At 71.9% G+C, this 54,874-nt stretch carries 53 protein-coding genes; 22 read left to right on the plus strand and 31 right to left on the minus strand.

Annotated features, from left to right (window positions below; translation table 11 throughout):
• The first annotated feature begins 260 nt into the window (after positions 1–260).
• The 5 genes from D3P35_RS16820 to D3P35_RS16840 all read left to right on the plus strand — a co-directional run bounded on the left by D3P35_RS16820 (position 261) and on the right by D3P35_RS16840 (position 3,913).
• The gene (locus D3P35_RS16820) at positions 261–908 is read left to right on the plus strand and encodes a glutathione S-transferase family protein (RefSeq protein ID WP_118135910.1); all 648 of its coding nucleotides are present in this window, start codon (positions 261–263) and stop codon (positions 906–908) included.
• A 135-nt stretch (positions 909–1,043) separates the two neighbouring features.
• Positions 1,044–1,517, plus strand: coding sequence for a carboxymuconolactone decarboxylase family protein (locus D3P35_RS16825; RefSeq protein WP_118135911.1), 474 nt, complete (start codon positions 1,044–1,046; stop codon positions 1,515–1,517).
• On the plus strand, positions 1,507–2,370 hold the full coding sequence (locus tag D3P35_RS16830) for a sigma-70 family RNA polymerase sigma factor (RefSeq protein ID WP_118135912.1): 864 nt from the start codon (positions 1,507–1,509) through the stop codon (positions 2,368–2,370). Before D3P35_RS16825 ends, D3P35_RS16830 begins: the two co-directional genes overlap by 11 nt.
• 83 nt (positions 2,371–2,453) lie before the next feature.
• Entirely contained in the window at positions 2,454–3,083 is a 630-nt protein-coding gene (locus D3P35_RS16835) for an FMN-dependent NADH-azoreductase (protein WP_118135913.1), read from the plus strand.
• Positions 3,084–3,256: 173 nt separating this feature from the next.
• Entirely contained in the window at positions 3,257–3,913 is a 657-nt protein-coding gene (locus D3P35_RS16840) for a methyltransferase domain-containing protein (protein WP_118135914.1), read from the plus strand.
• Between the two features lie 18 nt (positions 3,914–3,931).
• On the opposite strand, the gene D3P35_RS16845 is transcribed toward D3P35_RS16840, so the two are convergent.
• Entirely contained in the window at positions 3,932–5,083 is a 1,152-nt protein-coding gene (locus D3P35_RS16845) for an MFS transporter (protein ID WP_118135915.1), read from the minus strand.
• Positions 5,080–5,607 (minus strand): TetR/AcrR family transcriptional regulator, encoded by a 528-nt coding sequence (locus D3P35_RS16850; RefSeq protein ID WP_118135916.1) that lies wholly within the window; start codon positions 5,605–5,607, stop codon positions 5,080–5,082. The genes D3P35_RS16845 and D3P35_RS16850 overlap by 4 nt, the downstream gene beginning before the upstream one ends.
• Before the next feature lie 250 nt (positions 5,608–5,857).
• On the opposite strand from D3P35_RS16850, the gene D3P35_RS16855 reads away from it, so the two are divergent.
• The 6 genes from D3P35_RS16855 (at position 5,858) to D3P35_RS16880 (ending at position 16,768) form a co-directional block, all read left to right on the plus strand.
• Positions 5,858–7,015, plus strand: a complete 1,158-nt coding sequence (locus tag D3P35_RS16855; protein ID WP_118135917.1) for an NAD(P)-binding domain-containing protein — start codon at positions 5,858–5,860, stop codon at positions 7,013–7,015.
• Positions 7,016–7,267: 252 nt separating this feature from the next.
• Positions 7,268–7,726, plus strand: a complete 459-nt coding sequence (locus D3P35_RS16860) for a (2Fe-2S)-binding protein (RefSeq protein WP_118135918.1) — start codon at positions 7,268–7,270, stop codon at positions 7,724–7,726.
• 3 nt (positions 7,727–7,729) lie between these two features.
• On the plus strand, positions 7,730–9,982 hold the full coding sequence (locus D3P35_RS16865; protein ID WP_232830529.1) for a molybdopterin cofactor-binding domain-containing protein: 2,253 nt from the start codon (positions 7,730–7,732) through the stop codon (positions 9,980–9,982).
• Positions 9,983–10,117: 135 nt separating this feature from the next.
• Positions 10,118–11,464 carry a cytochrome c gene (locus D3P35_RS16870; protein ID WP_118135919.1) on the plus strand — a complete coding sequence of 449 codons (1,347 nt, stop codon included), beginning with the start codon at positions 10,118–10,120 and terminating at the stop codon, positions 11,462–11,464.
• A gap of 163 nt (positions 11,465–11,627) precedes the next feature.
• Positions 11,628–15,431: a methionine synthase gene (gene metH, locus D3P35_RS16875; RefSeq protein WP_118135920.1), complete on the plus strand. Its 3,804-nt coding sequence runs from the start codon at positions 11,628–11,630 to the stop codon at positions 15,429–15,431.
• A 371-nt stretch (positions 15,432–15,802) separates the two neighbouring features.
• On the plus strand, positions 15,803–16,768 hold the full coding sequence (locus D3P35_RS16880) for a hypothetical protein (protein ID WP_118135921.1): 966 nt from the start codon (positions 15,803–15,805) through the stop codon (positions 16,766–16,768).
• Positions 16,769–17,090: 322 nt separating this feature from the next.
• Here the strand turns inward: D3P35_RS16880 and D3P35_RS16885 are convergent, their stop codons facing one another.
• Positions 17,091–17,720, minus strand: coding sequence for a queuosine precursor transporter (locus D3P35_RS16885; protein ID WP_118135922.1), 630 nt, complete (start codon positions 17,718–17,720; stop codon positions 17,091–17,093).
• Between the two features lie 285 nt (positions 17,721–18,005).
• On the opposite strand from D3P35_RS16885, the gene D3P35_RS16890 reads away from it, so the two are divergent.
• The gene (locus D3P35_RS16890; protein ID WP_118135923.1) at positions 18,006–18,899 is read left to right on the plus strand and encodes a calcium-binding protein; all 894 of its coding nucleotides are present in this window, start codon (positions 18,006–18,008) and stop codon (positions 18,897–18,899) included.
• A gap of 238 nt (positions 18,900–19,137) precedes the next feature.
• Here the strand turns inward: D3P35_RS16890 and D3P35_RS16895 are convergent, their stop codons facing one another.
• The 12 genes from D3P35_RS16895 to paaG form a co-directional block, all read right to left on the minus strand.
• Positions 19,138–19,740 carry a transferase hexapeptide repeat family protein gene (locus tag D3P35_RS16895; RefSeq protein ID WP_118135924.1) on the minus strand — a complete coding sequence of 201 codons (603 nt, stop codon included), beginning with the start codon at positions 19,738–19,740 and terminating at the stop codon, positions 19,138–19,140.
• Positions 19,740–21,785, minus strand: coding sequence for a phenylacetic acid degradation bifunctional protein PaaZ (gene paaZ / locus D3P35_RS16900; protein WP_118135925.1), 2,046 nt, complete (start codon positions 21,783–21,785; stop codon positions 19,740–19,742). The genes D3P35_RS16895 and paaZ overlap by 1 nt, the downstream gene beginning before the upstream one ends.
• 1 nt (position 21,786) lies before the next feature.
• Positions 21,787–22,869 (minus strand): 2Fe-2S iron-sulfur cluster-binding protein, encoded by a 1,083-nt coding sequence (locus tag D3P35_RS16905; protein WP_118135926.1) that lies wholly within the window; start codon positions 22,867–22,869, stop codon positions 21,787–21,789.
• Positions 22,869–23,354 carry a 1,2-phenylacetyl-CoA epoxidase subunit PaaD gene (gene paaD / locus D3P35_RS16910; protein ID WP_118136083.1) on the minus strand — a complete coding sequence of 162 codons (486 nt, stop codon included), beginning with the start codon at positions 23,352–23,354 and terminating at the stop codon, positions 22,869–22,871. Before paaD ends, D3P35_RS16905 begins: the two co-directional genes overlap by 1 nt.
• Positions 23,354–24,103, minus strand: coding sequence for a 1,2-phenylacetyl-CoA epoxidase subunit PaaC (gene paaC, locus D3P35_RS16915; protein ID WP_118135927.1), 750 nt, complete (start codon positions 24,101–24,103; stop codon positions 23,354–23,356). Before paaC ends, paaD begins: the two co-directional genes overlap by 1 nt.
• A complete protein-coding gene (paaB, locus tag D3P35_RS16920; RefSeq protein ID WP_118135928.1) occupies positions 24,103–24,387 on the minus strand; it encodes a 1,2-phenylacetyl-CoA epoxidase subunit PaaB in 285 nt (94 codons plus the stop codon). The genes paaC and paaB overlap by 1 nt, the downstream gene beginning before the upstream one ends.
• Before the next feature lie 6 nt (positions 24,388–24,393).
• Positions 24,394–25,359, minus strand: a complete 966-nt coding sequence (gene paaA / locus D3P35_RS16925; RefSeq protein WP_118135929.1) for a 1,2-phenylacetyl-CoA epoxidase subunit PaaA — start codon at positions 25,357–25,359, stop codon at positions 24,394–24,396.
• 12 nt (positions 25,360–25,371) lie between these two features.
• Complete coding sequence (gene pcaF, locus D3P35_RS16930; RefSeq protein WP_118135930.1) at positions 25,372–26,580, minus strand: 3-oxoadipyl-CoA thiolase; 1,209 nt, start codon at positions 26,578–26,580, stop codon at positions 25,372–25,374.
• A 133-nt stretch (positions 26,581–26,713) separates the two neighbouring features.
• Positions 26,714–27,565, minus strand: a complete 852-nt coding sequence (locus tag D3P35_RS16935) for a PaaX family transcriptional regulator C-terminal domain-containing protein (RefSeq protein WP_198670667.1) — start codon at positions 27,563–27,565, stop codon at positions 26,714–26,716.
• 64 nt (positions 27,566–27,629) lie between these two features.
• The gene (gene paaK, locus D3P35_RS16940; protein ID WP_118135932.1) at positions 27,630–28,937 is read right to left on the minus strand and encodes a phenylacetate--CoA ligase PaaK; all 1,308 of its coding nucleotides are present in this window, start codon (positions 28,935–28,937) and stop codon (positions 27,630–27,632) included.
• Positions 28,938–28,996: 59 nt separating this feature from the next.
• The gene (paaI, locus tag D3P35_RS16945; protein ID WP_118135933.1) at positions 28,997–29,446 is read right to left on the minus strand and encodes a hydroxyphenylacetyl-CoA thioesterase PaaI; all 450 of its coding nucleotides are present in this window, start codon (positions 29,444–29,446) and stop codon (positions 28,997–28,999) included.
• Complete coding sequence (gene paaG / locus D3P35_RS16950) at positions 29,443–30,240, minus strand: 2-(1,2-epoxy-1,2-dihydrophenyl)acetyl-CoA isomerase PaaG (protein WP_118135934.1); 798 nt, start codon at positions 30,238–30,240, stop codon at positions 29,443–29,445. The genes paaI and paaG overlap by 4 nt, the downstream gene beginning before the upstream one ends.
• A gap of 160 nt (positions 30,241–30,400) precedes the next feature.
• Here paaG and D3P35_RS16955 point away from each other — a divergent pair, with 160 nt between their 5' ends.
• From D3P35_RS16955 to D3P35_RS16985, 7 genes are read left to right on the plus strand one after another with little or no spacing between them, the layout of a single operon-like run.
• Positions 30,401–31,540 carry an ABC transporter substrate-binding protein gene (locus tag D3P35_RS16955; RefSeq protein ID WP_118135935.1) on the plus strand — a complete coding sequence of 380 codons (1,140 nt, stop codon included), beginning with the start codon at positions 30,401–30,403 and terminating at the stop codon, positions 31,538–31,540.
• Positions 31,541–31,546: 6 nt separating this feature from the next.
• Positions 31,547–32,419, plus strand: a complete 873-nt coding sequence (locus D3P35_RS16960; protein WP_118135936.1) for a branched-chain amino acid ABC transporter permease — start codon at positions 31,547–31,549, stop codon at positions 32,417–32,419.
• Positions 32,419–33,408, plus strand: coding sequence for a branched-chain amino acid ABC transporter permease (locus D3P35_RS16965; protein WP_118135937.1), 990 nt, complete (start codon positions 32,419–32,421; stop codon positions 33,406–33,408). The genes D3P35_RS16960 and D3P35_RS16965 overlap by 1 nt, the downstream gene beginning before the upstream one ends.
• Positions 33,405–34,193 carry an ABC transporter ATP-binding protein gene (locus tag D3P35_RS16970; protein ID WP_118135941.1) on the plus strand — a complete coding sequence of 263 codons (789 nt, stop codon included), beginning with the start codon at positions 33,405–33,407 and terminating at the stop codon, positions 34,191–34,193. Before D3P35_RS16965 ends, D3P35_RS16970 begins: the two co-directional genes overlap by 4 nt.
• Positions 34,186–34,893 (plus strand): ABC transporter ATP-binding protein, encoded by a 708-nt coding sequence (locus D3P35_RS16975; RefSeq protein WP_198670668.1) that lies wholly within the window; start codon positions 34,186–34,188, stop codon positions 34,891–34,893. Before D3P35_RS16970 ends, D3P35_RS16975 begins: the two co-directional genes overlap by 8 nt.
• A 27-nt stretch (positions 34,894–34,920) precedes the next feature.
• Entirely contained in the window at positions 34,921–36,867 is a 1,947-nt protein-coding gene (locus D3P35_RS16980) for a 3-hydroxyacyl-CoA dehydrogenase NAD-binding domain-containing protein (protein WP_118135943.1), read from the plus strand.
• Between the two features lie 3 nt (positions 36,868–36,870).
• On the plus strand, positions 36,871–37,464 hold the full coding sequence (locus D3P35_RS16985) for a TetR/AcrR family transcriptional regulator (RefSeq protein ID WP_118135945.1): 594 nt from the start codon (positions 36,871–36,873) through the stop codon (positions 37,462–37,464).
• A gap of 165 nt (positions 37,465–37,629) precedes the next feature.
• Here the strand turns inward: D3P35_RS16985 and D3P35_RS16990 are convergent, their stop codons facing one another.
• Both D3P35_RS16990 and D3P35_RS16995 read right to left on the minus strand, forming a co-directional pair.
• On the minus strand, positions 37,630–37,974 hold the full coding sequence (locus D3P35_RS16990) for an antibiotic biosynthesis monooxygenase (protein WP_118135947.1): 345 nt from the start codon (positions 37,972–37,974) through the stop codon (positions 37,630–37,632).
• Positions 37,971–38,297 (minus strand): NIPSNAP family protein, encoded by a 327-nt coding sequence (locus D3P35_RS16995; protein WP_118135949.1) that lies wholly within the window; start codon positions 38,295–38,297, stop codon positions 37,971–37,973. Before D3P35_RS16995 ends, D3P35_RS16990 begins: the two co-directional genes overlap by 4 nt.
• Positions 38,298–38,394: 97 nt before the next feature.
• On the opposite strand from D3P35_RS16995, the gene D3P35_RS17000 reads away from it, so the two are divergent.
• Positions 38,395–39,081: a helix-turn-helix transcriptional regulator gene (locus D3P35_RS17000; protein ID WP_118135951.1), complete on the plus strand. Its 687-nt coding sequence runs from the start codon at positions 38,395–38,397 to the stop codon at positions 39,079–39,081.
• A gap of 48 nt (positions 39,082–39,129) precedes the next feature.
• Positions 39,130–40,017 (plus strand): LysR family transcriptional regulator, encoded by an 888-nt coding sequence (locus tag D3P35_RS17005; RefSeq protein ID WP_118135953.1) that lies wholly within the window; start codon positions 39,130–39,132, stop codon positions 40,015–40,017.
• 10 nt (positions 40,018–40,027) lie between these two features.
• Here D3P35_RS17005 and D3P35_RS17010 read toward each other — a convergent pair whose 3' ends face one another.
• From D3P35_RS17010 to D3P35_RS17050, 9 genes are all read right to left on the minus strand, one after another.
• The gene (locus tag D3P35_RS17010; protein ID WP_157982185.1) at positions 40,028–40,561 is read right to left on the minus strand and encodes a hypothetical protein; all 534 of its coding nucleotides are present in this window, start codon (positions 40,559–40,561) and stop codon (positions 40,028–40,030) included.
• Between the two features lie 80 nt (positions 40,562–40,641).
• Positions 40,642–41,481 carry an ABC transporter permease gene (locus D3P35_RS17015; RefSeq protein WP_198670669.1) on the minus strand — a complete coding sequence of 280 codons (840 nt, stop codon included), beginning with the start codon at positions 41,479–41,481 and terminating at the stop codon, positions 40,642–40,644.
• Positions 41,482–41,514: 33 nt separating this feature from the next.
• Positions 41,515–42,495: an ABC transporter substrate-binding protein gene (locus tag D3P35_RS17020; RefSeq protein WP_118135957.1), complete on the minus strand. Its 981-nt coding sequence runs from the start codon at positions 42,493–42,495 to the stop codon at positions 41,515–41,517.
• Positions 42,496–42,536: 41 nt separating this feature from the next.
• Positions 42,537–43,316 carry an ABC transporter ATP-binding protein gene (locus tag D3P35_RS17025; protein ID WP_118135959.1) on the minus strand — a complete coding sequence of 260 codons (780 nt, stop codon included), beginning with the start codon at positions 43,314–43,316 and terminating at the stop codon, positions 42,537–42,539.
• Entirely contained in the window at positions 43,313–43,726 is a 414-nt protein-coding gene (locus D3P35_RS17030) for a VOC family protein (protein WP_118135961.1), read from the minus strand. The genes D3P35_RS17025 and D3P35_RS17030 overlap by 4 nt, the downstream gene beginning before the upstream one ends.
• Positions 43,727–43,748: 22 nt before the next feature.
• Positions 43,749–44,879, minus strand: a complete 1,131-nt coding sequence (locus tag D3P35_RS17035) for an NAD(P)/FAD-dependent oxidoreductase (protein ID WP_118135963.1) — start codon at positions 44,877–44,879, stop codon at positions 43,749–43,751.
• Positions 44,876–45,772: an alpha/beta hydrolase gene (locus D3P35_RS17040; protein WP_118135965.1), complete on the minus strand. Its 897-nt coding sequence runs from the start codon at positions 45,770–45,772 to the stop codon at positions 44,876–44,878. Before D3P35_RS17040 ends, D3P35_RS17035 begins: the two co-directional genes overlap by 4 nt.
• 202 nt (positions 45,773–45,974) lie before the next feature.
• Positions 45,975–47,168 (minus strand): MFS transporter, encoded by a 1,194-nt coding sequence (locus tag D3P35_RS17045; protein ID WP_118135967.1) that lies wholly within the window; start codon positions 47,166–47,168, stop codon positions 45,975–45,977.
• A gap of 34 nt (positions 47,169–47,202) precedes the next feature.
• Positions 47,203–48,018 (minus strand): ABC transporter permease, encoded by an 816-nt coding sequence (locus D3P35_RS17050; protein ID WP_118135969.1) that lies wholly within the window; start codon positions 48,016–48,018, stop codon positions 47,203–47,205.
• A gap of 93 nt (positions 48,019–48,111) precedes the next feature.
• On the opposite strand from D3P35_RS17050, the gene D3P35_RS17055 reads away from it, so the two are divergent.
• A complete protein-coding gene (locus D3P35_RS17055) occupies positions 48,112–48,687 on the plus strand; it encodes a GcrA family cell cycle regulator (RefSeq protein WP_118135971.1) in 576 nt (191 codons plus the stop codon).
• Between the two features lie 612 nt (positions 48,688–49,299).
• Here D3P35_RS17055 and phoB read toward each other — a convergent pair.
• From phoB to pstC, 5 genes are read right to left on the minus strand one after another with little or no spacing between them, the layout of a single operon-like run.
• Positions 49,300–49,995: a phosphate regulon transcriptional regulator PhoB gene (gene phoB / locus D3P35_RS17060; protein ID WP_118135973.1), complete on the minus strand. Its 696-nt coding sequence runs from the start codon at positions 49,993–49,995 to the stop codon at positions 49,300–49,302.
• 19 nt (positions 49,996–50,014) lie between these two features.
• Positions 50,015–50,719 (minus strand): phosphate signaling complex protein PhoU, encoded by a 705-nt coding sequence (phoU, locus tag D3P35_RS17065; RefSeq protein ID WP_118135975.1) that lies wholly within the window; start codon positions 50,717–50,719, stop codon positions 50,015–50,017.
• Between the two features lie 32 nt (positions 50,720–50,751).
• On the minus strand, positions 50,752–51,549 hold the full coding sequence (gene pstB / locus D3P35_RS17070; RefSeq protein ID WP_118135977.1) for a phosphate ABC transporter ATP-binding protein PstB: 798 nt from the start codon (positions 51,547–51,549) through the stop codon (positions 50,752–50,754).
• Positions 51,550–51,571: 22 nt separating this feature from the next.
• Positions 51,572–53,335 carry a phosphate ABC transporter permease PstA gene (gene pstA, locus D3P35_RS17075; RefSeq protein ID WP_232830530.1) on the minus strand — a complete coding sequence of 588 codons (1,764 nt, stop codon included), beginning with the start codon at positions 53,333–53,335 and terminating at the stop codon, positions 51,572–51,574.
• A gap of 22 nt (positions 53,336–53,357) precedes the next feature.
• Positions 53,358–54,758: a phosphate ABC transporter permease subunit PstC gene (pstC, locus tag D3P35_RS17080; protein ID WP_118135981.1), complete on the minus strand. Its 1,401-nt coding sequence runs from the start codon at positions 54,756–54,758 to the stop codon at positions 53,358–53,360.
• Positions 54,759–54,874 lie beyond the last annotated feature (116 nt).

Consider the following 54,874-nt stretch of genomic DNA (forward strand, 5'->3'; position numbering starts at 1 on the left):
GGCGGCGCCGGGGCAGCGCGGGCGGCATCGGGCCAGCCTTCCCCGCGCGCCCGGCCCGCGGGCCGGGGCTCGCCGGCGCCGCGGCGCACCCGTGACGGAGGATCCGGCTTCTGCGCGCGGGGTCCGCTGCGGGAGGCCCCGACCGGTCGCGGAAGCGTCTGCACCGGATGGCGCGGCGCCCGCTCCCTGCCTTCGCGAGAGGCTCGCGCGGCCGGCGGCGGCTGTGCTAGCCTCGGGCGAACGGTCGGGGAGGCCGCGCGATGACCGGTGACCTGACAATCTGGACCTTCGACCGCGTGCCGCCGGGGCCGGTCGGTCATGTGCGCGACATCCGGCTGCGCTGGGCGGCGGAGGAGGCGGAACTGCCCTATGCCATCGCCACGGTGCCCTTCGACGAAAGGGGGCCGGAGCATCTTGCCCGCCAGCCCTTCGGCCAGGTGCCCTTCCTCGAGGACGGCGGCACCTGCCTGTTCGAGAGCGGCGCCTGCCTGCTGCACCTTGCCGAGAAGACCCCCCTGCTGATGCCGCGCGACAGTGCGGGTCGGGCCGAGACGCTGCAATGGCTCTTCGCGGCGCTGAACTCGCTCGAGATGGTGAGCGTGCCCTGGTGGTTCATCGGCCTGGCGCGGCCGGAGGAAAACCCGCTCGACGGCTGGCTGAAGCAGCGCCTCGCGCGGCTGGAGGCGGGCCTCGGCACGCGGGAGTGGCTGGCGGCCGGGCAGTTCACCATCGCCGACATCGTGATGGCCGATGCGCTGCGCCTGCCCGCGAAACTGGGCGCGCTGGCGCCCCATGCCGCGCTCACGGCCTATGTCGGGCGGGCCTGCGCGCGCCCCGCCTTCCGCAAGGCCCTGGCTGACCAGCAGGCTCATTTCGCCGCGGGGGATGCCCCTCCGGCCGGGGGCTGAGGCGCTGTCCGCGCCGGACCCGCGCGGCAGGCAGGGCGCGGGGTGCCCGCCCGGGAAGGAATTTTTTGCGTGCCGTGTCACATCCGGCGGGGCTGGCTCGTCATACGGGTATCAGACAAGCAAGGAGACCCTGCCATGACATCCCGCATGACCGACCACATGAAACGCGCCCGCGCCGGCTTCGAGCCGCTCTTCTCCGTCGAGGCGGCGATCGGCGCCAGCACGCTCGAGGCCTCGCTCATCCACCTGGTGAAGCTGCGGGCGAGCCAGATCAACGGGTGCGCCTTCTGCATCCAGATGCATGTCGCCGAGGCGCTGAAGGACGGCGAGACGCCGCTGCGCCTGCACATGCTGCCGGCCTGGCGCGAAAGCAGCCTCTACTCCGCGCGCGAGCGGGCCGCCCTGGCCTGGACCGAGGCGCTCACCCTCCTGTCCGAAACCGGCGCGCCGGACGCGGACTGGGCGCAGGTCGAGGCCGCCTTCGACGTGGACGAGCGCGCCTGGCTCACCCTGTCGATCGGCGCCATCAACCTGTGGAACCGGGTGCAGGCCGGCCTGCGCGTGCCGCACCCGACCACCCTGCCGGGGGCGCGGGCCGATGCGGCCTGACGCCACCGCCATCTTCGAGGAGCAGCGGCCCCGGCTGCTGCGCCTCGCCTACCGCATGCTCGGCAGCCATGCCGAGGCGGAGGACATGGTGCAGGAGGCCTTCCTGCGCTGGCACCGGGCCGGGGATCGGGCCGAGGAGATCGGTGTTCCCGCTGCCTGGCTCACCCGCACCGTGTCGCGGCTGTGCTTCGACCAGATGAAATCGGCCCGGTCCCGGCGCGAGACCTATCCCGGCACCTGGCTGCCCGAGCCGCTGATCGAGGCCGAGGACGACGCCATGCGCCCGGACAATCTCACCCTGTCGCTGATGATGGCGCTGGAGCGGCTCTCGCCGCTGGAGCGCGCCGCCTTCCTGCTGCACGACGTCTTCGGCCAGCCGCTCGACGAGGTGGCCGGCACCATCGGGCGCAGCCCGGCGGCCACCCGCCAGCTCGCCGCCCGGGCGCGCGGGCACGTGCAGGTCGACCGGCCGCGCTACGACATCCCGCGCGACACCGGCGAGGAGCTGGTGCGGGCCTTCTTCGACGCCTGCAGCTCCGGCGACGCGACGGCGCTGGGCGCCATGCTGGCCGAGGGCGCGACCCTGCAGTCCGACGGCGGCGGCAAGGTGCTCTCCTACCCCAACGTGATCCGCGGCGCCGACAACCTGGTGCGGCTGTTCCTCGGGCTGCAGCGCAAGTTCGGCAGCCAGATGGAGTTTCTCGGCGCCACGATGATCGACGGGCTGCCCGGCTTCGTGAGCCGTCTCGACGGCAACCTGCAGACCACCGCGCTGGAGGTCGTCGAGGGCCGGATCGTGGCGCTCTACATCACCCGCAATCCCGACAAGCTCGGCGGCGTCGCCCTGCACTGAGGCCGGCCCCGCCTTTCCCTCTTTCCCCCCGGGGCAGGGTGCGCAACCGCGCGCCGCGGTCCCGCCCATTCCGGAGACCCGAGATGAAATCCGTCCTGCTTCTGAACGCGAGCCCGCTGGGCGCCGATGCCCGGGGCCATGCCCTCGCCCTGCGCGCGGTGGACAACCTGCGCGCCGCCCACCCCGGCCTGCGCCTCCTCGCCCGGGACCTCTCCCGCGGCGGTTTCGGGGCGGTGGACGCCGCCTATGCCCACGCCATCATCGGCGGCGCCGGACCCGAGGCCCCGGCCTTCCGGCGCTCCGAGGCGCTCATCGCCGAGCTGGAGCAGACCGACGCGCTGGTGATCTCCACCCCGATGCACAATTACACCGTGCCCGCGGCGCTGAAGCTGTGGATCGACCTCGTGCTGCGGGCCGGGCGCAGCTTCGGCTTCCGCGACGGCCGCAAGGTCGGGCTGCTGGCCGACAGGCCGGTGCTGGTGGTGCTCGCCTCCGGCGGGCTGATCGGGTCGGGCGCGCGCCAGCCCGACCACCTCACCGGCTACCTGACCGACGTGCTGGCCACCATCGGCATCGGCGCACCGCAGTTCCTCTGTCTCGAGGGCCTCGCGCGGGCGGAGACGGCGCAGGGCGTGCTGGCGGGGGCCCGGGCCCGGCTCGACGCGCTGCCGGTGTTCGGCCGCGCCGCCGCGCAGCGGGCCATCGCCTCCTGAGAGCGGCGCGCCCCTGCCTGCCCGTTCGGGCAGGCGCGCGGGGCGTGGCGCATCCGTCCGGGCGCGCGCGGGGCCGGAGGGATGCCCGCCTCCGCCGGATGGCGGCGCGCGGCACCCCTGCGCGGCGCGGTAGGCTGGGGAATGCATTCTCCTCCGGCGGCGGGAGCGGGGCGATGGGGTTCAACCAGTCGGTCAACGGGTTCAGGGCGCGGCGCGGCCGGCTGCTGCGGCGCCAGATCGAGGAGCTGTCGCGCCAGCTCGGCCGCGAGATAACCGTGCTCGACCTCGGGGGGCGCGCCGCCTACTGGGAGAACGTGGGCCTCGACAACATCGCCCGCATCGACCTGCTCAACACCAGCGAGGCCGAGTTCGGCCCCGATACCGCCGCCACGCCCGAGCCCGGCCTGTTCCGCCGGGTGGTGGGCGATGCCTGCGACCTGGCGCACTACGCCGACAAGTCGGTCGACCTCGTGCATTCCAACTCGGTCATCGAGCACGTGGGCGGCTGGGCGCGCATGCGCGCGATGGCGCGCGAGGCGCTGCGGGTGGGGCGCTCGGGCTGGGTGCAGACCCCGGCCTGGGAATTCCCGGTGGAGCCGCATTTCCACCTGCCGTTCATGCACTGGTTCGAGACGCCCCTGCGCAGCCGGATGATCGGCTGGTCGCCGCTGGCGGTGTACCGCGACTGCGACCTCGACACCCGCCGCACCCTCGCCGAGGGCATCAACCTGGTCTCGAGGCGCGAGTTCCGGGCGCTGTTCCCCGGCACCACGCTGCACGTGGAGCGCTTCGTGCTGAGCAAGAGCTACACCGCGCGCAGGATGCCCTGAGCGCGCGGCGGGGGCGGCTCAGGCCATGGCCTCCGCGCGCCGGTCGCGGGCGCGGAACAGCCCGGCGAGCCCGGCAAGGGCCGCGAAGCCCGCCAGCGCCGGCCCCGCGCCCGCGGTGCCGAGCAGCAGCCCGAACACCGGCGCGCCCGCGGTCTGGCCCACGGCGATGGTGAGGAACCCCACCATCAGCCCGGTGGCCGGCCGGTCGGGCAGCGCCTGCACGCCCCAGACGAGGTAGACCCCGGTGAGCATCACGTAGGCGGCGCCGAACACCGCGCCCCCCGCCAGCGCCAGCGCCGGTGCGGCGAAGGCGGGCCCGGCGAGCAGGATGGCCGCCGCCATCAGCCCGAGGAAGGCGCGGTGCACCCGGTCGGGGCCGAACCGGGCGACGAGGCTGCCCGCCCAGGCCCCGGCAATGCCGCCCGCGCCGATGCAGGTCCAGAGCAGCCCGGTGCCTGCCGGGCCCCAGCCGAGCTGCTGCGCCACGAGCTGCCCGCCGAACGACCACAGCGCCGTGCTGGCCGCGCCCATCAGGAAGGCGGCGGCGACGAGGCGCAGCAGCGGCCGGGTGAGCGGTGGCAGCCCGGCCGGCGCTGCCTCTCCCCCCGCTGCCTTTCCCCGCGCGGCGGGCAGCGCGCGCGCCGAGGCGAGGGCGAGCCCCAGGGCGACCAGGGTGAACACCGCGAAGGCGAGGCGCCAGTGCCCGGCCATCGCCAGCGCCGCGAGACCGGAGAGGGCGAGGCCCGCGCTGGTGCCGGCGTTGATCGCGGTGTTGGTGGCGTCCTGCCGGGCGGGCGGGACCGCCGCCGCCACGGCCGCGGCCATGGGCGGCGAGGCGAGCCCGGTGCTCGCCCCCGCCAGCAGCACCGCCGCGGCGAGGGCGAGCGGCGCCGGCGCGAGGGCGATGCCCGCCATGCCCGCCGCCGCCACCAGCGCCGCCGCCACCGCCACGCCGCGCGCGCCCAGCCGCTCGGTGAGCAGCGCCGAGGCGATGATGGCGACACAGTAGCCCGCGAATGACCCGCCGGAGATCACCCCGCTCAGCCCCGGGCCCAGCCCCAGCCCGGCGTCGATCTGCGGCAGGAACAGCCCGAAGGCGAAGCGGGCGAAGCCGTAGCAGACCGCGATCAGCCCGAAGCCCACCGCCCCGATGCGCAGCGCCGGGCTCATGCCCGCGCCTCCCGCAGCAGCACCGCCGCGGCGGCCCGGGCGGAGGCCGCCGCCTGCGGCCCGCGGTAGACCGCCGCGTGGATGGCGCCCTCGAACAGCACCAGGATCTGCTCCGTCAGCGCTTCGTGCGCGCCGGGGCCCAGCTCGGCGGCGACGATCTCGCCCAGCCGGGCGCGGAATGCGGCCTTGTGTGCCAGCACCACCCCGGCGATCTCGGGCGCGTCGCCCCCGGTCTCGGCCAGGCTGCGCAGGAACAGGCATCCGCGCCGGCCCTCCTCGCGCAGCCAGGTCTCCACCGCGACGAAGAGCGCGTCGACGCTGGTCACCTCCATCCCGGCCATGAAGCGCTTCTCGCGCGCGGCGAGCACCTCGGTCAGCAGCAGGGCCTTGCTGCCGGCATGCTTGTAGAGCGTCCGGCTCGACATGCCGGCGGCCGCGGTCAGCCGGTCCATGCCGGTGGCGGTGTAGCCGTGCCGGTCGAACATCTGCTCCGCGGCGGAGAGGAGTTTCGATTTCGTGTCCATCGCGTGTCTCCGGGATTCGGGGGTAGCTGGTACATGTAAAACGATCGGTTTACATCGCAACCCCCCGGAGCTGCCGCCGCCGCCCCCGCGCCGGCCCGGGCGACCCGTGCGCCTGCCTGCCCATAGGGCCCCGGAGGCGGCCCCGTCCCGCGGTGTCCGGCGCGGCGGGGCGAAGCGGGGGCCCGTCTCCGGCTTGCGCGGGCCCTCCGGCGGACATACCTGAGCGTGCTCGCGCAGGAGGGGCATCGCCGTGCCGCAGGGGCCAGTCGTCATTCCGAAACTCGATATCGTCGTCATCGGCGGCGGCCAGGCCGGGCTGTCCTCGGCCTATTACCTCATGCAGGCGGGCCTGGTTCCCGACCGTGACTTCACCGTGCTCGACGGTGCGCCGGGCCCGGGCGGGGCCTGGCAGTTCCGCTGGCCCTCGCTCACGCTCAGCACCGTGAACGGGGTGCACGACCTGCCGGGCGAGCTGGGCCTCGCCGCCACGGCCGGCAGCGCCGAGGGCCGCGATGTCCGTGCCTCGGAGGCGGTGCCGCGCTACTTCGCGGCCTTCGAGCGGGCGAATGCCCTGCCGGTGCACCGCCCCGTGGCGGTGCGCGCGGTGCGCGCGCGCGGCGACCGCCTGAGGGTGGAAACCGACCGCGGCGCGCTCTCGGCCCGGGGGCTGCTGAACGCCACCGGCACCTGGGAGGCGCCGCACCTGCCGGACTACCCGGGCGCCGACCTGTTCCGCGGCCGCCAGCTCCACGCGCATGACTACCGCGGGCCGGAGGACTTCGCCGGGCAGAGCGTGATCGTGGTGGGGGCGGGCATCTCCTCGGTCCAGATCCTCGAGGAGATCTCGCGCGTGGCGCGCACCACATGGGTCACCCGGCGGCCGCCGCAGTTTCACGAGGGCGCCTTCACCGCCGAGCACGGCCGCGCCGCCGTGGCCCGGGTGGAGGAGCGGGTGCGGGCCGGGCTGCCGCCGGGCTCGCTGGTCTCGGCCACCGGCCTGCCGCCCTCGCCGGTGCTGGAGGCCGCACGGGCGCGCGGCGTGCTCACGCCCCGGCCGATGTTCTCCGCCCTCACCGCGGAGGGGGTGGTCTGGCCCGACGGAGCGCGGCTCGCGGCCGACACCATCCTCTGGGCCACCGGCTTCGACCCGGTGCTCGCCCACCTCGCGCCGCTCGGGCTCACCGATGCCGCAGGCGGCATCAGGATGACCGGCCGGCTCGCCACGCAGGTGGCGGCAGACCCGCGCGTCCATCTCGTGGGATATGGCCCCTCCGCCTCGACCATCGGAGCGAACCGGGCCGGGCGCGCCGCGGTGAGCGAGCTGCTGGACCACCTCGGCATCGCCCGCGGCGTCGGGCCCCCGGCCGCCGGGGCTGCGGCGGCGCCCGGCCGGACACGCGGAGATTGATGAGGCCGGTTCATGAGCCTCATGATCGCCTCCCACTACCCCCGCGCGCGACCACGCGGTATGATGCACCCCGACAGTGCCGGACTGCCGGTGCTGCCTGTCTCTCCCCCTGCCGTGCCCGGACCCTCTCCCCGGAGCGCGGCGCATGCATCTGTACCTGTCCGGGCGAAGGCCCCCGCAGGCAGAGGTCCAGCCAGAATCCGGTCCGCGTCGCCGGCCCCGCCGCGTGCCCCCAGCCCCGTGAGTAGACCCATGCAGATTGAGATCAACGACCAGACCTACGAGGTGACCTCGGAGCCGGATACCCCGCTGCTCTGGGTCATCCGCGACGAACTCGGCCTCACCGGCACCAAGTACGGGTGCGGCCTCGCGCAGTGCGGCGCCTGCTCGGTGATGGTCGACGGAGTGGTGATGCGCTCCTGCGTCACGCCGCTCGACAGCGTCGAGGGCGCGAAGATCACCACCATCGAGGCGGTGGAGCAGGACGAGATCGGCCAGCGCGTGGTCGAGGCCTGGGTGGCCCGCCAGGTGCCGCAATGCGGCTACTGCCAGTCCGGGCAGGTGATGGCCGCCACGGCCCTGCTGAAGGAGACCGCCCATCCGAGCGACGAGGACATCGCCGCCGCGATGACCAACCTGTGCCGCTGCGGCACCTACAACGCCATCACCGCCGCCATCCGCGACGTGGCCGGCGAAACGCGGGAGGGCTGAGGCATGACGCAGATGTTCGACCTCCTCCGCCGCCACGGCGCCTCGCTCTCAGCGGGCACCACGGTCAACCTCTCGCGCCGCGGCTTCCTCGGCGCGGCCGGGGCCACCGCCGGGGCGCTTGTGCTCGGCGTGGGCCTGCCCTCGGGCCGGGCGCGCGCCCAGGCCGCCGGGGCGGCCGACAGCCTCGCCGTGCCGGCCTTCCTCGAGATCCGGCCCGACGGCACGGTGCACCTGATGTCGCCCTTCATGGAGGGCGGGCAGGGCATCTACACCGCGCTCGCCCAGATCGTGGGCGAGGAGCTTGACGCCGACCCCGCGACCTTCGTGGTCGAGGCCGCGCCGGCGAACGACATCTACAAGGTGATGGACATCGGCATGCGCATCACCGGCGGCAGCATGTCGGTGCGCTTCACCTACACAACCATGCGCCGGCTGGGCGCGCTGGCGCGGGCCATGCTGGTCGAGGCGGCGGCGCAGCGGCTCTCGGTGCCGGCCTCCGAGCTCACCACCGAGCCGGGCCGCGTGGTGCATGCCGCCTCGGGCCGCTCGCTCGGCTACGGCGAACTTTCGGACGCGGCGATGGACCTGCCCGTGCCCGCCGCCGACAGCGTGACCCTGCGCGATGCCGCCGATTTCCGCTGGATCGGCAAGCCGGTGGCCCGGCTCGACATGCACGACAAGTCCACCGGCCGCGCGATCTATGCCATCGACACGAAGGTCGAGGGCATGCTGCAGGCCGCCGTGCAGCACGCGCCGCGCTACGGCATGAGCGTGGGCACCATCCGCAACCGCGCCGCGGTGGAGGCGATGCCCGGCGTGCATTCCGTGCACGAGCTGCCCGGCGCCGTGGCCGTGGTGGCCGACCTGTGGTGGCGGGCCCGCCGCGCCGTCGAGAGCCTGCAGGTGACCTGGCAGGAGGCCCCGGCCGACAGTGCCCTGCGGGTGATGCCGGCCGATTTCTCCTCCGAGGCCTTCGCCGAGCAGCTCGCCGCCGAGAGCGGCCCGGTCTCCGAGGCCGAGACGGAAGGCGATTTCGAAGCCGCCTTCGGCGCGGCCGAGACCACGGTCACCGCCACCTACCGCAGCCAGTTCGTGCACCATGGCCAGCTCGAGCCGCCCTCGGCGCTGGCGCAGTTCAACGACGACGGCTCGCTGGAGCTGTGGCTGCCCAACCAGGCGCCGGAGATGTTCCGCGACGACGTGGCCCGCCGCACCGGGCTCGAGCCGGCGCAGGTGCACATCCACTCGCCGCTGCTGGGCGGCTTCTTCGGCCGGCACTTCCTCTACGAGGGCGCCTCGCCCTACCCGCAGGCGATCGCGCTGGCGCAGGCCGTGGGCCGGCCGGTGAAGGTGATCTGGTCGCGCGAGGAGGAGTTCCTGCGCGACCCGCTGCGCCCGATGGCGGTGGTGCAGTTCCGCGGCGCGCTCGGCGCGGACGGCATGCCGGTGGCGATCGAGGCGATCAGCGCCACCGAGGGCCCGACGGAAGGTGTCTACGGCCGCAACCCCGAGAAGATCGACGAGACGGCGCTCGAGGGGCTCACCGGCAAGGCCTACGCGGTGGCGAACCGGCGCATCGGCCAGCGCTACGTGAAGGGCCCGGCGATGCTCGCCTACTGGCGTTCGGTCGGCAACTCGATGAACGACTTCTTCTACGAGACCTTCCTCGACGAGATGGCCGATGCCGGCGGGCAGGACCCCTACGCGGTGCGCGCCCACCTGCTGCGCGACAATGCCCGGCTCACCACCCTGCTCGACGCGGTGGTGGACCTCTCCGGCGGCTGGCAGCGCGGGCCCTTCACCGCGCCGGACGGCAGCCGCCGGGCCCGTGGCATCGCCATGGCCTCGCCCTTCGGCACCGAGACCGCCTCGATCGCGGAAGTCTCGATCGAGGGCGGCGAGATCCGGGTGCATGACGTCTGGCAGGCGATGGACCCGGGCAGCATCGTGAACCCCGCCATCATCGAGGCGCAGGTGAATTCCGCCGTGGCGCTGGGCCTGTCCATGTCGATGCTGGAGGAGGCGATCTACGAGAAGGGCGAGCCGGTGGCGCGCAACTACGACCTCTACCCCATCCTCACGCCCGACCGCATGCCGCGGGTGCAAGTGCGCATCATCGAGAGCGGCGCGAAGATGGGCGGGGTCGGCGAGCCGGGCCTGCCCTCGGTGCCGCCGGCGGTGGCCAACGCGGTGGCGCGGCTCACCGGCCAGCGGCCTAAGGCCATGCCGTTCTCGCGGATGAGCTTCGCCACCTGAGGCGCCGCGCCGGCCCGCAGCGCACGCGGGCTGCCAGTTTCCGGCCCGTGCCGCGTGCGCGGGTTGCCGCCATCCGGCCCGCGCTTCAGGCGCGGGCCCCTTTCCTGCCCGGATACAGCCAGAAACGGAAAACCCGTGCTCAGATTTCTAAGATACCTGCTGGCGGTGGCGCTGGTCGTCGCGGCCGGCCTTGCCTGGGTGGTGCTGCGCACCCCCGGCTCGCCCTTCGACGGCGAGACCGCCGCGCCCGCCGACGCCGAGCTCGTGGCCCGGGGCGAATACGTCGCCCGGCTGGGCGATTGCGTCGCCTGCCACAGCACGCCCGAGAGCGCGCCCTTCGCCGGCGGGCTCGAGATGGCGACACCGCTCGGCGCCATCTACACCACCAACATCACGCCCGACCCCGAGCACGGCATCGGCGGCTACACCCTCGCCGATTTCGACCGCGCGGTGCGCCTGGGCGTGACCCCGGACGGCACGCATCTCTACCCCGCGATGCCCTATCCCTCCTACGCCAAGTACTCCGACGAGGACATCCGCGCCCTCTACGCCTATTTCACAACCGCCGTGGAGCCCGCCGCCACCGAGGACCCGCCCTCGGAGATCGAATGGCCGATGAACATGCGCTGGCCGCTCGCGGTCTGGAGCCTGGCCTTCGCCCCCACCGAGCCCTACGCGCCGGACGGCGAGCAGGACGCGGCCTGGAACCGCGGCGCCTACCTGGTCGAGGGGCCCGGGCACTGCGGCTCGTGCCACACGCCGCGCGGCCTCGCGATGCAGGAGAAGGGGCTCGACAGCTCGGACGACACCTATCTCTCCGGCGCGCTGCTCGACGGCTGGTATGCCCCGAGCCTGCGCAACGACCACAACACCGGCCTCGGCCGCTGGAGCGAGGACGAGATCGTCGCCTACCTGCGCGACGGGCGCAACGCGCATGCCGTGGTCGTCGGCACCATGGCGGAGGCGTTCAACAACTCCACCCAGTTCATGACCGACGACGACCTGTACGCCATCGCCCGCTACCTCAAGTCGCTCCCCGGCGACGAAGAGCGTGACGGCACCCCCTGGCGCTACGATGCCTCCACCGTCGACCGGCTGAGCGTGACCCGGCGGGCCGGAAACGCCGGCGCGCAGACCTACATGGCAAGCTGCGCCACCTGCCACGGCACCGACGGCATGGGCCGCGCGCCCTGGATCCCGCCGCTGGCCGGGGCGGCCTCCTCGCTCGCGCCCGAGGCCGCCTCCTCGGTGAACGTGACGCTCAACGGCTCGATGCGGGTGGTGGCCGGCGGCGTGCCCGACAGCTACCGCATGCCCTCCTACCGCCACCAGCTCGACGACCGCGAGATCGCCGAGCTGCTGAGCTTCATCCGCAACGCCTGGGGCAACCACGGCGACGCGGTGACGCCGGAGGAAGTGGCCGAGCTGCGCGCCCGCACCGACCCGGCCAGCCCGAACCCGATCGTGCTGCAGATGCGCTGAGCCTGCCGGGCCCCCGCCGCGGGGCCCGGCCCCCTGCAGGGGCCCGCTGCCGGCACCTCGGAGCCGAACTCATGAAAATGATGAGAATTATGAATCTGGTTGCCAGCGGCAATCCGGGGTAAGGAAGGCCCTTCTGCGCCCCGAACCGGAGACCGAGCTGACCATGTCCAGCAAGAGCCCCCTCCTGTCGCCCGTCTTCGCCCGCCTCGCCGAGGCGGCGCGCGAGCGCATCCTGATCCTCGACGGTGCCATGGGCACGCAGATCCAGAAACTCGGCCTGTCGGAGGATGATTTCCACGGCGGAGGGCACGGGGAAGGGCACGGGGGCGGGCATGGCGGCCAGTGCGGCTGCCACCACCTGCACGGCGACGGCAAGCCCCAGCAGGGCAACAACGACCTGCTGAACCTCACGCAGCCCGACGCGATCGAGCAGATCCACTACCTCTACGCGCAGGCCGGCGCCGATATCGTGGAGACGAACACCTTCTCCTCCACCACCATTGCCCAGGCCGATTACGGCATGGAAGCGGCGGTGTACGAGCTCAATTTCGAAGGTGCCCGCCTCGCCCGCCGGGCGATGGACCGCGCCACGGCGGAGGATGGCCGGCCGCGCTTCGTCGCCGGCGCGCTGGGCCCGACCAACCGCACCGCCTCCATCAGCCCGGACGTGAACAACCCCGGCTACCGCGCCGTGACCTTCGACCAGCTGCGCATCGCCTACGGCCAGCAGGCGAAGGCGCTGGTGGAGGGCGGGGCCGACATCCTGCTGATCGAGACCATCTTCGACACGCTCAACGCCAAGGCCGCGATCTTCGCCTGCGAGGAGCTCTTCGCCGCGCGCGGCGAGCGGCTGCCGGTGATGATCTCCGGCACGATCACCGACCTCTCCGGCCGCACCCTCTCGGGCCAGACACCCACCGCCTTCTGGCACTCGGTGCGCCACGCCCGGCCGCTCTCGGTGGGGCTGAACTGCGCGCTGGGCGCCAGCGCCATGCGCGCGCATATCGCCGAGCTCTCCGGCGTGGCCGACACGCTGATCTGCGCATACCCCAACGCCGGCCTGCCCAACGAGATGGGCGAGTACGACGAGAGCCCCGAGGCCATGGCCGCCCAGGTGGAGCGGTTCGCCGCCGAGGGGCTGGTGAACATCGTCGGCGGCTGCTGCGGCTCGACCTACGAGCACATCCGCGCCGTGGCCGAGGCGGTGCGCCGCCACCCGCCGCGCGCCGTGCCCGAGCAGCCGGCGCTGATGCGCCTCTCCGGGCTCGAGCCCTTCACCCTCACGCAGGAAATCCCCTTCGTGAACGTGGGCGAGCGCACCAACGTCACCGGCTCGGCCCGCTTCCGCAAGCTCATCACCAACGGCGATTACGCCGCCGCCCTCGATGTCGCCCGCCAGCAGGTGGAGAACGGCGCCCAGGTGATCGACGTGAACATGGACGAGGGGCTGATCGACTCGACCCGCGCCATGGTCGAGTTCCTCAACCTCATCGCCGCCGAGCCCGACATCGCCCGCGTGCCGGTGATGATCGACAGCTCCAAGTGGGAGGTGATCGAGGCCGGCCTGCAATGCGTGCAGGGCAAGGCCATCGTGAACTCCATCTCGATGAAGGAGGGCGAGGACGCCTTCCTCGAGCGCGCCCGCCTCTGCCGCGCCTACGGTGCCGCCGTGGTGGTGATGGCTTTCGACGAGCAGGGCCAGGCCGACACCGAGGACCGCAAGGTGGAGATCTGCACCCGCGCCTACAGGCTGCTGACCGAGGCGGCGGATTTCCCGCCCGAGGACATCATCTTCGACCCCAACGTCTTCGCGGTGGCCACCGGCATCGAGGAGCATGACAACTACGGGGTCGATTTCATCGAGGCCACGCGGCGCATCATGCGCGACTGCCCGCATGTGCATGTCTCGGGCGGCATCTCGAACCTCAGCTTCTCCTTCCGCGGCAACGAGCCGGTGCGCGAGGCGATGCACGCCGTGTTCCTCTACCACGCCATCCAGGCCGGCATGGACATGGGCATCGTGAACGCGGGCCAGCTCGCGGTCTACGACCAGATCGACCCCGAACTGCGCGAGGCCTGCGAGGACGTGGTGCTCAACCGCGCCCCCGCGAACGGCGGCTCGGCCACGGAAAACCTGCTCGAGATCGCCGAGCGCTACCGCGGCCAGGGCGGCGCGAAGGGCCGGGAGAAGGACCTCTCCTGGCGCGCGCTGCCGGTGGAGAAGCGGCTGGAGCACGCGCTGGTCAACGGCATCACCGAGTATATCGACGCCGACACCGAGGAGGCCCGCCAGGCCGCCGAGCGCCCGCTGCATGTCATCGAGGGCCCGCTGATGGCCGGCATGAACGTGGTGGGAGACCTGTTCGGCTCCGGCAAGATGTTCCTGCCCCAGGTGGTGAAATCCGCCCGGGTGATGAAACAGGCCGTCGCCGTGCTGCTGCCCTACATGGAGGAGGAGAAGCGCCTCTCCGGCGGCTCCGGGCGCGAGAGCGCCGGCCGCGTGCTCATGGCCACCGTGAAGGGCGACGTGCACGACATCGGCAAGAACATCGTCGGCGTCGTGCTCGCCTGCAACAATTACGAGATCATCGACCTCGGGGTGATGGTGCCGGCGGAGAAGATCCTCGCCACCGCGCGCGAGCAGAATGTCGACGTGATCGGCCTCTCCGGCCTCATCACCCCCTCGCTCGACGAGATGGTGCATGTCGCCACCGAGATGGAGCGCGAGGGCTTCGACGTGCCGCTGCTGATCGGCGGCGCCACCACCAGCCGCGTGCACACCGCGGTGAAGATCCACCCGCGCTACGACCGCGGCCAGGCGGTCTACGTGACCGACGCGAGCCGCGCTGTCGGCGTGGTCTCCTCGCTGCTCTCCGAGCGGCAGAAGCCGGAGTTCGTGGAGGGCGTGCGGGCCGAGTATGCCGAGGTGGCCGAGAAGCACGCCCGCGCCGAGCTCGCCAAGAAGCGCATCTCGCTGCAGGCGGCGCGCGACAACGCGCTGAAGATCGACTTCTCCGGCTACCGGGTGGCCGCGCCCTCCTTCCTCGGCACGAAGGTGTTCGAGGACTGGGACCTCGCCGAGCTCGCCCGCTACATCGACTGGACGCCCTTCTTCCAGACCTGGGAGCTCAAGGGCGTCTACCCGCGGATCCTCGAGGACGAGGCGCAGGGCGAGGCGGCGCGGCAGCTCTTCGCCGACGCGCAGGAGATGCTCGCCCGCATCATCTCGGAGAAGTGGTTCCGCCCGCGCGCGGTGGTGGGCTTCTGGCCGGCGAACGCCACGGGCGACGACATCCGCCTCTTCACCGGCGAGGACCGGGCCGAGACCCTCGCCACCCTGCACACCCTGCGCCAGCAGACCGCGAAGCGCGGTGACCGGCCGAACGTGGCGCTCTCCGATTTCGTGGCGCCCGAGGGCAGCGCGCCCGATTACGTGGGCGGCTTCGTCGTCACCGCCGGGGTGGAGGAGATCGCCATCGCCGAGGCCTTCGAGAAGGCGAACGACGATTATTCCTCCATCCTGGTGAAGGCGCTGGCCGACCGTTTCGCCGAGGCTTTCGCCGAGCGCATGCACGAGATGGTGCGCACCGAGCTCTGGGGCTACGCGCCGGACGAGGGGTGTTCGCCGGAAGACCTGATCGCCGAGCGCTATGACGGCATCCGCCCCGCGCCGGGCTACCCCGCCCAGCCGGACCACACGGAGAAGACCACGCTGTTCCGCCTGCTCGACGCCACCGCCGCCACCGGGGTGGAGCTTACCGAGAGCTACGCGATGTGGCCGGGCTCGTCGGTCTCGGGCCTCTACATCGGCCACCCGGAGAGCTACTACTTCGGTGTCGCCCGCGTAGAGCGCGACCAGGTGGAGGATTACGCCGCCCGCAAGGGCATGGCGGTGGAGGAGGCCGAGCGCTGGCTGGCCCCGATCCTGAACTACACGCCCGCCCCGGCCTCGCTCGCCGCCGAGTGAGCAGGGCCGGGCGGTGCAGCGCCGCCCTGCGCTGCCGCCGGGAGCAGCGACGGCCGTCCGGCCCCTCCGGCGCCGCGCTTCCGGCCTGCGGGCGATGACGGCCGGCGCCGGCACCGCGAAGACCGCGAGCAGGGTCGCGGCGCGCATGCCCCCGAGATGCCGCTCGGGCGGCCGGCCTTCGCCGCGGCACCGGCGGCACCACGCTGAAGGCGATCGGGGGCATCGGCACGGGCCGCAAGCGCAACCGCCGCGCGCGGGGCGATGCACGTCTCGCGCGCGTTGTGCGGCGGGGCGGCATCGCCGGCTCGACGGAGGGCCGGGGGTGCGCTAGGCTCTTTCCATCCCCTTTGCTCCCCGCGTGAAGGATACCGATGCCCGACCTCAGCACCTGGCCCGGCGCAGTGCTGGCCCTGCCTGTCCTCCTGGTCACGGCGGGTGACGGCCGCGGTGCAGAGATCGAGGACATCGTCGCCTTCTCGGTGGAGCGCCAGGCCTCCGGCGCGCTGGCCACCCTCGGCATCACCGCCGTGCCGAGCGAGACCGCCAGCACCCTCGTGTTCGACACGGGCACCCGGCCGAACGGGCGGCCGGACTTCGCGGCGAGCCAGTTCGGCGGCGGCTTCACGGTGAGCAGCAGTTTCCCGCTCTATCTCGAGGGCTACCTGGGCTTTACGCGCTACGATCCCTCCTACCTCGTGACCGACGGCGACCGCAGCGCGCCGATAAGCCCGAAATGGACCGGCTTCGCCGCCACGGGCGGCATCGGCTGGGACATCTCGCTCACCGACGACCTGGTGCTGCGGCCGATGATGAATGTCTCGCTGGGCTATATCGCGAGCGACACCGCGGTGGTGGCCGCCTTCATCGCCGACAAGCTGGGCGCGGAGGACACCCGCTTCCTGCGCGACGGCGGGCTCACGGCCGGCGGACTCGGCGGCTCGGTGGTGCTGGAGTACAACCGCGAATGGGGCGACTACGAGACCGACGTCTCGCTGCGCTACACGCGCATCCACCTCACCCCCATCGGCGGCGACCGCCACGTGGTGGGCGAGGCGGTGGCCGAGACGCTGGCGCTCTGGACCCGCGAGCGCGTGCCGACCGGCCTGCATGTCTTCGGCAGCCCCCTGCGGGGGGTGGCCGAATTCTCCGCCGCCTGGCTGCCGGGAGACCAGGGCGACATCCTGCGCACCGACTGGCTGATGCAGGTGGGGTTGGGGGTGGAGTTCAATGTCTCGCAGACCTGGGTGCCGGTTGTGCGCGAGGTGCGGCTGGTGGCGCGCTATACCCGCGGCGAGGTGCTCCAGGGCTTCGGCATCGGCCTCGCGGCGAGTTTCTGAGCCGCGGTCGGGCGCCGGCGCGGCGCCCGGAAAAGAGAGAGCCCGGCGCCGGGGGCCTCGTGGAGCCTCCCGGGCACCGGGCCCGGCTGCATCATCTGCAACCTGTGCTGACGACATGCGACCCGCGCGGGGTCACCGGTGCGCCGCATGTCACAGCGAAGTGTGACGCGCCCCTTTGAAGACGTGGAAAACCAACGACTTATGGGCGACTGTCCCACTAGACATATGGTCACCTCCTTTCGATTGTTGATCCGGACTCACAGCATGGACGCGCTCGCCCGGATCTCAAAGCGATTTTTTCGCGCCGCAGCGTAAAGCGGGCTCAGGCGGCCCGGCGCGCCGCGATCAGGCCCATCAGCAGCCGGAAGGGGATGAGCGCCACGAGGGCCAGCGCCATCTTCACCAGGAAGTCGGCGGAGGCGAGGCTCACCCAGAGCGGCACCTCGGGGCCGGCGCCGAGCAGCGGCAGGCGCTCGGCGGCCCAGGACACGTCCTCGGCGGGGTCGATGAAGGACAGGGCCGCGGAGAAGGCCACCGAGAAGAAGATCAGCGTGTCGAGCGCCGAGCCCGCGAGCGATGAGACGAAGGGCGCGCGCCACCAGCTTCCCGCCCGGAGCCGGTCGAACACGCCGATGTCGACGAGTTGCGCCAGCAGGAAGGCCAGCCCCGAGCCCGCCGCGATGCGGAAGGTGGTGAGCGGGTAGCCCTCCGGCCCGGTGAGCTGGCTCGCCACCAGCGAGCAGGCCACCCCGATCACGAAGCCGCCGGCCACCACGCGGCGCGCGGCGCGCGCGCCCAGCGTGCGATTGGTGAGGTCGGTCACCAGGAAGGCGAACGGGTAGGTGAAGGCGCCCCAGGTGAGCCAGTCCCCCAGCAGGAACTGCACCAGGATGTTCGAGGCCACCACCACGAGGGCCATGGCCAGCATGCCGATCATGAATGCGCGCGTCATCGGGGCTCTCCTGCCGGTTTCGCCGCGCCAATACGCCGAAACGCCGGCACGGGCAAGCCGCGGCGCCGCGGGCGCGACGTGCCCCTGCCCGCGGCAGGGGGTTGATCCGGCGTGCCGCGCGTATAGTCTGTGTCGCGTCCGGGGGCTGTTCCGCCGCCGGGCTTCGCGCCAGATGCGCCAGGCCTCGCGCCGGTCCCGCCGCCCTGCGGCGGGCGGCAGGGCCCAGTTCTCCAGCCTCTTCCCGCGCCGCGACGGCGCACCCCCCGACAGAGGGAGAACACGGCCATGGCCGTCATCGACATCAGCGTACAGACCTCGACCGGTCTCGACTTCAACGCCTATCTCGCCGATTTCGCAGCGGATTTCGGCTCCGACAACCGCGGGTGGTTCGAGGGGGTCCTGGCCCCCTACGCCTCCTGGTCGATCCAGGAGCAGGGCAGCGCCGCGCAGGCGCTGGTCGCCACCGGCGCGCTCACCTATTCCTTCTCCAGCCATGTGCTGGAGGGCGATCTCGACACGCTGAGCTTCGGCACCGACCTCAGCCTCGGCTCGGGGACCGGCATCGCCATGAGCACGCCCACGCTCGGCAGCGGCGTGGTGGCGCTCGAGGGGCTCGGCCTCTCCGGCACCGGGGCGAGCAACATCGTGAACGACGTGCTGCTCGGGCTCGGCGAGGGTGATTCGTCGGCGCTGGAGGGCTGGCTCTTCGCCACCGCCGGCAACAGCCTGCGCTTCGACGGCGGCTCCGGGACGGACAGTTTCATCGGCGGCACCGGCGATGACCTGCTGCGGGGCCGGGCGGGCAACGACAGGCTCTTCGGCGGCGGCGGCGCGGATGACCTGCGCGGCGGCAACGGCGCGGACACGCTCGACGGCGGTGCCGGGGCCGATCTGCTCACCGGCGGCAACGGCGCCGACACGTTCCTCTTCGCCGCTGCGTCGGAGGCCGATGGCGACGAGATCACCGATTTCACCGGCGCCGACGCGATCGACCTCACCGGGATCGCCGGTCTCGGCGCCTGGGGCGGCACCACCGCCGCGGCGAACAGCGCGTGGTACGTGGTGAGCGGCGGCGACACGCTGCTGCGCGGCTCCGTCGACGCAGACGCCGTGGCGGATTTCGAGATCACGCTGTCGGGCTACGTCAGCGGCCTCGACAGCAGCCTCGTGCTGGTCTGAGCCCGGACCGGCGCCACCGGCCCGGGCGCGGAGCCGTCCACATCGGGCGGCTTCGCGTTGCATGAACGCCATATGCTGTGGGCGCCGGGGATTGAAAGTGCAAAATTCTGTTGACGCAATTCAGAGTTGCGCAGCATAGTAGGGACATTGATTTGATCGGATGTCCCATAAAGAACCCCGCTCATCTTCGGATGAGCGGGGTTTCTTTTTGCCGTTCCGCGCCCGGGCCGGCGGCAGTTCATCCCCGGCCGGCTGATTTCGGGCGGTGTTCCGGCGCGCGGATGCGGCCACGGCCGGGCTCGGCGCGGGGCAGGGGATCGGCCGGGCGCAGGCGGGCGGTGGCGGTGCGGGCGAGCTCGGCATAGACCTCGGTGCCGCGGGTTTTCCACACGACCTCCTCCTCGGACAGCTCGCGCAGCACGCGGGCCGGCATGCCCACCACCATCGAGCGCGGCGGCACCTGCATGCCCGCCTTCACGAAGGCGAGGGCGGCGACGATGCTCTCTGCCCCGATCACCGCCTCGTCCATCACCACGGCGTTCATGCCCACCATCGCGTTGGCCCCCACCACGCAGCCGTGCAGCACCGCGCCGTGGCCGATGTGGCCCATCTCGTCGACCACCACGTCGCGGCCGGGGAAGGCGTGCATCACGCAGGTTTCCTGCACGTTGGCGCGCGCGCCCACGATCACCCGGCCGAAATCGCCGCGCAGCACCGCGCCGGGGCCGATATAGGCGCCGGGGCCCACGTGCACGTCGCCGATCAGCACCGCCTCGGGGTGGAGGAAGGCCGAGGGGTCGGCCACCGGGGTGAAGTCGTCGAGCGCGTAGCAGCGGGCCATCAGGCGGCCCGCTGGGTTTTCGCCACCATGGTCAGCACGTCGTACTGGGCCACCACCTCGCCGTCGGCGCGGGTCACGGTGCAGTCCCAGCGCACCTCGCCATACGCCTCGGTTTCGCGCGGGTTGATCTGCTTGGCGGTGAGCTGCACGCGCAGGGTCTCGCCGGCGTGGACGGGGGAGAGGAAGCGCAGGTTGTCGACGCCGTAATTGGCCAGCACCGGCCCCTCGTCGGGCTGCACGAAGAGGCCCGCGGCGAAGGACACGATGAGGTAGCCATGCGCCACGCGCCCCTCGAAGAACGGGTTTCGCGCGGCGGCCTCTTCGTCCATGTGGGCATAGAAATTGTCGCCGGTGAACTCGGCGAAATGGGCGATGTCCTCCACCGTCACCTGCCGGCTTTCGGTGGTGATGGTGTCGCCCACCTCCAGCTCGGCGAGGGACTTGCGGAACGGGTGCACCGCGTCCTCGCGCCGGGCCGCGCCGGGCATCCACTGGCCGATGATGGCGGTGAGCATGTCCGGCGTGCCCTGCAGCGCGGTGCGCTGGGTGTAGTGGTGCAGCGCCCGCATGCCGCCGAGCTCCTCGCCGCCGCCGGCCCGTCCCGGGCCGCCATGCACCAGCTGGGGCAGGGGCGAGCCATGGCCGGTGGAGGTTTTCGCCGCCCCCCGGTTTCCGAACAGCAGGCGGCCATGGGCGCGGGCGATGCCGAGCCCGATCTCGCGCGCCACGGCACCGTCATCGGTGAACAGCGAGGCGACGAGCGAGCCGCCGCCGCGATTCGCGATCTCCACCGCCTCGGCCGGCGTGGCGTAGGGCATCAGCGTGCAGACCGGGCCGAAGGCCTCGACCTCGTGCGGGGCCGTGGCGGTGAGGGGGCTGTCGCACACCATGAGGCAGGGCGCGTGGAAGGCACCGCCCTGAGGCACCGGCCCGGGTTCGAGCACGATGCGCGCCTCGGCGGCGATGCGGGCGATGGCGCCGCGCACCTCCTCCACCTGGGCGGGGGAGGCGAGCGGGCCCATGCGGGTGCCCTCCTCGGCCGGGTTGCCGATGACGATCTTCGCGAGCCGCGCCTTCAGCGCCTCGGTGACCGGCTCGAGATGTGCGGCCGGCACGATGGCGCGGCGGATGGCGGTGCATTTCTGCCCCGCCTTCACGGTCATCTCGCGGGCGACCTCCTTCACGAAGAGCTCGAATTCCGGCGTGCCGGGCCCGGCATCGGGGCCGAGGATGGAGGCGTTGAGGCTGTCCGCCTCGGCGGTGAAGCGCACCGAGTTCTGTACGATGGCGGGGGTGGCGCGCAGGCGGCGGGCGGTGGCGGCGGAGCCGGTGAAGGTGACCACGTCCTGCGCCGTCACCCGGTCGAGCAGGTCGCCCGTGCCGCCGCAGACCAGCTGCAGCGCGCCTTCGGGCAGCAGGCCGGTGGCGAGGATCAGCCGCACGCAGGCCTCGGTGAGATAGGCGGTCTGGCTGGCGGGCTTCACGATGGCGGGCATGCCGGCGAGCCAGGTGGGGGCGAGCTTCTCCAGCATGCCCCAGACGGGGAAGTTGAAGGCGTTGATGTGGATCGCCACGCCCGAGAGCGGGGTGAGGATGTGCTGGCCGATGAAGCTGCCGTCCTTCGAGAGGATCTCGGGGGCGCCATCGGTGAGCACGGCGGCGTTCGGCAGCTCGCGCCGCCCGCGCGAGGCGTAGGTGAGCAGGGTGCCGATGCCGCCGTCGATGTCCACCCAGCTGTCGGTGCGGGTCGCGCCGGTGGCGAAGGAGAGGGTGTAGAGCTCCTCCTTCGCCTCCATCAGCGCGAGGCCGATCTCCTTCATCATCAGCGCGCGGGCATGCACGCTCATCGCGCGCAGGGCGGGGCCGCCGGCCTCCCGCCCGTGGGCGAGGGCGGCGCCCATGTCGAGGCCGGTGGCGTCGACCCGGGCCACGGGCGCGCCGGTGGCCGCGTCATGCACCAGCGTGCCGGCGCCGGCGCCTTCCTGCCAGCGCCCGGCGATGTAGCTTGCGAGGCGGCGCGGTTCGGTGCGGTCTGCGTCCAGCATGTCAGTGTCCTTCGTATTCGATGACGATCTCGTCGCTCAGCGGGATGCACTGGCAGGTGAGCACCAGCCCGCGGGCGACCTCGTAATCCTCGAGCGCGTAATTCTGCAGCATCTCCACCTCGCCCTTGTGCACGCGGCCGATGCAGGTGGAGCAGACGCCGGCCTTGCAGGAGAAGGGGGCGTCGATGTCATGCTCGCGCGCGGCCTCGAGCACGCTCTGGCCGCGGCGGGGCATCTGAAACTCGGTGGCCGCGCCGTCGATGATCACGGTGGCGCGCACCATGTCGCCGGAGGCGCGGGCGGCGGCGGCCTCGGCGCGCAGCTTCGCGCGGCCCGGCTGGTCGGCGCCGAAGAGCTCGAAGCGGATGCGCTCGCGCGGCAGGCCGGCGCCTTCCAGCGCGCCTGCCACCTCCTTCATCATCGCCTCGGGGCCGCAGATGAAGGCCATCTCGGCCTCCGCCGGCTGCAGCCAGCCGCCGAAGAGGGCGGCGCATTTGCCTGCGTCGATGCGGCCGGAGAACAGCCCTTCCTCGGCGCCCGGGCCGGAGAACAGGTGCAGCACCGAGAAGCGGGAGAGATAGCGGTCCTTCAGCTCGCCCAGCTCGGCGCGGAACATCACCGAGGCCACGGCGCGGTTGCCGTAGACCAGGGTGAAGCGCGCCTGCGGGTCTCCGCTCAGGATGGTGCGGGCGATGGAGAGCACCGGCGTGATGCCCGAGCCCGCGGCAAAGCCGATGTAGTGGCGGGCCTGCGCCTCGGGCGCGGTGTCGCCGGGGCCGAAGCGGCCCTGCGGCGGCATGGCCTCGATCGTGTCGCCCACGGCGAGGTCCGATTTCGCCCAGCCGGAAAACGCCCCGCCGGAGACCCGCTTGATGCCCACCCGCAGGCCCTCGCCGGGGGCGGCGCAGATCGAGTAGGAGCGGCGCAGCTCCTCGCCGTCGAAGCTGCGGCGGAAGGTGAGGTATTGCCCGGGGCGGAAGCGGAAGCGCTCCAGGTCCTCGGCCCGGGGCGCGAGGCTGAGCACCACCGCGTCACGCGTGTCATGGGCGATGTCGGTGACGGTGAGGGGGAAGAACTCTTGCATCAGATCGCCTTGAAATAGTCGAAGGGCTCGGCGCAGGCGCGGCAGCGGAACTGCGCCTTGCAGGGGGTGGAGCCGCGGGGGGTGAGCATCTCGGTGTCCTCCGAGCCGCATTGCGGGCAGGGCGCCTTCTGGGCGGCGAGCATGCCGGCGCAGGAGGCGAGGCCGGGCTGCGGCGGGGCGATGCCGTAGGCGCGCAGCTTCTCGCGGCCCTCGGGGCTGATCCAGTCCGTCGTCCAGGCGGGGGAGAGCTGCTGGCGCACCTGCACCGGCCCCGCGCCGCGGCGGGTGAGCTCGGTCTCGATGTCGAGCGCGATCACCGCGGTGGCCGGGCAGCCGGCATAGGTGGGTGTCACGGTGACCACCACGCGCCCCTCCTCCAGCCCGACATCGCGCACGATGCCGAGGTCGACCAGCGAGACCGCCGGGATCTCGGGGTCCGGGATCTCCTCCAGCCAGGCGCGGATGGTGTCGAGCCCGGGCTGCATCACCACACCGCTCCCGGGTGTGCGCGCGGCAGCGACTGCATCTCCGCCAGCACGTAGCCCATGTGCTCGGAATGGATGCCCTGCCGGCCGCCGCGGCGGGTGAGCCGGGCCTCGGGCAGGGCGAGGGTGGCGGCGGCAAGGCTCGCCGCGGTCTCCGCCTCGAAGGCGGCGCGCACCGGGGCGGGGTCGGGCAGCACGCCGGTCTCGCGCAGGGCGGCATCGGCGGCGTCGGTCTCCAGCAGGTCGGCGGTGAAGGGCCAGAGCGCCTCGAGCGCTGCCTGCATGCGGGCATGGCTCTCGGCCGAACCGTCGCCCAGCCGCACGATGAGATCGCGCGAGCGCTCGAGGTGGTAGCGCACCTCCTTCACCGATTTCTCCGCCAGGGCGCGCACGCCGTCGTGGGTGCTGCCGGTCAGCGCATCGAGCATCGGCAGGTGCCAGGCGTCGAAGATGTACTGGCGCATCAGCGCATGGGCGAAATCGGTGTTGGGCTGCTCCACCAGCTGGGTGTTGAGGAACTCGCGCTCGCCGCGCAGGAAGGCGAGATCATCCGGCGTGCGCGCACCGCCCTCGGCCTCGCAGGCGAGGCCGTACCAGAGCTGGGTCTGGCCGATGAGGTCGAGCCCCATGTTGGCGAAGGCGATGTCCTCCTCCAGGATGGGCGCGTGGCCGCACCACTCGCCCGTGCGCTGCCCGAGGATGAGCGCGTTGTCGCCCATGCGCAGGCAGAAGGTCACGAACGGGTCCATCACATCGCTCCGATCTCGTCGGGGATGTCGAAGAAGCTCGGGTGACGGTAGACCTTGGAGGCCGCCGGCTCGAAGGTCTGCTCGGCGTCATCGGGGCTGGAGGCGGTGATGCGGGCGGATTCCACCACCCAGATGCTCTGGCCTTCGTTGCGCCGCGTATAGACATCGCGCGCGTGCTTCAGCGCCATCTCGGCGTCGGGCGCATGCAGGCTGCCCACGTGCCGGTGCGACAGGCCGTGCTGGCCACGGATGAACACTTCCCAGAGGGGCCATTCCCTGCTCATCGTCTCTTACTCCGCTGCTCGCTTGTGTTTTTCGGCATGGGCCATCAGCCCCTCGCGGAACCAGGCGCCATCGTCCCAGGCCTTCTGCCGGGCGGCGAGGCGCTCGCGGTTGCACGGGCCGTTGCCCTTGAGCACCGCGAAGAACTCGTCCCAGTCCGGGGTGCCGAAATCGTAGCCGTCCTTCTCCGCGTTCCAGGCGAGGTCGGGGTCGGGCACCTTCAGGCCCAGCCACTCGGCCTGCGGCACGGTCTGGTCGACGAATTTCTGCCGCAGCTCGTCGTTCGAGTTCTGCTTGATGCCCCATTTCATCGACTGCTCGGAATGCACCGAGTCCGCGTCCGGCGGCCCGAACATCATCAGCGAGGGCCACCACCAGCGGTTCAGCGCGTCCTGCGCCATCGCCTTCTGCGCCTCCGAGCCGTGGCAGAGCGCGCGCATGATGTCGAAGCCCTGGCGCTGGTGGAAGCTCTCCTCCTTGCAGATCCGGATCATCGCGCGCGAGTAGGGGCCGAAGGAGCAGCGCTGCAGCGGCACCTGGTTCATGATCGCCGCACCGTCGACCAGCCAGCCGATGGCGCCCACGTCGGCCCAGGTGAGGGTGGGGTAGTTGAAGATCGAGCTGTACTTCGCCTTGCCGGCCAGCAGCTGCTCGGTCATCTCGTCGCGCGAGATGCCCAGCGTCTCGGCGGCGCAGTAGAGGTAGAGGCCGTGGCCCGCCTCGTCCTGCACCTTGGCGAGCAGGATGGCCTTGCGCTGCAGGCTGGGCGCGCGGGTGATCCAGTTGCCCTCCGGCAGCTGGCCGACGATCTCGGAATGCGCGTGCTGGCCGATCTGGCGGATCAGCGTCTTGCGGTAGCCCTCGGGCATCCAGTCCTTCGGCTCGATGCGGATGCCTGCGTCGATGCGGGCCTGGAACCGGGCATCCGCCTCGGACGTGCCCTCGGCGCCGCTCTCCACGAGTTGTGCGTACATGGCCTTCCTCCTTCAGTTCCGTGCTTCGATGATCATGGCGATGCCCTGGCCCACGCCGATGCACATGGTGCAGAGCGCGTAGCGCCCGCCGCGCCGGCGCAGCTCATGCGCCGCGGTGGTGACGAGCCGCGCGCCGGACATGCCGAGCGGATGACCCAGCGCGATGGCGCCGCCATTGGGGTTCACATGGGCCGCGTCCTCGGCGAGGCCGAGCTCGCGCAGCACCGCGATGCCCTGGGCCGCGAAGGCCTCGTTGAGCTCGATCACGTCCATCTGCTCGAGGCTGAGGCCCGTGCGGGCGAGCAGCTTGCGCACCGCGGGCACCGGGCCCACGCCCATCACCCGCGGCTCCACCCCCGCCGCCGCCATCGCCACCACCCGCGCCATCGGGCTGAGCCCCTGGCGCGCGGCGGCCTCGGGCGTGGCGAGCAGCAGGGCGGCCGCGCCGTCGTTCACGCCCGAGGCATTGCCGGCGGTCACGGTGAGATCGGGGCCGTTCACCCCGCGCAGCTTCGCCAGCGCCGCGGTGTCGGTGCCCGGGCGGGGGTGTTCGTCGGTATCGACCACGATCGGCGCGCCGCGGCGCTGCTTCACGCTCACCGGGGCGATCTCGTCGGCGAACACGCCGCGGGCCTGGGCTGCGGCCCATCGGGCCTGGCTGAGGGCGGCGAACGCATCCTGGTCGGCACGCGACACGCCGTAGTCGGCCGCCACGTTGTCGGCGGTCTCGGGCATGGAATGGGCGCCGTACTGCGCCTTCAGCGCCGGGTTGGTGAAGCGCCAGCCGATGGTGGTGTCATGGATCTCCGCGGCGCGGGAGAAGGCGGCGGTGGCCTTCGCCATCACGAAGGGCGCGCGGCTCATGCTCTCCACCCCGCCGGCGAGCACGGTGTCATAATCGCCCGATTTCAGGCCGCGGGCGGCCATGCCCACCGCGTCCATCCCCGAGCCGCAGAGCCGGTTCACCGTGGTGCCCGGCACCGTGACAGGCAGGCCGGCCAGCAGGGCGGCCATGCGGGCCACGTTGCGGTTGTCCTCGCCGGCCTGGTTGGCGCAGCCGAGGATCACGTCGTCGAGCCTGCCCCAGTCCACGCCCGGGTTGCGCGCGGCCAGCGCGCGGATCGGCTCTGCCGCCAGGTCGTCCGCCCGCACGCCCGAGAGCGCGCCGCCGTAGCGGCCGATCGGGGTGCGCTGCGCATCGCAGATCAGGGCGTCCGTCATGAATCCTCCCGAGACTCGGTCTTGTGCTTTCCCGGGAATATGGCACTCGATATGTCACATAGCAAGCAAAGTGTGACATATCGCGTGACATGTGAAGATCCGCGTGCCGCGTGGGCGGCCGGGCAGGGCGGCTTCAGTGGTAGGAGAGGTCGGCGATGCGGCGGGCGATGCGCGTGGGGTCGGCGGCGAGCGTGCCGTTGCGGTCCACGAAGGTGGCTGCCACGGCGGCATCGGCCCCGGGGGTAAGCGCGAGGTAGAGCCGCGCGAACAGCGCGCGGGCCTCCGGGCTCTGCCAGCTCTCGGGCAGCATGCCCAGCGGCAGGGCGGGGTCCGACAGGGCGATGTCGCGGAAGATGTGCACCAGCAGCAGCCGCAGGCCGAGCGCCTCGGCGGGCGCGAAGCTGCGGCCCTCCAGCGGCGAGAAACCTTCCACGAACCGGTCGATCCGCCCGGCCAGCGCCTCGAGCTGCCAGGCGCCGCGGGCGAGCTCGGTGAGGTCGTCATCGGTGGTGGCGCGGAAATGGATGGCGCCGAGCGGCGGCAGCGGCTCGCCCCGGTCGGGCAGGATGGCGAGATGCGGCTGCGCCATGCCGAAGCGCAGCTTCGCGAGCCGGTGCACCAGCGCCTCGCGCCCCGCGCCCTGCGGCAGGGCCACGAGATGCCAGCCGCGCAGCGGCTCGGCCCGCGGGCGCGAGTAGATCAGCCTTGCGGCATGGGTGAACTCGCGGTTCGCCGCCTCGGTGAGCCGGTAGTAGCTCTTGCGGCCGTGCTTCTCGCCCGCGATGCGCCCGGAGGCCACCAGCCGCGAGACCGCGGTGCGCACCCGGCTCTCGGAGATCTGCACGGCGCGGCAGGCCTCCACGATGTTGCCCATCCACAGCTCGCCGCCGCGCGGCGCCACCACGTCACCGTAGAGCGTGACGATGAACGCCCCGGCGCTCACGGGAAAGGTTTCGAGAATCCGGGAGGTTACCGAGGTGTTCATGCAGGTCTCCGACAGGGCGGAGACCTTTGTAGCCAGCTTTGCCCCCGGCCTCAATCGGGGCGGATCAGCGCTCCGGGCGCCGGTCATGCACGCGCTGGGCCTTGCCCTCGGAGCGCTTCAGCGCGCCGGGCCCCAGCACCTCCACCACGCTCGAGACACCGACCACGCTCTTGATGTGGCCCGAAAGCTCGCGCGCCGCGGCGGCGCTCTCCGCCGAGCCCATGCCGGCCTTGCCCTCGCAGCGCACGGTCATGCAGTCCATCCGGCCGGAGCGGGTGAGCTCGATCTCGTAATGCGGCGCGAGGCGGGCGCATTTGAGGATCTGCTCCTCGATCTGGGTGGGGAACACGTTGACCCCGCGCAGGATGATCATGTCGTCCGAGCGCCCGGTTACCTTCTCCATCCGCCGCATCGAGCGGGCGGTGCCGGGCAGCAGCCGGGTGAGGTCGCGCGTGCGGTAGCGGATGATCGGGAAGGCCTCCTTGGTGAGCGAGGTGAAGACCAGCTCGCCCTTCTCGCCCTCTGCCACCGGCTCGCCGGTCTCGGGGTTCACGATCTCGGGGTAGAAATGGTCCTCCCAGATGTGCAGCTCGTCCTTGGTCTCGACGCATTCCTGCGCCACGCCCGGGCCCATCACCTCCGACAGCCCGAAGATGTCGACCGCGTCCATGTCGAAGGCAGTCTCGATCTCCTCGCGCATGGCGTTGGTCCAGGGCTCGGCGCCGAAGATGCCGGTGCGCAGCGAGGAGCGGCGCGGGTCGAGCCCCGCCTTGGTGTAGGCGTCGAGGATGGAGAGCATGTAGGAGGGCGTGACCATGATGATCGAGGGGCGGAAATCCTCGATCAGCGTCACCTGCCGCTCGGTCATGCCGCCGGAGACCGGCACCACGGTGCAGCCCAGCTTCTCCGCCCCGTAGTGCGCCCCGAGCCCGCCGGTGAACAGCCCGTAGCCGTAGGCCACGTGGCAGATGTCGCCCGGCCCGCCGCCGGCGGCGCGGATGGAGCGGGCCACGAGGTCGGCCCAGGTGTCGATGTCACGCCTGGTGTAGGCCACCACGGTGGGCTTGCCGGTTGTGCCGGAGGAGGCGTGCAGCCGCGCGATCTTCTCCCGCGGCACGGCGAACATGCCGAAGGGATAATTGTCGCGCAGGTCCTGCTTCTGGGTAAACGGGAATTTCGCGAGGTCCGACAGGGACTTGAGGTCGTCCGGGTGGACGCCCGCCGCGTCGAACTGCCGGCGGTAAAAGGGCGAGCCCTCGTAGGCGGCGCGCAGCGTGGCCTTCAGCCGGCTGAGCTGCAGGGCGGTGATCTCGTCACGCGAGGCGGTCTCGATCGGGTCGAGCGCCGCGCGGGGGCCGTTGACGTTGAGCATTCTGGGTTCCTCCCGGGGCCGTATCGCCCCTTGTTCTGGTCGGGGTCTCGCGGGGCCGCTCAGGCCTCGAAATGGCTGCCCTTGATGGTGCGCGAATGGCCGCGGAAACTGGCGATCAGCGTGCCCTCGGCGTTGGTCACCGCGATGTCGTAGAGACCGGAGCGCCCGGCGCGCTGCACCTCGCGCGCCTCGGCGGTGAGGGTATCGCCCTCGCGGCCCGGGGCGTGGAAGGTGACCGCGCAGTGCTGGGCCACCGTGCGCGCGTTGTAGCTGTTGCAGGCGAAGGCGAAGGTGCTGTCGGCGAGCGCGAAGATGAAGCCGCCATGCGCGGTGCCCACGCCGTTGAGCATGTCAGGGCGCACGCGCATTCGCATCCGGGCAAAGCCGGGGCCGGTCTCGACCAGCTCCATGCCGAGCAGGCGGCTCGCGGCGTCGCCCGCCTGCATCGCGGCGGCGGAGCGGCTGGCGGTCTCCTGCGCGGAGAGCGGGGCGAGGTCGTCCGGGCTCATGACTCGCGCCCCGTGAAGGCGGGCGTGCGCTTCTCGGTGAAGGCGCGCACGCCCTCGGCATAGTCGGGGCTGCGGCCGGCGCGGCGCTGCAAATCGCGCTCCAGGTCGAGGCTCTCGTCGAGGCTGAGGTAGCCCGCGGCATGCACCGCCTGCTTGGTGAGCGCGTAGCCGAAGGTGGGGCCGGCGGCGAGCTTCGCGGCAAGCGCGCGCGCCTCGCCCATCAGCTCCGCCCCGGGCAGGGCGCGCCAGATCAGCCCCCAGTCCGCCGCCTCGCGGGCGGAGATCGGCGCGCCGGTGAGCATCAGCGCCTTGGCGCGGGCCTCGCCGATGGCGCGGGTCAGGGTCCAGGTGCCGCCCGAATCGGGCACCAGGCCGATGTTGGCGAAGGACTGGATGAAGCGCGCCTCCTCGGCGGCCAGCACGATGTCGCAGGCCAGCGCCACGTTGGCGCCCGCGCCCGCCGCCACGCCGTTTACCGCGCAGATCACCGGCTTGGGCAGGGCGCGCAGCCGGCGCACCAGCGGGTTCCACAGGCTGTCGATGGTCTCGCCGAGGTCGGGCGGGCCGGAGGCCGCGTCCGGGTTGCGCGCGCCCAGGTCCTGCCCGGCGCAGAAGCCGCGCCCCGCCCCGGTAATCAGCACGGCGCGCACGCCGTCTTCGCGCGCGGCAGTGTCGAGGGCCGCGCGCAGGGCGAGGTGCAGCTCTTCGGTAAAGGAATTGAGTCGCTCCGGCCGGTTCAGCGTCAGCTCCATGACGCCGCCCTCAACCTGCTGCAACAGCACGGAATCGGTCATCTCTGCCCTTTCATCGTGGCCCTCCCAGGGCATGGATGCGGCACACGTTCTGCGGTGACCGCTGAAAAATGTGTTGCATAAACCGACCGCGTGGTCAATGAATAACATGTCACGCGAATTGAGGTTAACGTCAGTGGGTGTGACCTATGGGAGGAAAGAGATGACATCTGCAAAACTCGGCGCGGGGCTCTCCGCGCTGGCACTCCTCGCGGCCCTGCCGGCGGCGGCGGAGATCCGCATCGGCGCGTCGCTCGCGGTCACCGGCCCGGCGGCCTTCCTCGGCGACCCCGAGGCCAAGACGCTGGAAATGCTCGTGGAGGCGGTGAACGCCGAGGGCGGCGTGAACGGCGAGCCGCTGAAGCTCGTGCTCTACGATGACGGCGGCGACCCCAACAAGGCGCGCACCTTCGCCACCCGCCTCATCGAGGAGGACGAGGTTGTGGCGGTGATCGGCGGCACCTCCACCGGCGCCACCATGGCGATGTCGCCGCTCTTCGGGGAATACGAGATCCCGTTCATCTCGCTCGCCGGCGCGGTGGTGATCATCGACCCGGTGCAGGACTACGTGTTCAAGACCCCCCACACCGACCGCATGGCCTGCGAGAAGATCTTCGCCGACATCACCGGCCGCGGCCTCACCAAGGTGGGGATGATCTCGGGCACCGGGGGCTTCGGCAAGTCGATGCGCGAGCAGTGCCTCGACGTGGCGGAGGCCTCGGGCGTGGAGATCGTGGCCGACGAGACCTACGGGCCGAACGACGCCGACATGACCCCCCAGCTCACCAACATCGCCAACACGGCGGGCGTGGAGGCGGTGGTGAACCCCGGCTTCGGCCAGGGCCCGGCGGTGGTGACGCGCAACTTCGCCCAGCTCGGGCTGGAGCTGCCGTTCTACCAGAGCCACGGTGTCGCCTCCGACAGTTTCATCGAGCTCGCCGGCCCCGCGGCCGAGGGCGTGCGCCTGCCGGCCACCCCGCTGCTCATCCCCGGCCAGCTCGCCGATGACGACCCGCAGAAACAGCCCGTGACCGATTACATCGCCGCCTACGAGGCGAAATACGGCGACACCCCCTCCACCTTCGGCGGCTATGCCTATGACGCGTTCAACATCGTGATCGCGGCCATCGAGAGCGCCGGCGCCGACGACCCCGCCGCCATCCGCGACGCGATCGAGGCCACCTCGGGCTACGCCGGGGTCACCGGTGTCTACTCCTTCTCCCCCGAGGACCATCTCGGCCTCGACCTCACCGCCTTCCGGATGCTCGAGATCCGCGACGGCGGCTGGGCCCCGGTGGAGTAAGGCGCCGTGGCGGAACTCCTGCAATTCCTCGTCTCGGGGGTCACGGTGGGCGCGATCTATGCCGCCGTCGCCCTGGGCTTCACGCTGATCTACAACGCCACCGGGGTGGTGAACTTCGCGCAGGGCGAGTTCGTCGTCATCGGCGGGCTGACGGCGGCGGCCCTGATCGGGGCCGGGGTTCCGCCGCTCATCGCCGCCCCGCTCGCCGTGCTGGCGGGGCTCGTGGTGGGGCTGCTGCTCTACCGGCTGGCCATCCGGCCGGCGGGCCAGGCGCCGCTGGTCTCGCTCATCATCATCACCATCGGGGCGAGCATCTTCCTGCGCGGCGCGATGCAGATGGTGTTCGACAAGCAGATCCACCGCTACGACGGCTTTTCCGGCGAGGCGCCCATCGGCTTTCTCGGCGCCACCATCCTGCCGCAGAGCCTGTGGATCATCGGCGGCAGCCTCGTGGTGTTCGCCTTCCTCGCCTGGTTCATGGGCCACACCCGGGCGGGGCGCGGCATCCGCGCCACCGCCTCCAACCGGCTGGCGGCCGCCCTCGTGGGCATCAACACCAGGGCGGCGATGAACCTCTCCTTCGCGCTTTCCGCCGCCATCGGGGCGCTTGCCGGCGTGCTCGCCACCCCGGTCACCTTCACCAGCTACGACGTGGGGGTTCTGGTGGCGCTCAAGGGCTTCTCGGCCACCATGCTGGGCGGCGTGGGCTCGGCGCAGGGGGCGCTTGCGGGCGGGCTGCTGATCGGGCTGATCGAGGCGCTCACCGCCGGCTACGTGAGCTCGGACTACAAGGACGCCGCCGCCTTCGTGGTGATCCTCGCGGTGCTGTTCCTGCGCCCGCAGGGCCTGTTCGGCGCCCGGATGACGGAGCGCGTGTGATGACCCTCGGCCCCGGAACCCGCACCTTCCTCGTCTTCGCCGCCCTCGTGGTGCTGGGGGCGCTGGTGTTCCCCTCCTCCTTCTTCTACCGCGTCGGCACGCTGGTGTGGATCAACACGCTCGCGGTCACCGGCATGGTGGTGCTGCTGGGCTACGTGGGGCTGGTGAGCCTCGGGCACGCCGGCTTCTTCGCCATCGGCGCCTATGCCACCGCCCTGCTGCCGCAATACGGCGTGCCCTCGGGCCTCGCGATGCTGGCGGGGGCGGCGGGGGCGGCGCTGCTCGCGGCGCTCATCGGCCGGCCGATCCTGAAGCTCTCGGGCTATTACCTCGCCATCGCCACGCTCGGCCTCGGCATGCTGATCTGGATGGTGCTCTCGAAGGAGGCCTGGCTCACCGGCGGGCCGGACGGGATGACCGTCACCGGCTTCTCGGCCCGCAACCTGCTGAAATCGGTGGGCATCACGCTGAAAACCGCCGAGGCCTGGTACTGGCTCTGCGGTGCTGTCGCCACGTTGGGCGCGGTGCTGGCGGTGAACCTCGGGCAGAGCTCGGCCGGCCGGGCCTTCCGCGCCATCCATGACAGCGACGTGGCCGCCGCCTCGCTGGGGGTGGACGTGGCGCGGGCCAAATCCGCCGCCTTCGTGATCTCGGCGGTCTATGCCGCGGTGGCGGGGGCGCTGCTGGCGCTGGCCAACGGCTACATCACCCCCGACGCGGGCGGCTTCATGCATTCGGTCGAGCTCGTCACCATGGCGGTGCTCGGCGGGGCGGCGAGCGTCTACGGCGCGCTGGTGGGGGCGCTGATCCTCACCGCGCTGCCGCAGGTGCTGACCGTGTTTGCCGAATACGAGCACATGGTGCTGGGCGCCATCATGGTGGGCACGATGATCGCGATGCGCCGCGGGCTGGTGCCGGCGCTGGCCGGGCTGCTGGCCCGCCGCCGGGCCGCCCGCCGCGCCGGCCGGCTGGCGAGGAGAGTGTCATGAGCCTGCTCGAAGTCTCCGGCCTCGGCATTTCCTTCGGCGGCCTGCGCGCGGTCGACGGCGTGGGCTTCACCGCCCGGCCCGGCGAGGTCACCTCCATCATCGGGCCCAACGGCGCGGGCAAGACCACGCTCTTCAACCTGGTGAGCGGGGTCTACATCGCCGATGCGGGCGCGGTGCGCATCGCGGGGCGCGAGGTCACCGGCCTGCCGCCGCACCGGCTGGCGCGCGCCGGCATGGCCCGCACCTTCCAGAACCTGCGCGTGTTCCCGCAGATGACCGCGCTGGAAAACGTGATGACCGGCTGCCACATGGCCGAGCGCGCCGGGCTGCTCGCGGGTCTCTTCGGCCTGCCGGGCAGCCGCGCCGAGACCGCCCGCAGCCGCGAGGCCGCCGCCGCCGCCCTCACCCGCACCGGGCTCGGCGCGCTGGCGGGGCGCGAGGCGGCGGCGCTGTCCTACGGCCAGCTCAAGCGGCTGGAGATCGCCCGCGCGCTGGTGACCGGCTGTTCCATCCTGCTGCTCGACGAGCCCGCCGCAGGCTGCAACGCCGTCGAGACCCGCGAGATCGACGATCTCATCCATGCCATCGCCGGGGAGGGGCGGACCGTGGTGCTCATCGAACATGACATGCGGCTGGTGATGCGCATTTCCGCGCGCATCCTGGTGCTCGATCAGGGCCGGCGCATCGCCGAGGGCGCGCCGGAGGAGATCCGCGAGAACCCCCGGGTGATCGAGGCCTATCTCGGCGCCCATGGCGCGGCCGAGGCGAGGGCGGCCCATGCCTGAGCTGTTGCGCATCGAGGGGCTCGTCTCGGCCTATGGCGCGCTGGAGGTGCTGCACGGCATCGACCTTGCGGTGGCGGAGGGCGAGATCGTCACGCTGGTGGGGGCAAACGGCGCCGGCAAGACCACGCTGATGCGCTGCATCTCCGGGGTGCAGCCGCTGCGCGCCGGCGCCATCCGCTTTCGCGGCGAGGACATCAGCCGCCGGCCCGACCATGCCCGCGCCGGGCTCGGCATCGGCCATTCGCCGGAGGGGCGGCAGATCTTCGCCGATCTGCCCGTGGAGGAGAACCTCGCACTGGGCGCCTACCACCGCCGCGGCCCGCTCGCCGCCGATCTCGACGAGGTCTACACCCTGTTCCCGGTGCTGGCGGAGAAGCGGGCGCTGCCGGCGGGGGGCCTCTCCGGCGGGCAGCAGCAGATGCTCGCCATCGGCCGCGCCATCATGACCCGGCCGAAGCTGATGCTGCTCGACGAGCCCTCCATGGGCCTCGCCCCGGTGCTGGTCGACCGCATCCTCGAGGTGATCACCACCCTGCGCGATCGCGGCGTGACCCTGCTGGTGGTGGAGCAGAACGCCTTCGCCGCCCTCTCCATCGCCGACCGCGGCTACGTGATGGAGACCGGGCGCATCACCCTCTCCGGCCCGGCCCGCACCCTGATCGAGGACCCCCGGGTCCGCGAAGCCTATCTCGGGGCCTGAGGCCCCGCCCGAACAGGAGACCCCCCGATGACCCTGCTGCGCACCGAGATCCGTGACGGCATCGCCGTGCTCACCGCCGAGAACCCGCCGGTGAACGCGCTGAGCCACCCGTTGCGCGCCGCCCTGGCCGAGGCGATCGCGGCGCTGCCGGGCGCGGGCGTGCGGGCGGCGGTGCTCACCTGCGCCGGGCGCGGCTTCTTCGCCGGGGCCGATATCCGCGAGTTCGGCGCGGCCCCGCAGCCGCCGGCCATCCACGCGCTTGCCGCGGCCCTCGAGGCGCTGCCGCTGCCGGTGGTGGCGGCCATCCACGGTGCGGCGCTGGGCGGCGGGCTGGAGCTGGCGCTGGGCTGCGCCGGCCGGGTGGCGGCGGCGGGTGCCGAGCTCGGCTTCCCGGAGGTGACGCTGGGCCTCATCCCCGGCTCCGGCGGCGTGGTGCGCAGCGCCCGGGCGCTGGCGCCGGAGGAGGCGGCGCGGCTCGTCTCGCTCGGCACCCGCATCGGCGCGGAGGAGGCGCAGCGCCTCGGCCTCGTCGACCGCGTGGCGCGGGGCGATCTGCTCGCGCAGGCTCGCGCGCTCGCCTCCGAGCTGGCCGAGTCGCCGCGCCCGCCGCTCTCCGCCCGCCCGCTGCCGCCCGCGCCCGCGCCGGAGCTCTGGCAATCGGCCCGGGCCGCGGCGGCGAAGGTGCATCGCGGGGTGGAGGCGCCGGACGTGGCGCTCGACGTGCTCGCCGCCTGTTGGGGCACGGATTTCGAGACCGCCCGCGCCGCCGAGCGCGCCGCCTTCGAGCGCCTGCGCGGCAGTGCCCAATCCGCCGCCCTGCGCCATGTCTTCTTCGCCGAGCGCACGGCGGCGAAAGCCGCCCGCGCCTCCGGCGGGCCCGAGATCGCCCGCCCCGGCGTGCTCGGCGGCGGCACCATGGGGGCCGGCATCGCGGCGGCGCTGCTGATGGCGGGTTACCCTGTCACCCTCGCCGAGGCCACGCCGGAGGCCGCCGCCGCCGCGCGCGCCCGGCTGGAAGGGCTCATCGCCGCCGCAGCGAAGCGCGGCAAACTGGATGCAGGGGAGGCGCTCTCCCGCCTCACGGTGGGGGAGGGGGCCCCGGCGCTTGCCGCGTGCGACCTCGTGATCGAGGCGGTGTTCGAGGAGATCGGCGTGAAGCGCGCGGTCTTCGCCGCGCTCGAGGCCGCCTGCGCGCCCGAGGCCCTGCTGGTCACCAACACCTCCTATCTCGACCCGCGCGAGATCGCCGCCGGGCTCGCCCGGCCGGAGCGCTTCGCGGGCCTGCACTTCTTCTCCCCCGCGCAGGTGATGAAGCTCGTCGAGCTGGTGCCCGTGCCGCAGACCGCGCCGGGCACCGAGGCCGCCCTCTGGCGGCTCATCGGTCGGCTGGGCAAGACCGGCGTGCGCGCCGGCATATGCGACGGGTTCATCGGCAACCGCATCCTCAGGCGCTACCGCGCCGCCGCCGAGGCGCTGGTGACAGCCGGCGCCACCCCGGCCGCGGTGGACGGTGCCATGCGCGGCTTCGGCTTCGCCATGGGCCCGTTCGAGGCGCAGGACATGGGCGGGCTCGACATCGCCCATGCCCAGCGGCAGGCGGCCCGGGCGGCGGGCGCCCCCGTGCCGCGCTGCCTCGGCGACGTGCTGGTCGAGGCCGGCCGCCTTGGCCGCAAGACCGGCGGCGGCTGGTATGACTACCCCGAGGGCAGCCGCGCGCCCGTGCCTTCGAAGGCGGCCGCGCGGCTCATCGCCCCGCTCTGCCGCCCCGGCACCGTGCCGGGGGCGGAGGAGATCGCCGCCCGCCTCGTGGGCGAGATGGCCGCCGAGGGCCGGGCGATCCTCGACGAGGGCGTCGCCGCCGCGCCGCAGGACATCGACCTCGTCGAGATCCTCGGCTACGGCTTCCCGCGCTGGCGCGGCGGGCCGATGTTCTGCACCCGCGCCGGGGCGCCGGCGCTCGCCCGGGCGGGCTGAGCCATGGCGCGGCCGAGGGCGCAGGACTACGAGGACAAGCGCGCCGCCATCCACCGCACCGCGGCGCGGCTGCTGTCGCAGGGCGGCGGCCAGGCCTCGATGATGCGCATCGCCGAGGCCTGCGGCATCTCCAAGGCGCTGCTCTACCACTATTACGACAGCCGCGACGCGCTGGTGTTCGACATCGTGCACACGCATCTGCTGGCCATCGATGCCGCCCTCGCCGCCGTGCCGGGGGAGGTGCGCGGCCGTGCGCGCCTGCACCTGCTCTCGCGCCGGCTGCTCGCCTGCTACGAGGACGCGGACGACCTGCACCTGCTGCAGCTCGGCGCGCTGGGCAGCCTCTCGCCCGCGCAGGCGGCCGAGATCCGCGCCGCGGAACGTGCCATCCTCGGGCATTTCCGCGCCGCCCTCACCGAGCTCGCCCCCGACATGGCGCGCGCCCGGATGAGCGCGGTGCTCATGGGGCTGATGGGCATGCTCAACTGGGCCTTCACCTGGCTGCGCCCCGGCGGCGCCCTCACCCGCGACGGGTTCGCCGCCATCGCCACCGAGATGGCCCTCTCGGCGCTGGAAGCCGAGGCAGCGGCCGGCTGAGGGGGGCCGTGCCCGCCGGGAGGTGAGGACAGCCGCGCCGCGTCTCCCCGCGCCAATCCGGCCGCCATTGCCCGGGAGCACCGTCCCGTCAACTTTCCGGGGTCCCGCGATTGATGATGCTTCCCGTCAGCGCGGGATGCGGCCCGGCCTGGTCCCGGGGCCACCTCACCCGTGCACGCCGCGGCTGTCCGGCGGGGCTTCGTCGCGCGCTTCGGGGCCGTAGTCGCGCAGCACCTGGGCCACGCGCAGCCGGTAGCCGGCGAAGAGCGCCTCGCGGCCGCGGGCCTGGGCGGCGCGGTGGCGGGGGCGGTTGCGCCAGCGCGCCACCGCCGCCTCGTCGGTGAAGACCGAGAGCGAGAGCAGCTTGCCCGGCGTGGTGAGGCTCTCGAAGCGCTCGACCGAGACGAAGCCCTCCACCGCCTCCAGCTCGGCGCGCAGCGCGGCGGCGAGGCCGAGGTAGGTGTCGCGCGCGCCCGGCGCCGGCTCGAGCTCGAAGAGCACGGCGATCATGCCACCGGCTCCGCGTGCGGTGCCGAGGCGAGGGTGTGGAAGGTGCGGTCTTCCGCGGTGATGAAGCGCTCGGCCTGCGCGAAGGCGTAGTTCTCGCGGCCCAGCGGGTCGTCCGCCAGCCGGGCGCGGTAGGCTTCGTAGGCCGCGAGGCTGGGGATGGTGTAGAGGCCGTAGGCCAGTGTCGACGAGCCCTCGTGCGGGGCGAAATAGCCGATCAGCCCGGCGCCGCAGCGCGGGATGCACTGGCCCCAGGTGCGGGCGTAGTGGGCGAAGGCGTCGCGGCGGGTGGGGTCGATGCGGTAGCGGATGATGCAGGTGAGCATGGCTCTCTCCTCTGGTTGCCCTGGTCCCCGGGATAGCCGATTGCCGCGCGCCGATGCTTCGGCTAGCATCGAACTGTGGTTGCAAGCGGAGGCGCTCATGCGCGAAGGCCCGGACATCTCGCGCATCGCCGCGCTGATCGGCGACCCGGCGCGGGCCAACATGCTGGTGGCGCTGATGAGCGGCCGGGCGCTGACCGCGAGCGAGCTTGCGGCAGAGGCCGGCATCACCCCCGCCACGGCGAGCAGCCATCTCGCGCGGCTGGAGCAGGGCGGGCTGGTGGCGCTGCGCCGGCAGGGGCGGCACAAGTATGTCACGCTCAGCGGCGAGGAGGTGGCGCGGGTGCTCGAGAGCCTGATGGGCCTTGCCGCAGGCACCGGCCACCTGCGCACCCGCACCGGCCCGCGCGACCCGGCGCTGCGCCACGCCCGGCTGTGCTACAACCACCTCGCCGGCGAGATGGGCATCGCGCTGTTCGACAGCCTGCGCGGGCGCGGGCTTCTCGAAGGGCCGGAGGAGGCGCTGGCGTTGAGCGGGCCGGGGCGCGCGTTTGCCACGCGCTTCGGCATCGATCTTGCAGCGCTCGACGGCCGGCCCCGCACCCCGCTCTGTCGCCCCTGCCTTGACTGGAGCGCGCGGCGCAGCCACCTGGGCGGCTCGCTCGGCCGGGCACTGATGGCGCGGATCGAGGCGCTGGGCTGGGCGCGGCGCGAGGCGGGGAGCCGCGCCGTGCGCTTCACGCCGCCGGGCGAGCGCGCGTTTCGCGAGGCCTTCCCGGCCGCCTGAGACCCCGCGCGCCATTGCCTTTGCCCGCCGCCGGGCGAAGAGTGGCGCATGATGCTGAATCACCGCGAACTCATGGTGTTCCTGAGCGTCTGCCGCCTCGGCAGCATCGGTGCCGCGGCGCAGGCGATGGGGATGACCCAGCCGGCGCTGAGCCGCTCGCTGAAGCGGCTGGAAAGCCGGCTGCGCGTGCAGCTTTTCGTGCGGCACTCGGGCGGCATGGAGCCCACGTCCTTCGGCCGGGTGCTGCTGCGCCACTCGGAGCTGATGGAGTTCGAGACCAACCGGGTGATCGAGGAGATCGACCTGCTCAACGGGGCTGCCACCGGCCATGTGCGGGTGGGCATCGTGCCCAGCGTGGCGCCGGTGATGCTGCCGCGCGCGGTGGCGCGGGCGCAGGCGAGCTCGCCTGACGTGCATATCCGCATCGTCGAGGGTTCGGGCGACCAGATCCTCGCCGCCGTGCAGCGCGGCGAGGTGGATTTCGCCGTGCTGGGCAAGCCGGAGGGCGAGGTGGACCTGCTGGTGCAGCCGCTGGGCTCGGAGGTGGTGAACGTGGTGGCCCGCGCCGGCCACCCGCTGAGCCTCGGCGGGCGGGTGACGGTGGAGGACGTGGCCGCCTTCCCCTGGGCGATGCCCGAGCGCGGCAACGCGATCTGGTATGGCTACGAGAACTTCTTCCGCCGCGCGGGCGTCGCCGCGCCGCAGCCGCAGATCTCGTCGAACTCGGTGCATGTGCTGAAAGCCATCGTGGGCGGCTCGGACCTGCTCACCATGCTCACCGGCGCCTCCATCGCGGTGGAGGTGACGGCCGGCATGCTGGTGGCGCTGGAGCTGGAAGGCGGGGCCTGGCGGCGCGAGCTCGCCCTCGTGCGCCGCCCCACCGGCACGCTGCTGCCTGCCGCCCGCCTGCTGATGCGCGCCTTCCAGGAGGGCTAGGCGGGCAGGGTCAGGCCGGGAGGCCCGGCCGCTTGCCTATGGCGGAGAGGAGATCGTCGAGCCCGTCGAAGCCGCCCAAAAGGGGGAAGCTGGTGCCGTCATGGAAAACGAGGACATGCACCAGTTCAGGGCGGTTCGGCGGGGTGATGCGCACGACCTCCGTGATCTCCTGCTCCACCCTCCGTCCGAAGCGGTTGCGCAGGAACAGCCGGCCGTCCTTCCACGACACGCCGTAGACGTGGGTCCGCAGCAGAAGCTCGACGGCTCGGTACGCCAGGCAGATGGCAAGGACGAAAATCAGGAGCGGGGAGAGTGCGGATTCCCCGTTCCGCATCAGCTGGTCGGCGAGCCACCAGAGGATGAGCAGGAAGAACACGAACTGGCCGTAGTTGAACACGAGCAGGCTCCGGCCGGGGGTGAGCCGCCACCCGCTTCCGCGCCACGGGCTCGCAGGGCTGCGGGTGCGGTCCGCCCAGAGGCGCTTGCGGGCCTTCGGAACTTTGCCGCTTGTCGCGTTGGCCCTCCAGCCCGGTGTCCAGCTCATCCGCTTCCCCCTCCCGCACGCTGATCACGCCATCGCGAGCAGCGTTCCGCGCCGGCAGGGTGCTGTCAACCCTGGCGGGGTCAGCTCCGGCGGATCCAGTGCAGCACGCGGGTTTCCAGCCGGGCGACCACGGCGTAGAGCGCGATGCCGATCACGGTGAGCATGCCGATGGCGTTGAACACCATCGCGGTGTTGGCCTGGCCCTCGCCGTAGGTGATGAGGAAGCCGAGGCCGGAGTTGCCGCCCACCAGCTCGCCCACCGTCACGCCGATCACCGCGAGGGTGGAGCCGATGCGCAGGCCGGCGAAGAGGTTGGGCAGCGAGGAGGGCAGCTCGATCTTCCGGAAGATCGCGAAGCGCGACATGTGGTAGACGCGGGCGAGGTTCACCAGGTCGCGGTCCACCGTCTTCATCGACTGCAGCACGTTCACGAGGATGGGGAAGAACACCACCAGCATGGTCACCAGCAGGCCGGGCACGAAGGTGTAGCCGAACCACATGATGAACAGCGGCGCGAAGGCCACTTTCGGCGCGATCTGCAGCGCGAGGATGTAGGGCGAGAGCGTGCGCTCGGCCAGCGGCGAGAGGCCGAGCGCATAGCCGCAGGCCGCCCCGAAGGCCGAGCCGAGCAGGAAGCCCGCCACCGCCGTGCCCAGCGTGTGCAGGGTGTGGCCGAAGAGATTGTCGCGCGTGACCATGGCGCCGAATTCGGCGAGGCACTGCGAGAAGGTGGGGATGATGTAGCGCGACACGCCGAGGGCGGGCGGCACGAACTCCCAGGCGGCGATGGCGACAAGCGCCACCGCGAGGATCAGCGCGAGGTCGCGCGGGCCCAGCCCGATCAGGGCCGCGAGGCTGGCCCGGCGGCGCGGGGCCGCCGTGTCGGGCCGGGCGGCGGTGTCATCTATGGCCATGGTCATGTCCTGTGCTCTCCTGTCCCGGCCCGCGCGGGCTCATTCCACGAAAGCGTTGGTGTAGAGGTCTTCCACCGGGGTGGTGGAGGTGATGATCTCGTGCTCGGCGTAGAAATCCTGCACCGCGGCGATGCGCTCGGGGTCGAACACGCCCAGCTTCGTGCCCTCGGGCACGGCATAGACCAGCTCGGTGTAGCGCTTCATGATGTCCTCGAGCATCGCGGCCTTGCCCTCGAACTGCGGCAGGGTTTTCGCCAGCAGCTCGGCGGAGCCCTTGGGGTCTTCCATCACGTCGGAGAGCCCGTGCAGGGTGGCGGCGACGAAGCCGCGCACCAGCTCCGGCTTGTCCTCGATGGTGGAATCGGAGGCGAGCACGGCCTGGGCCATGGCGGGGATGTAGTCGTTGATGGTCTTCACCTCGAGCGCCACGCCCGCGCCCTCGATGGCGGCCGCCCAGTCCGGCGTGCCGGAGATGGCGTCGAGATCACCCGAGATCATCAGCTGCACCACGCCGGCCGGGCCCACGGCCTGGATGTCCACGTCGTCGCGGCTGAGGCCGGCGGCGGCGAGGGCGGCGAGCAGGTTGTAGTAGGTGGTGTCCTGAAAGGCCATCACGCCGATGCGCTTGCCCCTGAGCGAGGCGATGTCGGTGGCGCCGCTCTCGGTGCGGATGATGATCTGGGTGAGCGCCTTGCCGCCCAGCAGCGCCACCGCCTTCACCGGCAGGCCGTTGGCGCGCACGATGATCGGCGTGTCGCCGATGCCCGAGCCCATCTCGACGTTGCCGAGGGCGACCTGCTTGGCCACGTCGGCGCCGCCCTTGCCCACCTGGAAGGTCACGTCGATGCCGGCATCGGTGTAATAGCCCTTCGCCTTGGCCACCTGGTAGGGGGTGAAGGCGGGCAGGAAGTCGGGCGCGGGGAAGAGATAGGTGAGCTTTTCCGCCGCGGGCGCGGCAGTGGCGATGAGCGCGGCAAGCGCCGCGGCGGCGAAGGCCTTCATGCTGGGGAAGCGGGACATTCCTGTTGGACCTCTCTGTTGGGTGGGGTGCCGGCGCTCTCTCAGGCGGCGCCTTCGGCGATGTGCAGCGTGTCGAAGAGACGTTTCACGTAGGCCTGCGTGGCGGGCAGGGTGGAGCGCGCCAGCGGGTCGTCGCGGTGCGGCAGGTCGACGGCGAAGGTGTCGACCACGGTGCCCGGGCGGCCGCTCAGCACCACCACGCGGTCGGACATGATCACCGCCTCCTGCAAGTCGTGGGTGATGAGCAGGCAGCTCAGCCCGCTCTCGGAAAGCGTGCGCGAGAAGCTCTTCTGCAGCACCAGCTTGGTCTGGGCATCGAGGGCGGAGAAGGGCTCGTCGAGCAGCACCAGCTCGGGCGAGATGGCGAGCGTGCGCGCCAGCGCCACCCGCTGCCGCATGCCGCCCGAGAGCTGGTAGGGGTAGCTGTCGGCGAACTCCTCCAGCCGGATGCGGCGCAGCTCGGCCCGGGCGATGCGCCTCCGCTCGGCCTTCGGCAGCTTGCGGGTCTCGAGGCCGAACTCGACGTTCTCGATCACCGTGCGCCAGGGCAGCAGCAGGTCCTTCTGGAGCATGAAGCCCACCTCGGAGCGCGGGCCCTTCACCTCCGCCCCGTCGATGAGCACCGCGCCCTCGCTGGGGCCGTAGAGCCCCGAGACCATGTTGAGGATGGTGGACTTGCCGCAGCCCGAGGGCCCGACCACGGCCACCAGCTCGCCCGCGGCCACGGTGAAGGAGAGGTCGCGCACCGCGGTGACGCGGGTGGGCGAGCCCTTCTCCCCGAAGGCCTTGGCGACGCCGCGCAGCTCCAGCTTCGGGGTCATTCCGCCGCTTCGGGCTCGACGCGCCCGTCCGTGCCGGTCCAGCCGTGCTTCGAGACGTCGAAGACCACGCCTTCGGGGTCCTTGTACTTGCGCTCGGCGTTGCCCTGCTTGGAGCCGGCAAGCTCGAAGAAGAAGCAGCCGCCGGCGTCGTTGATGCGCTCCTCGTACTTGGCCACGTCATCGACCTGGATGCCGAAATGGTTGAGCCCGGCCATGGCGGCCATCTCTTCCGGCGTCTTGTCGGAGAAATGCAGCAGCGCGAGGTTGATCACCCCGTCGGTGAGGTAGTTGGCGGTGCCGGCGCCGATGGTCTCGGAGCCCGCGTATTCGAACTCGAACACGTCCCGGTAGAACTTCGTCGCGGCGTCGAGATCCTTGACCATGATGGCGATGTGGCGCAGTCGGGCCATGTGACTTACTCCTCTGTTGGGCTCAGGCGGTTCCGGTGGGGATGTGCCTGGCGGTTCTGGTGCGCAGCTCGCCCACCTTGCGGGACTTCGACAGGATGTTGAAGAAGCCGCGCTGCAGGGGCACCGGCCAGCTCGCCGGCCGGCCGAAGAAGATGGACATGCGCTGGGTGTGCTCGGTGATCGGGCGCTCGGCGCGCTCCCAGGCGGCGAGGGCGGCCGGGATGTCGGCCGCGCCCTCGAGATGGGTGGCGAGCGCGAGCCCGTTCATCATCGCCGTGCCGCCGCCCTGGCCGAGATTGGGCGGCATGGCATGCGCGGCATCGCCCAGCACCGCCACCCGGCCCTTCGACCAGCTGCCCAGCTTCACATGGCCGAACCGGTCATAGCGCCCGCCCGGGCCCAGCCGCTCGATGAGCGGGCGCAGGTGGGGGAAGTATGCGGCCCAGCTCTCCACGTCCACGGGGGTGGCCTTGCCGGTGGTGTCGCTGTCGAGCATGGTGAGCGCGATGTAGAGCTCGGTGTCGGAGACCGGGGTCACGAGGATGCGGCGGCTGCCCTGCCAGTTCTCCACCGTGGTGCCGGTGTCGCCCAGGGCGATCTCGTCGGGGGTCTTGGGGATGAGCAGGCGGATGGCGCCGTCGGGCATGTTGCGCCGCCGGGTGGCGATGCCCAGCCCGTCGCGGATGCGGGAGTTCACGCCGTCCGCCGCCACCACAAGATCGGCCTCCGCCGCCGCCCCGCTCGCGAAGGTGATGGTGCCGTCGGGCGTGGCGGAGACCGCCTCCGAGCCGGTGACGATCTCGGCGCCCGCCCGGGTGGCAGCCCCGGCCAGCGCCTCGATGAGCTGCTGGCGCAGCACGGAATACACCCGCCCGCTCGACCCCCAGCGGTGCACGGAGAGCACGCGGTTGCGCCCGTCGCGCATCTCGCGGGTGGTGGCGCGGGAGCAGCCGGCGATGGCGGCCTCGGCCGCGCCCAGCGTCTCCAGCACCTTCATGCCGTTCTCGTAGATGTAGATGCCGGCGCCGGTGTCGCGCAGGCGCTCGCCGCGTTCGTGCACCCGCACCTGCCAGCCCTTGCGCGCCAGCGCCGCGGCCGTCGCCAGCCCGCCGATGCCCCCGCCGGCGATCTCCGCCCGTCTCGAACCGCTCATCTGCTGCTGACCTCCTCGCGTGGCGCCGGGGCCTGTCCGGGAAGGGCGGCGCAGATGGCGCGGTGCACGGCGCCGCCCGGACGGGCCATGTGGTCGAGAATGCGGAAATGATTGGCGCCTGCAATCACTTCGCTGTGTTTCAGCCGCCCGGCCCGGGCAAGTGCCGCAACGAAGGCCTCGCCCTGGCGGATGAACTCGGGGCTCTCCTGCGAGCCCCAGAGCACCGTGACCGGGCAGGGGATGGCACCGGCCTGGCGCGGCGGGCTGAGCCGCGCCGCCTCCTCCGCCGAGAGGTGGATGTAGCTGCGCCGCGCGCTCAGCAGCACCGGCTCGAGGTCGTAGCCGCCCGAGATGCAGACGAGTGCCGCCATCGGCGCCGGCCGGCCCCGCGCCGCCCAGTCGAGCGTGGCGAGGCAGGCGGCGAGATGCGCGCCCGAGGAATGGCCCGAGAGCAGGATGCGCGCCGGGTCGCCGCCGAAGCGGGCGATGTTGTCCTGCACCCATTCCAGCGCGCGGGCGAGTTCCTCGACCATCTGCGGCATGGTGAGCGCGGGCAGCTTGCCGAAGCCGGGGGCGACGAAGACCTGCCCCGCGCCGGTCATCGCCGGGGCGAGGAAGGCGGCGTCCTCCTTCGACTGGATGCGCCAGGCGCCGCCGTGGATGTGCATATGCACGGGCAGGGGGCCGGCCGCGGCTTCGGGGCGGAAGATGTCGAGGTTCTGGTGCGGCTCCGGCCCCCAGGCCTGTTCCTGCCACAGCGGCGGGCGGCGCAGGGTTTCGGCCTCCTCGGCCCAGCGAGCCATGCATTCCGAGGCATCCGGCGCCCAGACGCGCTGGTCATAGGCACGGTCGAGCTCGGCCTGGCTGTAGTCGAGGTAGACGCGGTCGGACACGGGTTCTCCACCTTCCCTGCGGTTCTTTCCCGGCGACTCGCGGGCTCTCGCGCCGCTGCCGCCTGTTCATGAGCCGAGGATAGGGGAGGGCTTTCGCGCCGCGCCATTGCATTCGCGGTGCGAAGTCATGCTTTTTTGTAATGTGCTGCCCTGAGAACGGGCGGGCGCGGAAAACCTGCCTGTAGTTTGAGCGCAGCCCGCCTCAGGCCCGCCCCACCCGGCGCAGCCGCAGGGCGATGGCGCCGACCCCGAGCGCCAGCACGCCGCAGAAGGTGATCACCGCCGGCCATTCCCCCTCGTGCCAGGCCCAGCCGCCGAGCGAGCCCATCACGCTGGAGCCCACGTAATAGGCCAGCAGGTAGAGCGAGGCGGCGTGGCTGCGGTTGGTGCTCGCCAGCCGGCCCACCCAGCCGCTCGCCACCGAATGCACCATGAAGAACCCCACCGTGATCACCGCGATGCCGCCGATGATCAGCCACAGCGCCGAGGAGAGCGTGGCGAGCATGCCTGCCAGCATCACCGCGACGCCGGTGAGCACCACGGGCGGGCGGCCCAGCCTGTCGGCCAGCGCGCCGGCGGAGGAGGAGGCGAGGATGCCGAAGATGTAGGTGAGGAAGATCAGCCCGATCTGCGCCTGGCTGAGGCTGTAGGGCGCCTCGAGCAGGCGGTAGCCGGCGTAGTTGTAGATGGTCACGAAGGCGCCCATCGACAGGAAGCCGGTGAGGAACAGGAAGGGCAGCTCGCGGTGGCGCAGGTGGGTGGCCCAGGCGGTGAGGTGCAGGCGCGGGTTCAGCCCCGGGCGGCGCACGAAGTTGCGCGAGGCGGGGGCGAGGGCGAGGAAGCCGAAGGCGACCACGAGGTCCACCGCCGCCATGGAGCCGAGCGCGATGCGCCAGGAGGTCGCCTCGGTGAGCGCGCCGATCGCCACCCGGCCGATCATGCCGCCGAAGGCGGTGCCGCCCACGTAGAGGCCCATGGCGCGGCCGAGGCGCTCGGGGGGCATTTCCTCGGCGAGGTAGGCCATGGCGACCGCGGGCACGCCGCCCAGAACGAGCCCCTCGCAGGCCCGGGCGATCAGCAGCAGCTCCCAGGAGGGCGAGGCGGCCGAGACGAGGTTGAGCAGCGCCGCCCCCACCATGGAGACGAACATCAGCCCGCGCCGGCCCACCGCCTCCGACAGCGCGCCGGCGGCGAGGATGGAGAAGGCGAGGCAGCCGGTGGTGAGCGAGAGCGCGAGCGAGCTCGTCGCCGGGTCGATGCCGAACTCGGTGGAGAATTCCGGCAGCAGCGGCTGGGTGCAGTAGATGAGCGAGAAGGTGGCGAACCCGGCGAGGAACAGCGCGGTGGAGATGCGCCGGTGGGCGGCGCGCTCCGGGCGGGGGGTGGGGGTGGTCATCGGGTTCGCCTGCGTCGGTCTCGGTGTCCCTGCCTCAGCTCTTGAGCTTATAGCCGTTGCGGATCCAGCGCCAGGCGAGGCTCCAGAGGGCGGCGTTCACCACGATGAGCACCGCCGCGCCCAGCAGCGGCCCGCGGTCCGACACGCCGAGCACGCCGTAGCGGAACCCGTCGATGAGGTAGAAGATCGGGTTGGCGTGGCTGATGGCGCGGAAGGCGGCCGGCAGGGTCTCGAGCGAGTAGAAGGTGCCGGAGAGGAAGCTCAGCGGCGTCACGATGAAGTTGGTGATCGCCGACATCTGGTCGAATTTCTCCGAGAGGATGGCGGCTAGGATGCCGGCGAGCGACATCATCAGGCTGCCGGCGAGCACGAAGAACAGCGCCCAGCCCGGGTGCGCCGGCACGATGCCGGTGGCGCCGAACACCACCACGGCCACGGCCGCGGCCACGAACAGCCCGCGCGCCACGCCGCCCACCGCGTAGCCCGTGAGGATCTCGGCCGGCGAGAGCGGCGGCATCAGCGTGTCGATGATATTGCCCTGGATCTTCGAGATCAGGATCGAGGAGGAGGTGTTGGCGAAGGCGTTCTGCACCACGGTCATCATCAGGATGCCCGGGGCGAGGAACTGGGCGAAGGGCACGCCCATCACCTCGCCGCGGCGCGCGCCGAGCGCGAGGATGAACACGCCCATGAACAGCGCCGCCGTCGCCATCGGGGCGGCGAGGGTCTGGGTCCAGACATTGGTGAACCGTTTTATCTCGCGCAGGCACAGGGTGCGCAGCCCGAGCCAGTTGGTGCGGCCGAAGCGGCGCTCGCCCATCGGGCGCATCTGCGGGGTGAGCTGTGTCATTTGGGTCTCCCGGGCTTGGAAATCCGCCGCGCACCTTGTAACTGACGTGTCCGGAGATACAATACGAGACCCCATCCCCGACGGAGATATGTCATGTCCTGGACCGATGAGCGCGTCGAAGAGCTCAAGACCATGTGGAACGAGGGCAAGAGCGCCAGCCAGATCGCGAAGACCCTCGGGGGCGTCACGCGCAATGCGGTGATCGGCAAGGTCCACCGGCTGGGCCTGTCGAACCGCACCGCGGGGGCGGCCAAGGAGGAGGCGAAGCCGGCAGCCGCCGCCGCCCCGGAGCCGCAGGTGCGCGCCGCACCCGAGCCGAAGGAGGAGGTGGCCGAGGCCGCCCCCGTCGAGCGCCCGGTGGCCAAGGAGGCCCCGCGCCGCCCGATGCCGGTGTCCCAGCCGGTGCCGCCCACCCCGCCGATGGCCGAGGTGAGCCCGGAGGCTCTCGCCAACCTCACCGAGATCGAGAAGCGTGCGCGCAAGCTCGACCTGATGCAGCTCACCGAGCGCACGTGCAAATGGCCGATCGGCGACCCCGCGACCGAGGAGTTCTGGTTCTGCGGCCTGCCCGCCACCCCCGGCAAGCCCTATTGCGACGCCCATGTGGCCGTGGCCTTCCAGCCCATGTCGAGCCGGCGCGACCGCCGCTCCGGCTCCGGCGGCCGCTGAGCCCCCACGCCACCCCCTGTTCGAAACGCGCTCCCGGCACCCCGGGGGCGCGTTTCTCGTTTCAGGCGGAGCGCTCATGCCGGAGCACGGTCCGGGACCGGGTCCCCCAGGAGGGGGACCGCGGAGCCCGGCCCGGGCCGGCGGGTCCCTGCGGGCCCCTCCGGCCTGCGCGGGATGTCGGCCGGGTGCATTGTACCGAGCTCAGCCCTTCCGCCCGGGCGACCAGCCCGGGCCGCGCCCGACCCTCCCCCCGGGAGGGCGCGATGGCGATGTCGCCCGCCGCGCAGCCGTCGTCCGGAGCTTTTGAGATAAACCGCCCACCACAGGCGTGGCCCGCGCCCACCCAGGGTCGGGCGCGGCCCTCAGCGCGCAGCGGATATCGGGATGGAGGTTCGGGACGACTCCTGCGTCCTGCCCCGGGGCAGAAGGCCCGATGCGGCGGCGCGCTCAGGCGCCGAAGCCCCGTCCGGCGCATTCCCCTGCGGGTATTTGCGCCCGGCCTGCCACCCCGCGCCGGCCGGAGGCGCCCGCAGGGGGGCTCCGGCCCGGGACCGGCTCCGCGGTCCCCTTGCGGGACCCGGTCCGGGACCGTGCCCGGCGGGGGCAGGGCGCTCAGCCGGGGTAGGTCTCGTCGAGCGCGTAGCCGGCGGAGCGCACGGTGCGGATCGGGTCGCGGTCGCCGCGGCGGTTGAGCGCCTTGCGCAGCCGGCCGACGTGGACGTCGACCGTGCGGATCTCCACGTAGACCTCGTTGCCCCACACCCGGTCGAGCAGCTGCTCGCGCGAGAACACCCGGCCCGGGCGCTGCATCAGCACGTCGAGCAGGCGGTACTCGGTGGGGCCGAGATGCACCTCGCGCCCCGCCCGGCGCAGGCGCCGGGTCTCGCGGTCGAGCACGATGTCGCCGAAGGTCGCCACGTCGCCGGCCAGCGTCGGCCGGGTGCGGCGCAGGACGGCGCGCATGCGCGCCAGCAGCTCGGACATCGAGAACGGCTTGGTGAGATAGTCGTCCGCGCCGATCTCGAGGCCGCGGATGCGGTCTTCCTCGGCGCCGCGGGCGGTGAGCATGATGATCGGGATGTCCCGGGTCTGCACCCGCGCGCGCATCTGCCGCGCGATCTCCAGCCCCGAGACATTGGGCAGCATCCAGTCGAGCAGGATGATGTCCGGCCCGTCTTCCTCCACCAGCATCAGGGCTTCCTCGCCGTCCGGTGCGACGGTGACGGTGAAGCCCTCCTTTTCCAGGTTGTACGAGAGGAGTTCGCTCAGCGCCTCCTCGTCCTCGACCACGAGAACCCGAATTGCCATCGGTCTGCCGCGCCTCCCCTCAGGTCGCCACGCCGTCGAGCGAGACCGGCTCGCCCTTGGGCCGGTCGTCGCCCAGCGGCTCGCCCTCGACCACGTAGTACACCATCTCGGCGATATGCGTGGTGTGGTCGCCGATGCGCTCGAGGTTCTTGGCGATGAACAGGAACTGCGAGCCGAGGCCGATGGTCCGCGGGTCCTCCATCATGTAGGTCACCACCTCGCGGAACAGCGAGTTGTAGATCTCGTCGACCTCCACATCGCGCCGCCACACCGACACCGCCAGCGCCGTGTCGCGCGAGGTATAGGCGTCGAGCACCTCGTTGAGCTGCTGGAGCGTGCGCTGCCCCATGCGCACCACCGAGGCGGAGAGCTTCGCCGGCCGCTGGTCGGCGAGGTAGATGGCCCGGCGGGCGATGTTCTTCGCGAGATCGCCGATGCGCTCCAGCGTGGCGGACATCTTCAGGCAGGAGATCAGCACCCGCAGGTCCTGCGCCATCGGCTGGCGCAGCGCCATGATGCGGGTGGTCAGCTCCTCCACCTCGAACTCGAGCCGGTCGAGCCGCTTGTCGCGCAGGATGACCTCCTCCGCGAGCTTGGGGTCGCGGTTCTCCACCGCGTCGAGCGCGTTGGAGAGCAGCTCCTCGCAGAGCCCCCCCATTTCCGAGATCTTGGCCTGCACCGCGAGCAGGTCATCGTCGAAAGCCGATACGATATGCGGGCTCATGCTGCTCTCCTCCTCGGGAAAACGCCTCTCACTCAGCCGAACCGCCCGGTGATGTAATCCTGGGTCTTCTGGTCGCTGGGGTTGGTGAAGATCTTCGTGGTGTCGTCGTATTCCACCAGGTCGCCGAGGTGGAAGAAGGCGGTCTTCTGGCTCACGCGCGCGGCCTGCTGCATCGAGTGGGTCACGATCACCACCGAGAAGGAGGAGCGCAGATCGTCGATCAGCTCCTCCACGCGGGCGGTGGCGATGGGGTCGAGCGCCGAGCAGGGCTCGTCCATCAGCAGCACCTCGGGCGCGGTGGCGATGGCCCGCGCGATGCACAGGCGCTGCTGCTGGCCGCCGGAGAGGCCGGTGCCCGGCGCGTCGAGCCGGTCCTTCACCTCGTCCCAGATCGAGGCGCGGCGCAGCGACTGCTCGACCACGTCGTCGAGATCGGCCTTCTTGTTCACCAGCCCGTGGATGCGCGGGCCGTAGGCGATGTTGTCGTAGATCGACTTCGGGAAGGGGTTGGGCTTCTGGAACACCATGCCCACCCGGGCGCGCAGCTGCACCGGGTCGACGTCCCTGGCGTAGATGTCCTGGTCGTCGATGCGGATGTCGCCTTCCACGCGGCAGCTTTCGATCGTGTCGTTCATCCGGTTCAGGCAGCGCAGGAAGGTGGACTTGCCGCAGCCCGAGGGGCCGATGAAGGCGGTCACGGTCTTGTCGAGGATGTCGACATCCACCGACTTGATCGCCTGGCTCTTGCCGTAGAACACGTCCACGCCGCGCGCCTGAATCTTAACGTCCCGGTTCACAACCTTGCCCTCGTTCAATCGCATGTTGGTCATCTGGTCCATCCTATCTGGCACCTTACCAGCGCCGTTCAAAGCGTTTGCGCAGGAAAACCGCCAGCGCGTTCATGATCACGAGGAAGATCAGCAGCACGCAGATGGCGGCGGCCGTCTTGGCCTCGAAGGCCCGCTCCGGGAAATCGGACCAGAGGTAGACCTGCACGGGCAGGGCAGTCGCGGGGTCGGTCACGCCGCCGGGCACGCCGGTGATGAAGGCGACCATGCCGATCATGATCAGCGGCGCGGTCTCGCCCAGGGCCTGGGCCATGCCGATGATCGTGCCGGTGAGGATGCCGGGCATGCCCAGCGGGATCACGTGGTGGAAGGAGGTCTGCAGCTTGGAGGCCCCGAGCCCCAGCGCCGCGTCGCGGATCGAGGGCGGCACGGCGCGGATGGCCGCGCGCGCCGCGATGATGATGGTGGGCAGCGTCATCAGCGCCAGCACGAAGCCACCCGCCAGCGGCGCCGAGCGCGGGATGCCGAAGACGTTGAGGAACACCGCGAGCCCGAGCAGGCCGAACACGATCGAGGGCACCGCCGCGAGGTTGTTGATGTTCACCTCGATGAAATCGGTGATGCGGTTCTTCGGGGCGAATTCCTCGAGGTAGACCGCCGAGAGCACGCCGATGGGAAAGGCGATGCAGAAGGTCACCAGCATGGTCCAGAACGAGCCCACGGCCGCGCCCCAGATGCCGGCGAGCTCGGCCTCGCGGCTGTTGCCGGTGGTCAGGAAGCGCCAGTTGAACACCTGCGCGACCGCGCCGCGCTCATCGAGGCTCTGCAGCCAGGCGCCCTGGGCGTCGTCCACCCGCCGGGTGATCTCGGGCGTGTCGTTCACCAGCAGGCGCCAGTCGGCCGCCGGCACCTCGCCCTCCGAGGCCGCCGCGGGCAGGGGCACGATGACCTCGCCGCGCGCGCGGCTCGCGGAGACCTCCGTCACCTTCACCCAGCCCGCGCCGATGCGCACCATCAGCGAGCTGTCGGAGGTGGTGAGCTCCTGCAGCCCGTCGGGGTTTTCCGCGCTCCGCTCCAGCGCCTCGGCCCGGCCGAGGAGCTGGTCGCGCGTGGCGGTGTAGGTGTCGATACGGTCCTGCAGCCCGGCGCGGGTCTCCTCGTCGGTGGCGGCGGCGAGCTCCTCGCCCACCACGTCGATGCCGTTCTGCTGGCGGGCGGCCTGCACGCGCAGCTGCGCCGCATCGGCGTTCAGCCGGGCATGCACCGCGGGCAGGATGATGGCGAAATCATCCGCCGAGCTCGCCAGCTCCGCCTCGTCGCCGTCCACCGTGACGGTGAGCGAACCGCCGTGCTCCACCGGCTCGGGCAGGCCGAAGACGCCCTTGAGGTAGAGGTCCACGTCGTCGGAGGCGAGGAAGGGGAACTCGATGGTCTGCCCGATCAGCGCGGGGTTCGCCTCCACCCGGTCGCGCAGCTCGAAGGCGGAGCCCGCGGAGGTGAGCTCGCCGAGCGCGCGGCGCGCCGTGCGGCCCGACACGTCGGGGAAGGCGGCGCGCAGCGCGTCCTGGCGCAGGCCGTTCCAGTTTGCGGCGCGCAGGTTGTCGGGGTCCACCTCGCTCTCGGTGATCTCGACCGGCAGGGTGATGTAGCTCTCGGTGACCACCAGCGCGGCCTTGCCCACCACCGACCACAGCAGCGCAACCAGCGCGAGCCCGGCCAGAACGAGGGCGATGATGCCGTAGGCCTTCAGCCGCATCTGCGCCATGTGGCGCTTGCGCATCCGGCTCGCGGCCGCCGCGGAGCCGTGATGGGCGGAGAGTATGCTCATGTCGACCATTGTGTCCGGCCCCTCAGTCGTAAAGTTCGCGGTATTTGCGCACGATGCGCAGCGCAATCATGTTGAGCAGCAGCGTGATGCAGAACAGCGTGAAGCCCAGGGTGAAGGCCGGGCCCGCGGCCACGGTGGCCTCGGTGTCGCCGGTGATAAGCATCACGATCTGCACCGTCACGGTGGTGACCGCCTCGAGCGGGTTCGCGGTGAGGTTGGCGCCCTGTCCGGCGGCCATCACCACGATCATCGTCTCGCCCACGGCGCGGCTCACGCCCAGCAGCACGGCCGAGACGATGCCCGGCAGCGCGGCGGGCAGCACCACCTGGCGGATGGTCTCGGCCCGGGTGGCGCCGAGCCCGTAGGAGCCGTCACGCAGGCTCTGCGGCACGGCGTTGATCACGTCGTCGGAGAGCGAGGAGATGAAGGGGATGATCATGATCCCCATCACCACGCCCGCGGCCAGCGCGCTCTCGGAGGCGACGTTGAGCCCGATGCTCTCGCCCGCCGAGCGGATGACCGGCGCCACGGTGATGGCGGCGAAGAAGCCGTAGACCACCGTGGGGATGCCGGCGAGGATCTCGAGCATCGGCTTGGCCCAGGCGCGCACTGCCGGTCTGGCGAAATCCGACAGGTAGATGGCGGCGAAGAGGCCCACGGGCACCGCCACCAGCATGGCGATGCCGGTGATCATCAGCGTGCCCACGAAGAGCGGGATGGCGCCGACGCGGTTCGGGTCCAGCTTGCCTTCCTGCACGCCGGCGAGCGGGCTCCAGTTGGTGCCGAAGAGGAACTTGTCCACCCGCCAGCCGATGTTGGCGAAGAACTGCAGCGTCTCCGAGATCAGGCTCAGCACGATGCCGATGGTGGTGAGGATGGCGATGGCCGCGCAGACCATCAGGATGATGCGCAGGAAGCGCTCCGAGCGGTTGCGGGCGCGGAACTGCGGGGTGATCTGGCGGAAGGTGAGGGCGGCGGCCCCGGCGGCGGCCAGCACGGAGGCGGCGAGCGTCACCCACAGGCGCAGCGCGTCGGCGGCGGCGTAGCTCGCGGCGATCTGCTCGCGCAGCGCGTCGGTGCCGGAGGCGACGGTGCCCGCGGCGATGCGCTGCGCATCGGAGAGGATCAGGTCGGCCTCGACGGCGGAGACATCGGGCAGGGCGGCGCGGATGTCGGCATGCAGCGCGTTGTCGATCAGCATCGCCCAGCCGGTGCTCAGCACCAGGAGCACGCCGATGCCGGCCAGCAGCGTCCACATCAGGCAGTAGAGCCCGTGGTAGCCCGGGCGCGAATGCAGCCGCGACATCTGCCCGCCGGCCACGGCGACGGCCCGGTTCCGGCCCATCACGAAAACCGCGATGGCGATCGCGGCGACAATCAGCCCGGCAAGGGGCAGGAGAGGGAGGAAGGTGGTTCCCAGCATGAATCCCGGTCGCTTTCGGATTGGGCGGGGCTCGGAGCTGTCCGAGGGCTCCCGAGGGCGTGGCCCGGGGCGTGCCGCCCGGCCGGTCGGGGGCCGGGGAGCGCGGATCGCTCCCC

Origin of the sequence: Oceanicella sp. SM1341 (assembly GCF_003448965.1) — a bacterium.
Lineage (GTDB): Bacteria > Pseudomonadota > Alphaproteobacteria > Rhodobacterales > Rhodobacteraceae > Paroceanicella.

Excerpts from the sequence above, each read along its gene's own strand:
- paaZ (WP_118135925.1), bottom strand. The coding sequence starts at position 21,785 with ATGCTGGACGCAGACCGCACCGAACCGCGCCGCCTCGCAAGCTACATC.
- D3P35_RS17000 (WP_118135951.1), top strand. The coding sequence starts at position 38,395 with ATGCGCGAAGGCCCGGACATCTCGCGCATCGCCGCGCTGATCGGCGAC.
- D3P35_RS16885 (WP_118135922.1), bottom strand. The coding sequence starts at position 17,720 with ATGACGCGCGCATTCATGATCGGCATGCTGGCCATGGCCCTCGTGGTG.
- paaB (WP_118135928.1), bottom strand. The coding sequence starts at position 24,387 with ATGAGCAGGGAATGGCCCCTCTGGGAAGTGTTCATCCGTGGCCAGCAC.
- pcaF (WP_118135930.1), bottom strand. The coding sequence starts at position 26,580 with ATGACGGACGCCCTGATCTGCGATGCGCAGCGCACCCCGATCGGCCGC.
- D3P35_RS16905 (WP_118135926.1), bottom strand. The coding sequence starts at position 22,869 with ATGCAAGAGTTCTTCCCCCTCACCGTCACCGACATCGCCCATGACACG.
- D3P35_RS16880 (WP_118135921.1), top strand. The coding sequence starts at position 15,803 with ATGCCCGACCTCAGCACCTGGCCCGGCGCAGTGCTGGCCCTGCCTGTC.
- phoU (WP_118135975.1), bottom strand. The coding sequence starts at position 50,719 with ATGAGCCCGCATATCGTATCGGCTTTCGACGATGACCTGCTCGCGGTG.
- D3P35_RS17015 (WP_198670669.1), bottom strand. The coding sequence starts at position 41,481 with ATGACCATGGCCATAGATGACACCGCCGCCCGGCCCGACACGGCGGCC.
- D3P35_RS16845 (WP_118135915.1), bottom strand. The coding sequence starts at position 5,083 with ATGAGCCCGGCGCTGCGCATCGGGGCGGTGGGCTTCGGGCTGATCGCG.
- paaG (WP_118135934.1), bottom strand. The coding sequence starts at position 30,240 with ATGACCGATTCCGTGCTGTTGCAGCAGGTTGAGGGCGGCGTCATGGAG.
- D3P35_RS16865 (WP_232830529.1), top strand. The coding sequence starts at position 7,730 with ATGACGCAGATGTTCGACCTCCTCCGCCGCCACGGCGCCTCGCTCTCA.
- D3P35_RS16935 (WP_198670667.1), bottom strand. The coding sequence starts at position 27,565 with ATGAACACCTCGGTAACCTCCCGGATTCTCGAAACCTTTCCCGTGAGC.
- D3P35_RS16860 (WP_118135918.1), top strand. The coding sequence starts at position 7,268 with ATGCAGATTGAGATCAACGACCAGACCTACGAGGTGACCTCGGAGCCG.
- D3P35_RS16830 (WP_118135912.1), top strand. The coding sequence starts at position 1,507 with ATGCGGCCTGACGCCACCGCCATCTTCGAGGAGCAGCGGCCCCGGCTG.
- D3P35_RS16840 (WP_118135914.1), top strand. The coding sequence starts at position 3,257 with ATGGGGTTCAACCAGTCGGTCAACGGGTTCAGGGCGCGGCGCGGCCGG.
- paaK (WP_118135932.1), bottom strand. The coding sequence starts at position 28,937 with ATGCTCAACGTCAACGGCCCCCGCGCGGCGCTCGACCCGATCGAGACC.
- D3P35_RS16835 (WP_118135913.1), top strand. The coding sequence starts at position 2,454 with ATGAAATCCGTCCTGCTTCTGAACGCGAGCCCGCTGGGCGCCGATGCC.
- paaD (WP_118136083.1), bottom strand. The coding sequence starts at position 23,354 with ATGCAGCCCGGGCTCGACACCATCCGCGCCTGGCTGGAGGAGATCCCG.
- D3P35_RS17030 (WP_118135961.1), bottom strand. The coding sequence starts at position 43,726 with ATGGCCCGACTGCGCCACATCGCCATCATGGTCAAGGATCTCGACGCC.
- phoB (WP_118135973.1), bottom strand. The coding sequence starts at position 49,995 with ATGGCAATTCGGGTTCTCGTGGTCGAGGACGAGGAGGCGCTGAGCGAA.
- D3P35_RS16955 (WP_118135935.1), top strand. The coding sequence starts at position 30,401 with ATGACATCTGCAAAACTCGGCGCGGGGCTCTCCGCGCTGGCACTCCTC.
- pstA (WP_232830530.1), bottom strand. The coding sequence starts at position 53,335 with ATGAGCATACTCTCCGCCCATCACGGCTCCGCGGCGGCCGCGAGCCGG.
- paaI (WP_118135933.1), bottom strand. The coding sequence starts at position 29,446 with ATGAGCCCGGACGACCTCGCCCCGCTCTCCGCGCAGGAGACCGCCAGC.
- paaA (WP_118135929.1), bottom strand. The coding sequence starts at position 25,359 with ATGTACGCACAACTCGTGGAGAGCGGCGCCGAGGGCACGTCCGAGGCG.
- D3P35_RS17045 (WP_118135967.1), bottom strand. The coding sequence starts at position 47,168 with ATGACCACCCCCACCCCCCGCCCGGAGCGCGCCGCCCACCGGCGCATC.
- pstC (WP_118135981.1), bottom strand. The coding sequence starts at position 54,758 with ATGCTGGGAACCACCTTCCTCCCTCTCCTGCCCCTTGCCGGGCTGATT.
- D3P35_RS17010 (WP_157982185.1), bottom strand. The coding sequence starts at position 40,561 with ATGAGCTGGACACCGGGCTGGAGGGCCAACGCGACAAGCGGCAAAGTT.
- D3P35_RS16985 (WP_118135945.1), top strand. The coding sequence starts at position 36,871 with ATGGCGCGGCCGAGGGCGCAGGACTACGAGGACAAGCGCGCCGCCATC.
- D3P35_RS16895 (WP_118135924.1), bottom strand. The coding sequence starts at position 19,740 with ATGGCCCGCTGCTACGCGCTCGACGACTTCACCCCGGTGGCCGACCCC.
- D3P35_RS16975 (WP_198670668.1), top strand. The coding sequence starts at position 34,186 with ATGCCTGAGCTGTTGCGCATCGAGGGGCTCGTCTCGGCCTATGGCGCG.
- paaC (WP_118135927.1), bottom strand. The coding sequence starts at position 24,103 with ATGGACCCGTTCGTGACCTTCTGCCTGCGCATGGGCGACAACGCGCTC.
- metH (WP_118135920.1), top strand. The coding sequence starts at position 11,628 with ATGTCCAGCAAGAGCCCCCTCCTGTCGCCCGTCTTCGCCCGCCTCGCC.
- D3P35_RS16980 (WP_118135943.1), top strand. The coding sequence starts at position 34,921 with ATGACCCTGCTGCGCACCGAGATCCGTGACGGCATCGCCGTGCTCACC.
- D3P35_RS16970 (WP_118135941.1), top strand. The coding sequence starts at position 33,405 with ATGAGCCTGCTCGAAGTCTCCGGCCTCGGCATTTCCTTCGGCGGCCTG.
- D3P35_RS16850 (WP_118135916.1), bottom strand. The coding sequence starts at position 5,607 with ATGGACACGAAATCGAAACTCCTCTCCGCCGCGGAGCAGATGTTCGAC.
- D3P35_RS16965 (WP_118135937.1), top strand. The coding sequence starts at position 32,419 with ATGACCCTCGGCCCCGGAACCCGCACCTTCCTCGTCTTCGCCGCCCTC.
- D3P35_RS16890 (WP_118135923.1), top strand. The coding sequence starts at position 18,006 with ATGGCCGTCATCGACATCAGCGTACAGACCTCGACCGGTCTCGACTTC.
- D3P35_RS16825 (WP_118135911.1), top strand. The coding sequence starts at position 1,044 with ATGACATCCCGCATGACCGACCACATGAAACGCGCCCGCGCCGGCTTC.
- D3P35_RS17050 (WP_118135969.1), bottom strand. The coding sequence starts at position 48,018 with ATGACACAGCTCACCCCGCAGATGCGCCCGATGGGCGAGCGCCGCTTC.
- D3P35_RS16820 (WP_118135910.1), top strand. The coding sequence starts at position 261 with ATGACCGGTGACCTGACAATCTGGACCTTCGACCGCGTGCCGCCGGGG.
- D3P35_RS17025 (WP_118135959.1), bottom strand. The coding sequence starts at position 43,316 with ATGACCCCGAAGCTGGAGCTGCGCGGCGTCGCCAAGGCCTTCGGGGAG.
- D3P35_RS17020 (WP_118135957.1), bottom strand. The coding sequence starts at position 42,495 with ATGTCCCGCTTCCCCAGCATGAAGGCCTTCGCCGCCGCGGCGCTTGCC.
- D3P35_RS17055 (WP_118135971.1), top strand. The coding sequence starts at position 48,112 with ATGTCCTGGACCGATGAGCGCGTCGAAGAGCTCAAGACCATGTGGAAC.
- D3P35_RS16995 (WP_118135949.1), bottom strand. The coding sequence starts at position 38,297 with ATGCTCACCTGCATCATCCGCTACCGCATCGACCCCACCCGCCGCGAC.
- D3P35_RS17035 (WP_118135963.1), bottom strand. The coding sequence starts at position 44,879 with ATGAGCGGTTCGAGACGGGCGGAGATCGCCGGCGGGGGCATCGGCGGG.
- pstB (WP_118135977.1), bottom strand. The coding sequence starts at position 51,549 with ATGACCAACATGCGATTGAACGAGGGCAAGGTTGTGAACCGGGACGTT.
- D3P35_RS17005 (WP_118135953.1), top strand. The coding sequence starts at position 39,130 with ATGATGCTGAATCACCGCGAACTCATGGTGTTCCTGAGCGTCTGCCGC.
- D3P35_RS16990 (WP_118135947.1), bottom strand. The coding sequence starts at position 37,974 with ATGATCGCCGTGCTCTTCGAGCTCGAGCCGGCGCCGGGCGCGCGCGAC.